A 55,238-nucleotide genomic window follows, 5' to 3' on the forward strand; every position below is an offset into this window, starting at 1 on the left:
GGGGCGGCCTCCGGGGGAGGCCCGCCCCGCCGTCCACCCGTTCACCGCGCGTGGTCGTCCGGGCGGACCTCGATGTGGTCTTGCGCGAGGTCGACGGCGACGCGGTGCTCCATGCCGAGCGCCTGGAGGAACTTGGCCGGCAGCTGGACCCGGCCGGTGCGGTCGAGCATGACGTACTCGCGCTCGCTGACCGACTCCTCGCCGTGCTCGTCGACGACGGTCCGGCGCAGCACCTCGCTGCTGGTGCGCCCGTCGCGGACGGCGACGGTGCGGCGGACCTCCCCGGCGACCATCGGGTCGTGCGTGACGATGACCACGGTCGCGCCGAGCTCGCGGTTGACGGTGCGGAAGGCCTCGAAGATGCCCGCCCCGGTCTCCGAGTCGAGCTCGCCCGTCGGCTCGTCCGCGAGCAGCACCGCGGGCCGGTTGGCCATCGCCACGGCGATGGCGACGCGCTGCTGCTGGCCGCCGGAGAGCTCGGCGGGGAGCCGGTCGGCGAGGTCGCCGATGCCGAGCGCGTCCAGCAGTTCGCCCACCCGCGACAGGTGGGCCTTCGCCCTGCGCCCGTGGGCGAGCTGCAGCGGCAGCGCGACGTTCTGCGCGGCGGTCAGGAAGGGCAGCAGGTTGCGGGCGGTCTGCTGCCAGACGAAGCCCACCACCTCGCGCCGGTAGCGCAGGCGCTCCTTCGCGGTCATCGTGAGCAGGTCGCAGCCGGCGACGGTGGCGCCCCCGGCGGAGGGCAGGTCGAGCCCGGCGAGGATGTTCAGCAGCGTGGACTTGCCGCTGCCGGACGCGCCGACCAGGGCCACCAGGTCACCCTGGTCGACCACGAGGTCCAGCCCCTGGAGGGCCTGGACCTCGATCCGGTCCGCGCGGAAGATGCGCACCAGCCGGTCGCAGGCGATCGCGGCGCCCGCGCCGTAGCGTCCGGGGGCGGCGGCGTCGAGGGCGCGGCCGCGCAGTTCGTCGAAGGTCGGGGTGCTGCTCAACGGCCGTCTCCTGCTCGCAACTCGATGGTGATCTGCCGTCTTCCCGCGACGGCCGCCTCCGCCAGCACCGCCGTGACCGCCAGCGCAGCGACGATCAGGGTCTGTTCGAGGATCGGCGCGGCGGTGGGCGTCAGGCCCGTCGGCACGCTCGCGCCCACCAACGGCGAGAGGTCGACGGTGGGTCCGAGCAGCAGCACCGTGGCGGTCGCCGCCAGCCCGCCGCCGAGCGCCGCGGTGAGGGTCTGCGGCAGCGACTCGGCCAGGATCAGTCGCAGGCCCTGCCGCGGCCGCAGGCCCATGGTCCGCAGCCGGGCCAGCAGCGCGGCGCGTTCCGGGCCCGCCCGCACCAGGGCCAGCAGCACGGCCAGCAGCGCGAAGCACCAGGTGGCGACGGTGCAGGCCCAGAACATCCGGACGGCCGACGCCTGGAGGGGATCGTCGGCGAGCGCGGCGACGTGTGCCGCGCTGGTGTCCGTCCCGTATCCGGAGGGGACGCTCGCGCGCAGGCGTGCGTCGCTCACGTCGCCGAGACCGAGCCAGCGGTTCGGCCGGCCGGTCCCGGGCGCCCGCACGGCGGTCTCCGCCGCCGGAATCACGATCACCGGCGTCGCGGAGTCCGGGACGGCGGGGGTCCCGTCGACCACGCCGACGCCGGTGATCGGCAGCAGCGTTCCGCCGTCGAGGTGCAGCCGGTAGCCCTGGTCCGCCGAGGTGCCGGCGGCCAGGTCCGCGGTGACGAGTGCGGGGACCGCGGCCGCGGATCCGGCGGGGCGGGTCAGCAGGGCGGGGTCGAACGCCCCGATGCCGACCGACCGTGCCACCCGCGCGTAGGCCTGCGGGTCCACCGCGACCACGGAGGCCTGCAGGGTGACGTCCGCGGAGGAGGTGACGGCGACGTCGTCCTCCTCCCACAGGGCCGTGCCGAGGGTGAGTCCGGGCAGGGCGGCGAGGGCGTGAGTGACGGCGGGCGAGAGAGAGGTCCCCGGGGGCGCGACCACCGAGGCGTCGCCGCCGACGGTGAGACGTGCGAGCGTCGCCCGGTCGTCCGTCACGGACCGTAGTGTCGCGGCGCCGAAGGCGGCGGTGGTGACGGCCAGCGTCAGCGCGAGCAGCGGCAGCACGGAGGGACGCCGGGCGCCGCCGGTGCCGCGCGCGGCCCGGGCCAGCCCCAGGAAGCCGACCGCCCCGCTGCCCCGCGACGCCGCGCGGGCCAGGAGGCCCACCAGCAGCGGCTGGCAGCGCGCCAGCAGCACCGCCCCGACCGCGGCGAGCAGCAGCGGAGCCGCCACCTGCAACAGGTCGAGCCCGCCCACACCGCGGCGGCGTACCTCCACGACCGCGCCCACCGCGGCGGCGAGCAGTGCGAGTTCGGCGACCGATCGGCGGGCCGGCACACGGCGTGCGCTCCGCATCGCGAGCGGGTCGCGGAGCGACATGCGCACCGGCACGGCGAGCAGCGCGAACAGCCCGGTGCTCACGGCGGCCACCAGCGCGGGGAACAGACGCGGCGTCGGCAGGAGCGTCAACGCGAGGACGGCCGCGAGCAGGCAGGCCGGGAACACCGTGGCGAGGCCCTCGGCGAGCAGACGCAGCAGCAGGGCGCCCCGGGAGCCGCCGCGGGCCCGCAGCAGGTGGAGTTCCGCGGAGCGCCGCTCCGCGGTCAGCCCGGCCGCCAGACACAGCACGACGGCGACGACCCCGGCGAGGCCCGCCGGGCCGACGGCCGTGAGCGGCCTGACCGCCGCCTGGCGCGCGGCGGCCTGGTCGAGCAGGTCCGGCAGCGAGGAGTCGACGAGCAGGTTGTCCCTGCCGGTGGCCTCCGCCGCGGCCTGCTGGGTCGGTCCGCTGATCCAGGAGGCGAGTTCGGCGCGGGTGAGCGCCAGCGTGTCGCTGCGCAGCTGCTGGTAGTCCACCGGCAGCCACCAGAAGTCCTGGCTCGGGGCGCTGCTCCAGGCGTCGGTGGCCGTCAGCGAGGCCGGGCCCACGAGCGCCGAGGCTCGCCAGTACTTCGGCGGGTCGTTCTGGCCCGGCAGCGGCAGCAGACAGGCGCGGGTGGCGCAGGACAGGCCCGCCCAGTAGCGGGCCGCCGGATCGTCCGGCACGTAGAGGCCGACCACCTGCAGACTCACGGCGGCGCTCACGGCGGCGGTGGTGTGCAGCAGTTGACCGACGTGCACGCCGATCGTGCGGGCGGCGGCCTGCGACAGGACGATCTGGACGACGCCGCCCGCAGGCGCGGCGTCCGGCCAGCGGCCGCTGACCAGCCGTACGTGGTCGGCGAGGTGAGCCAGGTAGAGCAGGTCGAGCCGGGGGTTCACCCCGTCGGGCCGGGCCAGGCCGGGATCCGGGAGCTCCCGGGGCTGCCCGCTCTGCTCTCCGTAGGCCACGTCGCCCGCGTCGAGCGGGAGGTGGGGGCCGAGCTGTGCGCGCAGCGCGGCGAAGGCGGCGTCGAGGTCCTCGGCACGCGCGTCCCCGGTCTCCTCGCGCGGAGCGGCCACCAGCTGGAGCTGGGTGTCCTGCTGGTCGACGCGGCGCAGGTCGGCGCGGAGCGCCTGGTCGGCGGACCGGTCCAGCTGTCTGGGCAGCGCCGTCGCCAGGAAGACGGCGCCGAAGGCGAGGACGGCGGCGAGCAGCGAGGCCAGCGGCGCGGTGCGCAGCCGGGTGCGCACCCACGGCGACCGGACGGGCGCGGTCACAGCTCCTCCAGCGGACGCGGGCGGGCGGTCGCGCTGCGACGCCCGCTCAGGAAGGCGGTGAGCACCGGCACCACGACGATCGCGGCGATCAGGGCGACGGTCCGGTCGAGCGGCAGCACCACCCGGACCGGCGGCACCGGTTGCTGCGCCGTCGGGGTCAGCACCACCAGCGGCACCACCAGATGGACGATCAGCGTGCCGACGGCGAGGCCCACCGCCGCACCGAGCGCGATGAGCAGGGCCGGCTCGGCTGCGGCGGTCCGGGCGAGCCGGCGCGGCGGGCAGCCGAGCGCGCGCAGGATCGCGCTCTCGCGGCTGCGCTCGGCCGCCGCTGCGGCGGTCGCCGCGCCGAAGCCGATCGCGGCCAGGACCGCCGCCACGCCCGCCAGCACCAGCAGGGTCACCTGCGGCCCGGCGCTCAGGGGGTCGTCCGTCAGCTGGGCGGCGACCTCCTCGCGCAGCTCCAGGTTCTGCGTCCCCGGCAGGGCCCGCAGCGCCGCGGCCGCCCGGGCGGGCGTGGGGTCGCCGGGGGAGGCGGCGGGCAGCCACCACTCGGTCGGCTCCGGGCAGGCCGCTCCGATCGCGGCCAACTGCCGTGTCAGCGTCGCGAGATCGACGACCACGGTGTCGTCCCCCGCCGTCGGCACGGCGTCCACCGCGGCGGTGATCCGGAGTTTCACGGTGGTGTCGCCGACGGGGAACGGCACGACGTCGCCCACCTTCGCGCCGACCGCGTCGAGGTAGGCGTGCGTGGCCAGGGCGGGCAGCGCGTCCGCCTGGCCCGGCGTCAGACCGGGTGCCGTGGGCGTGAGCACCGTGTCGAGGACGCCCTGGGAGGCGCTGTAGTCGACGGCCGGCAGGCCGCCCGGGCCGTTGCCGACGGTCGCCGTCTGTGCGTCCGCGTCGGAGGAGGCCTGCGGCACGCTGTAGGCCGACCAGGCCAGGCCGGAGGGCGCGGCGACGGCGGTGGCCGGGCCGCTCGGGGACGGTGCGACGGCGATCCCGCGCACCGTCAGCCCGCCGCTGAGGGTGGCCCCGGGCAACGGCTGCACCTGGAGCTGCACCCCGGCGAGGGTGAGCGGCCAGGCGATCGCGCCGAGCGGCGCGCCCGCCGGTGCGGTCAGGTTCACCGACACCGTCATGTCCCCCGACAGGGGAATGTTCGGGGTCTCCAGCACATGGACGGCGCCGAACCGGTCGCGCAGTTGCAGCTGCAGGGTGGGGCCGCTCTGGCCGCTCGCCTTCGCCACGGAGCCGTCCGGCTGCGGGAAGGCGGTGAAGCCGGTCAGCCGCGTGCTCACCCGGAGGTCCAGACGCTGTGGCCGTCCCGGCAGCGCGACTCCGGCGGCGGCCCCGCTCGGCGCCGGGCGGACGAGCGGTGCGAACAGCTGCGACACCGTGTGCCCGCCGAGCAGGTCCGACCGGATCGGGACGCGTGCCGCGACGCCCGCGGCGTCGAGGGCGAGCAGGTCGCCCTCGTTCCCGTCGGGCAGCGTCGTCTGGGCGTGGGCCACCGCGACGATCCGGTCCCCGCCCGGCAGCGAGGCGAACCGCCCGCCCTGGCCGAGCGCGGGCAGCGTCGAGCCCCAGACGCGCAGCCCGTCGGCGGTGGCGAAGGAGGCCTGGTCGGACTGCGAGGCCGACCAGGAGGCATGCTGACCGAGCGCCAGCACGCCGGTGGCGACGGCCAGGACGAGCAGCAGCGTCGGCCCGGTGGTCCGCCCCGGTCTTCGCGCCAGCTGCCAGCCGACCAGCGCCGCGGACAGTCCGCTGCCACGGGCGGCGAGCGCACCGCCGAGGCGGGCCGCGTAGGGGAGCAGCCGCAGCACCACGACGGTGCCCGCGCACAGCGCGAGGCTGGGGGCCGCCACGGCGACGGGGTCGACGCCGAGGCCGCCGCTCGCGTCCGCGCCGGAGTGCCCGAGTTCCTGGTAGGCCAGCACGGCCAGGGCGATCAGCGCCAGGTCGGCGCCGGAGCGTGCGGCGGCGCCGACCACCGCCTGCCGCCGTCCGGCCCGCTGCTGCACCAGCCCGACCGCGCCGCGCAGCAGCGACGGCGCAGCGGCCAGTGCCGCGCACGCGAGCGCGCACAGCCCCGCCACCAGCCAGGAGCTCCAGCGCAGGGAGGTGTCCAGCGGGACGTGCGCGAGCGGCCCGTAGCCGTGGGCCAGCAGGCGCAGCAGCAGCGGTGTCAGCGGCGGCGCGAGCACGGCCGCGGGCAGGGCGAGCAGCAGTGCCTGACCGGCCGTCAGCAGGGCAAGCCGTCGCCGGGTCGCGCCGCGCGCGACCAGCAGCGCGTCCTCGGGCGTCTGCCGGGCGTCGATCAGCTGGACGACCAGCAGCAGCGCCACCGCCGCCAGCAGCGCGAGCTGCAGCGAGCCGATCAGCTCGTCGGACCTGGACGCCTGCGCGCCCGCGCGCACCGCGTCGAGCTCCGCGCCGAGCTGTGTCTGCACGGTGAGCGAGGTGGCCTGTTCCACGGCGGCGGTCGCGCCGTCCACACGGGCGCGCAGGGCGTCCGCGTCGCTCTGGCGGACCGTCGACAGGTCGGGGCTGATCAGCCAGGAGCGGCCGTCCTGCGGCAGGGTGCGGGCGGTGAAGACGGTGTCGTCCACCAGCATCGGCCCGTAGTTCGCGAAGCCGTTCAGCTGCACCTCGCGTCCGCCGTACGGGTCGAGCTGCCAGTAGGGCGCGGAGGCGTCGAGAGCGCGGTAGACGCCGGTCACGGTGACCGTGGTCGGCCCGCCGCCGTAGCGGTCCGCGAGCCGGACCCTGGCCGGCAGCGCCCCCTCGGTCAGCCGCAGCCGGGTCAGTTCCGCGCGCGGGACCGCCACCTCGATCGTCCCGCCACGGCCGCCCACCGGCCCGTGCGCCGGCGCCGGCCAGCGGCCGGAGAGCAGTTGCACCTGGCTGCGGTCGAGCGCGGCGAGCTTGGTCAGGTCAGGATCGGTGCCGCCGGTGCTGGACGCCCCGGGCAGACCGTAGGAGCGGCTGTGCGAGACCGCGTCGATCGTCACCGGGAAGCGTCCGAACAGCGCGTGCGCGAACGCCTGGACGGCCGCGTTCTCCGCCCCGCGCCGGTCCTCGCCGGCGGTGCCCTGGACCAGCACGGTGGTGCGGTCGTGTCCCGGCCCTTGCAGCGCACGCCGCACGCCGGCCTCGCCGACGGAGCGACCGAAGGCCTGCAGGCACGTCAGCACCGTGGTGGTGATCAGCACCGTGAGCACCATCGCGACGGTCAGCGGCAGTCGGCCGCGTGCCCGGCGTACGACGAAGCCGAACAATCCCCTGTCCCTCCCCGTACGTGCCACAGGGGCGAGGCGACGCTCCCGTGCGGCACAGCGGCCGATCCTGGCAGACGCGTTCCGTGCACGGAAGAGGGGACTTGCGCGAGGGCGGCAACCGATGCGCAAATGTGAGCACCAACAGGGGTGGCACGGGTGGCACAGGTCGGGGGTGGCCGGATGACGGCGGCGCGGGCGATGGTGGCGGTCGAGGATCTGCACCGCAGCTTCGGCAGCGGATCACGCGCGGTGCACGCGCTGCGTGGCGTCTCCTTCGAGGCACGGCAGGGTGAACTCACCGCCCTCAAGGGCCGGTCCGGCTCCGGCAAGACGACGCTGCTGAACCTGGTCGGCGGTCTCGACACGCCGACCTCGGGCCGCGTCGAGCTCGACGGCACCGATCTGGCCGCTCTCGACGAGGACGCCCGGCTGGCCCTGCGCCGCGACCGGATCGGGTTCGTGTTCCAGTCCTTCGGCCTGATCCCGGTCCTCTCGGCGGCGGAGAACGTCGGCGTGCCGATGCGGCTGCGCCGCGTCCCCGCCAAGGCGCGCGAGGAACGCGCCCGCCTGCTCCTCGCCCTGGTCGGCCTCGCCGACCACGCCGCGCAGCGCCCCGGCGAGCTCTCCGGCGGTCAGCAGCAGCGCGTCGCCATCGCCCGCGCGCTGGCCAACGAGCCCGGCCTGATCATCGCCGACGAGCCCACCGGCCAGCTGGACTCCGAGACCGGCCGCTCGGTGATGGAACTGCTGCGCGCGGTGGTCCGCAGCGAGGGCGTCACCGTCCTGGTGGCCACGCACGATCCGAACCTGATGGAACTGGCGGATCGGGTCGTGGAGTTGCGCGACGGCCGTCTGGTCGAGTGACCCGGCGGGGGTCCACGAACGAAGGCCGAAGGGTCAGGACGGGAACCCCGGCAGGGACTCCAGATACCGCATGGTCGCCTCCGGGCTGCCGAGCCAGCGGGGGAAGTCCGTGGGGTCGGCGTAGGTCTGGGCCAGGCGGGCGGCGACCGCCGGGTGGGCCGCGGCCTGGGCGAAGGCGAGGCCGATGTGGTCGGGGAGCGGGCCGAGCATGGTCGTGGTGAAGTCCACCGTGTGGCGGGCCTCCCCCCAGTACGCCGCGAACAGCTCCCGCATCCACGGCTCGTCGAAGGGCAGTTCGCCGCGCTCGGTGACGGCCGCGGTGTAACGGGCCGCGCAGCGCGTGGCGTTGTTCGCGCCCTGGGCGGTGATCGGGTCGTTGAGGACCAGCGTGTCGGCCATCCCGAGGACGGCCGGTCCGGCCGCGCCGCCCGGGTGTGCGACGGGGTGCCGCACGGTCGGCGTGATCGCGCCGACCAGCGACGCCCCGCCGTCGGTCGGCTCGGCGGCGGCCAGTGCCTCGTACTCCCAAGGAACATGGCGGCGGATCAGTTCCCGCGTGCGGGCCAGCAGTTCCTTCGGATCAGGATCGTCGCCGAAGACGTCCAGCGGACCGCCGGGCACGGCCTCCCAGAGCAGGATCATGCAGGGGCCGCTCAGCGTCACCCCGGGCTGCAGCACGAGCTCGCCCGCGCCCGCGACGATGTGGATCCGCGCCGGATCGCCCGGCTCCGGCCCGAGATCCGCCGCCGGGCCCACACCGTGCAGGTAGACCGCGGCCAGCGTGCGCTGCGGCGCGTCGAAGCGGCTGCGCGCCGCATCGCGGGCGAAGAGGCCGCCGAGCGGGCCGCGTCCGGCCGCGACGACGGTCAGGTCGTTCCGCTCCGCCAGCCGGGCGACGTCCTCGGCGCCCGCCCTGCGGTACTCCACCCGGCCGCCGCGCTCCTCGAACAGCTCCAGCCAGGCAGCGGTCTTGAGCCGCTGGTCCACCGAGTGGGCCGACTCCTCGGGCGCGGCGTCGAACGTCAGCGCCGGCTGCCCGTCCACGCCGACCACGACGTACAGCGCACCGGTGTCCGGCGCGAGGCCGTCCCACAGGGCCAGCCCGGCGGCGCGTTCCAGCGCCCGCGCGGGGCCGAACATCGCCTGCGTGGACAGCACCCGTCCGGCCCGGACCTGCTGCGGCGTGCGCTCGGCGACGACCGTCACCCGATGCCCGGCCGACTGCAGCGCCAGTGCCAGATGCAGTCCGGACTGCCCGGCCCCGACGACCGCCACCTCACGCATCCGTCCACCCCTTCCGTCGCCGACGACGGCTCCCCGCATGGCCGTCGGACTCATGCTCGCCGCGACGAGGGCCGGAGGCAAGGTGGCCCGTCCTTGCGGCGATAGGCCGCTCGCCGATATATGTAGGCGACATGACTCCCAGCCCGAGGTCCATGCAGGAGCCCACCCTGCTGCTGCTCACCGCCTTGGCCGACGAGCCCAGGCACGGCTACGCGCTCATGCAGCAGGTCGCCGAGATCTCGCACGGACGAGTGCGGCTGCGCACCGGCACGCTCTACGGCGCGCTGGAGCGGCTGCAACGCGAGGGCATGGTCCGGGTGGAGCGGGAGGAGGTCGTCGACGGCCGCGCGCGCAAGGTCTACGCGCTCGCCGAGCCCGGCGTGACCGCGCTCGCGGAGGAGACGGAACGGCTGCGAGCGGTGGCGGCGGAGGCCCGGCGACGTCTTGCGCTGCGGCCCCGCCCGAGGGGGGCGACGGCATGACGGAGAAGCAGACGGACGACAGGCCACGGCTGCTGCGAGCGGCCCTGCGCGCCTACCCGAGGGCGTCCCGGGCGGTCCACGGGCAGGAGCTCGCCGCCATCTACGTCGAGGCCACGACCGGTGCGGGCCGGATCACCACGCTGCGCGAGGCCGTGGACGTCGCCGGACACGGACTGCGGCTGCGTTTCGGGCTCGGCGGCCGGGGCCGCGTCGAGGAGATCGTGACCCGCGCGGCCCCTGCGGCGGCCGCTCTCTGCGCGACCCAGGGTGTCGTCTACGTCGTGGCGTTGGCGGCCATGCTGCTCAACCCGCCCCAGTTCCAGGAGCTCGGCACGGCGAACGCGCTGATGCTGGGCGACGCCGCCGGCGCGACCGCCGTCTGGGTGGCCGTCGTCGCGCTGCTGCTGACCGGGCGGTGGAGCGCCGCACGGATCCTGGGCGCGTTCGGCACGGCTGCGCAGGTGCCCGTGGTGCTCGCAGCGCTGCCGGGCCTGGAGATGGAGCGCGCCTACGCGGTGTGCCAGGCGCTGCTTCCGTCGCTTTTCGTCTCGCTGCTGCTCCTCGCCGTGCCGCGCGACCTGGCCGGGCCGCTGGAGGCGCGGGACCGTTCGGCGATGGGGTGGGCGGTCGTGTTCGCGCTCGTTCCCTACGTGTTCATGCCGCTGGTTCATGTCCCGTACGTGATGCAGCTGTTCCTCAGCTTCGTCTGGTTCCTCCCGGGCGGGTGGGCGCTGCTGCGCGCCCGCCGCGGGGACGCCACGGGTCCGGCCGCCTTCGCCCTGGCGGGGGGCGTCGGCGTGCTGCGGTTGAGCCTGCCGATGCTGGTCGAGCTGTCCTCGTCACGGGAGCTCGCGGCGGCCGCCCTGGTGCTGGCCGCGGCGGCGTTCGGATGGCGGCGCCGATCCCGCCGCGCCACGGAAGATCGGGCCGCGCGCTCCTGAGCACGTGACGGCGGGGCTCCCGCCTCCTGGCCGTGCCGAGCCAGGCGCGCCTCTCCTCTGATCGCTGGGCCACGCCGACGATCCACTCGGCGCCCGCGCCGCCACCCTATGCTGGCCGCGCAGGCAGCAGGCAGCAGGCAGCGGCACGGGGCAGTGGGCACAGGTCAGCGGGCCGAGCGGGCGGACGGAGGCGGCACGGGTGGACGGCACGGCGGGCACGGCGGGCGAGCCGCCGGAAGAGATCCGGATCCTGGCCGCGACGGCGATCCTCGGTTATGGCTTTCCCGACGCGTCGTTCGAGGCAGGCCTCGCGCGCCGACCGCACGTGATCGCGGCGGACGCCGGGTCGTCCGACCCCGGGCCCTACTACCTCGGCGCGGGCGAGTCGTTCACCGACCGGGCCGCCGTCCGGCGGGACCTGGAGCGGATGCTGACGGCAGCCAGGCGGCTCGGCGTCCCCGTCGTCATCGGCTCGGCGGGTGGCGCCGGGGCCGCCCCGCACCTCGAGTGGCTGCGCGCGATCGCCGACGAGATCGCCGCCGCGCAGGGCCTGCGGCTGCGCACCGCGGTCATCCCGGCCGACGTGCCGCAGCAGACGGTGCTCGACGCGCTGCACGCCGACCGGATCGCCGCCGTCCCGTACGGGCCGGAGCTGACCGCGGCGGACGTGCGCGCGAGCACCCGGCTGGTGGCCCAGCTCGGTGCCGAGCCGCTGGTCGAGGCGCTGCGCGCGGGCGCCGACCTGGTGCTGGCCGGACGCGCCTACGACCCGGCGGTCTTCGCCGCGCTGCCCCTGCTCCACGGATTCGACGAGGGCCTCGCGCTGCACCTCGGCAAGATCCTGGAGTGCGCGGCCATCGCCGCCGTGCCCGGCAGCGGCAGCGACTGCATGCTCGGCACGCTGCGCCGCGACCACTTCGTCGTCGAGCCGCTCTCCCCGGAGCGCCGCTGCACGCCCACCTCCGTGGCCGCGCACACGCTCTACGAGAAGAGCGATCCGTACCACCTGCCCGGACCGGGTGGCCACCTCGACCTCACCGACTGCGCGTTCACGCCCGAGGGGGAGCGCGGCGTCCGTGTCACCGGCTCGCGCCACGTGCCCGCGCCGTACACGCTCAAGCTCGAGGGCGCGCGCCTTCGCGGCTACCGCACGGTCTCGCTGGCCGGCGCCCGCGACCCGGTGTTCGTCCGCGAGCTGGACGCGATCGTCGCGGGCGTGCGCGAGCGCGTCGCGGACAACTTCCCCGACCTGAAGCCCGGCGACTACGAGCTCCTGGTCCGCGTCTACGGCCGTGACGGCTGCATGGGTCCGCTGGAACCGCATCCCGTGGTCGCGGGACACGAGGTGGGCCTGGTCATCGAGGCGGTCGCGCGGACCCAGGCGCTCGCCGACACGCTGTGCGCCTTCGCCCGCTCCACGATGCTGCACTACGGCTACGCCGGCCGTCTCTCGACCGCGGGGAACCTCGCCTTCCCGTACTCGCCGTCCGACTTCCACGCGGGCGCGGTCTACGAGTGGAGCGTCTACCACCTCATGCGTGTCGACGACCCGGCCGCCTCCTTCCCGATCCGCTGGACCGAGCTGCCCACCGAGTCGCCCACCGAGCTGCCCGAGGGGGCGTCATGACCACGGCACCGCTCACCGACCTTGCCGATGTGGTGCGCAGCAAGAACGCGGGTCCCTACGAGCTGACCCTCGACGTGATCTTCAGCACCCGCGAGCAGTACGAACTGGTCAAGCGGGACCGCCTGATCAGCCGTCAGGTCGTGGCGGAGCTGTACGGCCTCCCGGTGGCCGACGTGGGCGAGCCGATCTTCTACGACCCGGCCCGCGCCGTGAAGGTCAACCTGCGTCGGCCGCTGCCGTCCGGAAACGTCGGCGAGACCGACGTCTACGGCGCGCAGCAGCACGGACCGTTGCTGGCTCTGCGCCTGCCGCTCCCCGAGGAGGGCGCGTCCGCGACGTAGGGTGGGCCGGGTGAGTGCACGAACCGGCTCAGGGGTGGTAGGGATGCGGATACGACGGACGGGGGCGGCCGTGGTCGCCGCCCTGCTCTGCGCGGGCCTGGCCGCGTGCGGCGGCTCCGACCGGCCCGCGGCGGCGGATTCGTCGAACCGCGCCGCCATGGTCGCACCGAGCGGCTCACCCTCGGCCTTGCCGTCGCACGCGCCGAAGCCGCTCGCGTCGGGCCCCTATGTCGCCCTCGGCGACTCGTACACGGCCGGGCCGGGCATTCCCGTGCGGACCGGCGTCCCGCTCGGCTGTGACCGGTCCAGCCACGCCTATCCGGCCCTGCTCGCCGCGCGCCTGCACCTGGCCACGGCCCAGTTCCACGACGTGAGCTGCAGCGGCGCGCGGATCGCGGACCTGGGCGGCGAGCAGTCCACCTCCGAGGGAGTCAACCCGGCGCAGCTCTCCGCGCTCTCGTCGTCCACCCGGCTGGTCACCCTCGGGATCGGCGGCAACGACATCGGCTTCGCCAACCTCGTCGAGCGCTGCGTCACCGCAGGTCTGCTGCGGCAGACGCCCTGCCGCGACCAGCTGACCGCGGGCGGCGACAGCGTCGAGGCGCGGATCCGCACGGCAGGGGAGCAGTTGGCGGTCGCCCTGGCCGCGATCCACCGCCGCGCCCCGCACGCGCGCGTCTACGTGGTCGGCTACCCGGCGATCCTCCCCGCCGACGGCGGGGCCTGCGCGTCCGGGCTCGCGATGACGCCCGGGGACGTCGCCTACCTGCGGGTCAAGGAGCAGCACCTGAACACGATGCTGCGGCAGCGGGCCCAGGCGGGCGGAGCGCGCTTCGTGGACACCTGGACGCCCTCACTCGGCCACGACGCCTGTGAGACGGCCGCGACCCGCTGGATCGAACCGCTGCTGCCGGCTGCGCAGGCGGCCTCGCTCCACCCCAACGCGCGCGGCGAGCAGGGCATGGCGGAGGCGGTCATGGCGACGCTGGGTGACGAATCCTGAAAATCCGCTGGGAGCGGTCGTACTGATGAACGGTCTCTCAGCAGGGGTTTTACGTACAAGTGACCGAGTTGTGCGCGTCTCCTCTGAATATCCGCAGAACTTCTGTTGACGCGTCAGATGACGCGCTGCTTGTCTTGGGCACAGCAAGGTACACCCCTACCTTGTGGTGTCATATCCCTATCCGCCCTGGTTTCGACATGCCTGTCAGTGGGTCCTCACTTGGCATGTTCACGACACTCTGCTGCCTACCGGCGACAGGGCGGCCAACCCCGAAAGGACCCCGCAACCCCATGGGCAAGGGATCTGTTTCGCATCGGAAGACCACCGCCATCGGCATAGCCGTGGTCGCCCTCATCGGCGGCGCCGCCGCCATCGCCGCACCCGCGACCGCGAGCTCGGTGGCGACGCCCCCCGCGGCCGCGAGCGCCGCCGCGCACCACGCGCACTCCCGGCACCTCTGCGGCGCCCCCAAGCACGCCCGCATGATGTCCTGCCTCGCGGAGGTGCGCACCGACGTCACCCAGCCGCACGCCTTCGCCGCGCACGCCGTCTCCGCCGCCGCCACCCCCTCCGGCTACGGCCCCGGCGACCTGGTCAGCGCCTACAACCTGCCCGCCGACGGCGGCGCCGGGCAGACCGTCGCCATCGTCGACGCGCAGGACGACCCCAACGCGGAGGCCGACCTGGCCACCTACCGCAGCCAGTACGGCCTGCCCGCGTGCACCACCGACAACGGCTGCTTCAAGAAGGTCGACGAGAACGGCGGCACCAACTACCCGAGCGCCGACTCGGGCTGGGCCGGGGAGATCTCCCTCGATCTCGACATGGTCTCCGCGATCGCGCCGAAGGCGAACATCATCCTGGTCGAGGCCGACTCCGCGAACATGACCGACCTGGGCACGGCGGTCAACCAGGCGGTCTCGCTCGGCGCGAAGTTCGTCTCCAACAGCTACGGCGGCTCCGAGGACCCGTCCGACCTGAACGCCGACAGCAGTTACTTCAACCACCCCGGCGTCGCCATCACCGTCTCCGCCGGCGACTCGGCCTACGGGGCGGAGTACCCGGCGTCCAGCCAGTACGTGACCTCGGTGGGCGGCACCTCCCTCACCAAGGACTCCAGCAGCCGCGGTTGGAGCGAGAGCGTCTGGTCGACCTCCAGCACCGAGGGCACCGGCTCCGGCTGCTCCGCGGACGAGCCCAAGCCCAGCTGGCAGACCGACACGGGCTGCGCCAACCGCACCGTCTCCGACGTCTCCGCCGTCGCCGACCCGGCCACCGGCGTCGCGGTCTACGACACCTACGGCGCCTCCGGCTGGCAGGTCTACGGCGGCACCAGCGCCGCCTCCCCGATCATCGCGGGCGTCTACGCCGACGCGGGCGCCCCGGGCGCCAACGACTACCCGGCGCAGTACCCCTACCAGCACACCGACGCCCTCAACGACGTCACCTCGGGCAGCAACGGCAGCTGCGACCCGACCTACCTGTGCACCGCCGGTCCCGGCTACGACGGCCCGACCGGCCTCGGCACCCCGAACGGCCTGACGGCCTTCACCGCGGGCTGACCACCCGCAACCCGGCTCGCCCGGGACGAACGGCCCGCGGCCTCCACGCCGCGGGCCGTTCGCGGTTGAGGTGCCGCTATACCTGGCCCGGCTCGGCGAAGAGGAGCTCCGCCGAGGGGGCGCAGGCGCAGGGTGCCGCCCCGGCAGCGAGTTGAACGTGTTCAAAAATGGGTCCATGATGGTGCGCATGAGCGAAGGGGAGCGCCTTCGGCGCGCACGCGTGTGGATCGTCCTGTTCGTGTTCGGGCTGGTACTGGCGGGGCTGACGGCCTTTCCGCTCGTCAGCGAGTCCGGGTGGCTGGTCTGGTGGGCGACCGACCGCGGCTCCCCGCTCGCCGGGTTCGCGGGGCACTTCCCCGCCGGGGTGGCCTGGGCCAGGCACGTGCACGCCGGGCTGGCCGACACCGCCCGCAGCTACCCGTTCCTCGCCTACGGCACCGACTGGCTCGCCTTCGCGCACCTGGTCATCGCCGTGGCCTTCGTCGGGCCGCTGCGTGATCCCGTCCGCAACGTGTGGGTGTTGGACTTCGGGCTGATCGCCTGCGCCGGGATCGTCCCGCTCGCCGCGATCTGCGGGCCGTTGCGCGGACTGCCGCTGTGGTGGCTGCCGATCGACATGTCCTTCGGCGTCTTCGGCGCCCTCCCGCTCTGGCTGGCCCGGCGTCATGTCAAGGCCGTCGAGCGCGGGCGGACCGCGACCGTGGCCGCGGCGCCCGCGGTTGTCAGTGGCCTGTGATGGGATTGGGCAGTGTCCCGGCGAACTGCAGGGCGCCGGCCGGGTCGGTCAGGTCGACCATCTGCCGGTTGTTGCGCAGTTGGAGCCGGTTGAGGCAGGAGAGCGCGAAGCGCTCCGTGAAGAGGTCCAGCTCGGAGAACCGCTCGGCCAGTTCGGGGTGGGCGGTCCCGTAGTCGCGCAGCACGCGGGCCACCACGGCCCAGAAGGCGTCCTGGTGCAGGGTGCCGCCCGTGTGCAGCTCGGCGGAGAGGAAGCGGAGGAAGCAGTCGAAGACGTCCGTGTGGAGGGAGAGCGCCCACTGCTCCTTCGGCACCCGAGCACGGATCCGCGCGACCTCCGGCGGCAGCGGCGTGTCCGGGTCCAGCACGGCGATCTCCTCGGCTATGTCCTTGAAGAAGACGCGCACCGGCGTTCCCTCGGAGGTGAGCACGAGGATCACGTTCTCTCCGTGCGGCATGAAGGTCAGGCCGTAGGCGCAGAGCCCGTGCACGACGGGGGTCAGGTAGGCGGTGAGGTAGCGGCGCAGCCACTCCTCGGGGGCCAGGCCCGAGGAGGCGATCAGCGCCGCTGCGAGGGAGGCGCCGTCGCGGTCGGTGTGCAGCAGTGCCGCCATCGTCGCGGTGCGCTCGCCCTCGCGCAGGAACGGGACGGGGCTCTCCCGCCACAGCGCTGCGAGCTGCTTCTGCTGCGCCGTGCCCTTGGGGTAGCGCGGGTGCCGGTAGCCGACGGCCGTGTGCTCGCGCAGGATCGAGAAGCCGCAGCCGGTCAGCGTCGCATCGGCGGCGACGAGGTCGGCGAGCCAGTCGTTGACGGCGGGCGTGTGCTCCATGTAGTCGGCCGACAGACCGCGCGTGAAGCCCATGTTCAGCACGGACAGCGCCGTCTTCACGTACGGCCGCTCCGGCGCGGCCGCGTTGAAGAACGTCCGGATCGACTGCTGGGCCAGGTGGCTGTCGCGCCCCTCCCCGAGCAGCACGATGCGACCACGCGCGATCTCGTCCGCGTAGGACACGGAGAGCCGGTGCCGCCACTGCCACGGATGGACGGGGATCGGCACGAAGCCGGCCAGCTCGGGCGGCAGCGGCGGCGCGCCCGGCAACCCGGGATCGGGATCGACGGACCGCCCCCGTGCCCGCACGGCGTCGTCGGGGTGGACGGCGACCCACAGCAGTCGCACCGGCGCGCCCGCCTCCGGCGCGTAGCGCAGCTGGTCGACGGCGTCGAAGCCGAGCCGGCCGCTGTTGGCGAGGAAGCAGGGGTGGCCCTCCGTCATGCCCGCCTCGATCGACTGGAAGTCGGACGCGGCGAGCTCGTCCGCGCCGACGAAGGGGAGGGAGAGCTTGAACGCGGTCGCGGCCAGGGTGCTGGTGATCTCCTCCAGGTAGAGCGGCAGCACCTCGTCCGACACGCCGAGGCTGCGCCGCAGCTCCAGCACCAGCCCGCCCGCGTCGAGGGGCAGTTCGACGCCGTCGTCCGCACGCAGCCGCAGGATGCTGTCCGCCTCGATCTGCCAGTGGTCCAGCGCCAGCAGCTCGGCGCGGAAGCGGTACGCGACGGCGTCGTCGTCGCTGGCGACGCCGTTACCAGCCGCCGCTCTCCGGCAGCGGCACAGGCGTGATCAGCCGCTCGTGGGCGAACTCGGCCAGCGCCTTGCGCACCAGCCGCCGGTTGGCCTCCGCCCACAGCTCCGGTGTCAGGTGGGCGAGCGGATCCCGCTCGCGTTCGCCGCTCGCGGCCCGGAACTGTTCCCGCGTGCAGGTGCTGAGCAAGGCCCGCTTGCCGGACTCCGGCAGCGTCACCGCCCGAACCGGCCGGAAGCCGACGGCGGCGTTGATCCGGTGCACGGCCCGGTTGCGCACGTCGGGCTCGACGACGACGCGGCGCACCGCCGGGTCGGCGAACAGCTCCTGCATCACCGCGGCGAGGGCGGCCCGGGTGAAACCGGCGACCGGCCGCTCGGTGGGCGCGGTCAGGAAGTGCATGCCGACCTCCCCGTCGGCGCCGCGGTGCACGGCGCCGACCTCGGTCGAGGCCGGGTCGTACCGCTCCATCAGCACCGCCGGTTCGCCGCGGAAGCAGCCGATCCAGGCGTCCAGCTTCGCGTACTCCTCGGCCACCCGGTCGACCGTCGCGTCCTGCATCAGCCAGAAGACGGCCTTGGAGTGGGTCACCCAGCCGTGCAGCAGGACGGCGTCCGCGCCCGGGTCGACGCGGCGGAAGGTGAAGTCGTCGGGGGAGGCTGTGTCGTTCATGCGGCTGAGAACTCCTGGAAGGCGATGCGGCGCTCGATCGGGTAGACCTCGCGCCCGGTGAGGGAACGGAGCAGGACGGAGTTGCGGTGGGCGCCCATGCCGAGATCCGGATCGGAGAGGCTGTGGGTGTGCAGGGCGGCGTTCTGCACGAAGATCTCGCCGCGCCCGGCCGCGTCCACCGACCAGTCGCGGCGCACGGCCAGCCGGCCCTGCTCGTCGCGGGCGATCCGGTCCGCGATCCCGGCGAGGAACGCGGGCTCGCGGTAGCGGTAGCCGGTGGCGAGGACGAGCGCGTCCGTGCGCAGCGTGTGCGTCACGTCCTGCTCGCGCTGGTGCAGCGTCAGCTCGTAGGCGTCGGCGGCGTCGTCGTAGCGCGCCGCGGTGAGTGCGGTGTTGGTCAGCAGCCGCGTCGGCACCGGCCCGCGCAGGGACTTGACGTAGAGCAGCTCGTGGACGGCGTTGACGGTGTCGGCGCTGATGCCCTTGTAGAGGGCCTTCTGCGCCGCGCCCAGCCGGTCGCGCACGGGCGTGGGCAGGGCGTGGAAGTAGTCGATGTACTCCGGGGAGGTCAGCTCCAGCGTCAGCTTGGTGTACTCCAGCGGGAAGAACCGGGGCGAGCGCGTCGCCCAGACGAGCTCGTAGCCGTATCGGTCGATGTCCCCGAGCAGGTCGAGGTAGATCTCCGCCGCGCTCTGCCCGCTGCCGACGACGGTGATCCGCTCGCGCTTGCGCAGCTCCTCGGCGTGGTCGAGGTAGCGGGAGCTGTGCACGGCGGGCCCGCCGACCCCGTCGAGGGCGGTCGGCCGGTGGGGCGGCGTCCCGGTCCCCAGGACCAGCCGACGGGCCCGGTACGTCTCGCCGTTCGCACAGCGGACGGTGTACGCGTCGTCGGCTTCGTCGTGCCCCACGGCCGTCACCTCCCGTCCGAAGCGCACCGAACGCAGCCGGCACGCGGCCCAGCGGCAGTAGTCGACGTACTCGCTGCGCAGCGGGAAGAAGTTCTCGCGGATGTAGAAGGAGTAGAGGCGGCCCTGCTGCTTGAGGTAGTTGAGGAAGGAGTATGGCGAGGCCGGGTCGGCGAGCGTCACCAGGTCGGCGAGGAAGGGCGTCTGCAGGCTCGCCTGCTCCAGCATCATGCCGGGGTGCCAGTCGAACTCCGGCTTGCGCTCCAGGAAGACGCCGTTCAGTTCCGCGAGGGGCTCGCTCAGGCAGGCGAGTCCCAGGTTGAACGGGCCGAGGCCGATGGCGACGAAGTCGTGGATCCCGTTGTCCGTCATGGGAGCTCCCCTCAGGCGGCCTGGTCGGCGGCGAGGTAGGCGGTGGCGTGGGCGTCGAGCAGGTCGAGGACGGCGGCGAGGTCGGCGACGGTGGTCTCGGGGTTGAGCAGCGTGAACTTCAGGTGGTGGCGCCCGTCCACGACCGTGCCCGCGACGACGGCCGCGCCGCTCGCCGCGAGCGCCTCCCGGGCATGCAGGTTGGCGGCGTCGACCAGCGACGCGTCGCCCGGCGCGTGCGGCGGCTGCCAGCGGAAGACGAGCGTGCTGAGCTGCGGTTCCACCACGACGCGGAAGCGCGGGTCCCGGGCCAGCAGCGCGTGGCCCTCGGCGGCCAGGTCGAGCACGGAGTCGAAGAGCGCGCCGACGCCGTCCGCGCCCGTCACGCGCAGCGTGAGCCAGAGCTTGAGCGCGTCGAAGCGGCGTGTGGTCTGCAGGCTCTTGTCGACCTGGTTGGGAATGCCGCGCTCGGCCATCCGGCGGGGGTTGAGGTAGTCGGCGTGATGCCCGGCGTGGCGCAGCACAGCCGTGTCACGGACCAGCAGCGCGCTCGAACTGATCGGCTGGAAGAAGGACTTGTGGAAGTCGACGGTCACCGAGTCGGCCCGTTCGATCCCGTCCAGCCGGTGGCGGCGGGTGGACGAGACCAGCAGCCCGCAGCCGTACGCGGCGTCGACGTGCAGCCGCACGCCGTGGCGGGCGCAGACGTCGGCGATCGCGGGCAGTGGGTCGATGCTGCCGAAGTCGGTGGTGCCGGCCGTTGCCACCACGGCCGCGGGCAGCTCGCCCGCGCGGCGGCAGCGTTCCAAGGCGCGCTCCAGGGCGGCCGGGTCCATGCGCCGCCGGTCGTCCGTGTCGACGGCGATCGCCGCGCCCGTGCCCATGCCGAGCAGGCGTGCGGACTTCACGACGCTGAAGTGCGCGGCGTCGGAGGCGAGGATCCGCAGCCGGGGGAGGGGGGTGAGGTCGCCGCCGAGCGCCTCGTCGCGGGCGATCAGCAGCGCCTGCAGGTTGGACTGCGTCCCGCCGCTGGTGAACACCCCGTCCGCGTGCGGCCCGAGACCGATGCGTCCCGCCGTCCACTCGATCAGCCGACGCTCGACCAGGGTGGCCCCGGCGCTCTGGTCCCAGGTGTCGAGGGAGGAGTTGACGGCGGCGAGCACCGTCTCGCCGAGCAGGGCGGGCAGCACCACCGGGCAGTTGAGATGGGCGAGGTAGCGGGGGTGATGGAACCACACCGCGTCGCGCAGGTAGACGCGCGACAGCTCGTCGAGTGCGGCGTCGGCGTCCCCGAGCGGCGCGTCGAGGTCGATCGGCGCGAACTCGCGCTCCAGCGCACGCGGTTCGACGCCGGTGAACGGCCCCCGCACGGCGGCGACATGACGCGCGACGAGGGCGGCGCCGTCGCCGACGAGCCTGCGGTAGGCGTCGGCGGAGGCGGAGTTGAACAGCTGAGCCTGCGGGTGCGGCGGGTTCATGGGGTCCTTTCGGGGGTGAGCTCTCGGGAGGACGGGACTGTGGGGGTGCGCGCGATCTGTGGAGGCCGGAGCGCGGGGCGCGGGGCACGTCGGGTGGCGGTTGCGGCGGGAGGCCGGCCCGCCGCCCCGGGCCCGGGTCGGAGACCGGGGGCCCGTGCGCCTGGGCCGTGGTGCCCCGGGCCCGAGGCCGGTGGCCTGTGTGCCTGGGCCGTGACCCGTGGCCTAAGGCCTACGCCCGAGACGGGTGACGCGTGGTGGGTGCCCGCCACCGGGCCGCGCGGGGCCTGCGGTGTGGGCTTGGCCCAGGTGGAGGTCCTGGTCTCGGACGGTGGAACGGCTGGGGGCAAAGCCGCGTGGTTCGGGCGGCGCTCGATCGGGACGCCGGGCGATGTGGTCCGGGGCGGTCGCAGCTCGTCCACGTGAGTTGGCGACCACGGCCTGCCCCGCGTGGCGGTGGGCCGATCAGGGCGTGTCTGCGGCTCAGCGACTCTGCGGCTCGTCCCGGGGCGGTGCGCTACGCGGCCTCGGCGAGGAGGTCCTCCTCGGTCGCGCCGCGGCGCCAGTAGCCAGTGAAGGTGATGCGGGAGCGGTCGAAGCCGCGTTCCCGCAGCAGGTGGCGCCGCAGGGTGCGGACGCAGCCCGCCTCGCCCGCGAGCCAGGCGTACGGAGTGCCGGGCGGGAGCGCGCCCGCCTTCAGGACCGCGGACGGCAGGCCACCGCGGGCGACCCAGCGCACGTCCACGTCCCCGCCCGCGCCCGCCACGGACAACTCCTGGCGGTCCCGCTCGAACGGCACCTCGATCCAGGCCCGCACCGGAAGTTCGGGCCGTTCGGCGCGGAGCCAGGCCATGATGCCCACGACGGCGGGCAGCGCCGTCAGGTCGGCCGTCAGCAGGACCCAGTTCGTGCCGTCCGGCGGCCGGAAGTCGATTCCGGCGTTGTCCGGGTCCGTCGGCCCGAGCGCGAGGACCCGGTCCCCGGGTGAGGTTGCCGCCGCCCACCGGCCCGCCGGGCCGGTGCCGTCGTGGAGGGCGAAGTCGACGGCGAGCTCGCCCGGCCGCTGCGCGCGCACGGTGTAGGTGCGCATGACCGCACGCCGGGCGGGGTCGAGTCGGCGCCAGTGCGCGTACCAGTCCGCGCCCGCCGAGGTCGGCACCAGGGGCGTGGACTCGCCCGGCTGCGGCAGGAACAGCTTGAACCGCTGGTCCCGGCCGCCCGAGCGGAAGCGGTCGACCTCGGGGCCGCCGAAGACGATCCGGCGCATGGACGGGCCGAGCGCCTGCGCCCGCAGCACGCGCAGGTCGAAGAACTCCCATGCGGTCGCCATCAGCTGACCTTCTTCGCGTGGTCCAGCGCACCGGCCAGCTGCTCGACCAGCGGCGCGCAACCGGCGTACGAGAACCGCACCTCGCTGAGCCACGGCACCACCTGCCCGGCCCTGACGGCCGGGAGCCGCTGCCACGTGGGCTTTCCGGTCAGGTCCTTCGGCTGGAGCGCCGAGCTGCGGCTGTCGAGCAGGATCAGATCCGCACCGTACTTGTCGGCGTTCTCCCAGCTGAGCGGCTCGAAGAAGCCACCCTGCACCTTGTCGGGCGTGACCAGGTCGACGCCGAGGCCGCGGTAGTAGGCGAGGTCGGGGTAGACCGCCGGGTCGGAGACGTACAGCAGGTCCGCACTGGCGGAGGCGGCCAGCACCTTCAGCCCGCCGCGCGCCTTCGCTGTGCGACGCAGCGTCTCGACCGCCCGCTGGAAGCGCTGCTTGGCGGCGACGACGGATGCGGCGGCGAGGTCCGCACCCAACAGTCCGGCCAATTCCTCGTGACGGCGCAGCGGTTCCGGCAGCTGGACGTTGGCGATGGTGATCCCGGCCGTCGGCGCAAGAGCGGCGATCCTGTCCTTGCTCGCGTCCGGCACGTACCAGAGCTGCTGCGGCTGCCACATGTCGGTGACGAGCAGCTGCGGGCGCAGCTCGGCGTACTTCTCCAGGTCGAACTCGCCCCAGGCGTTGCCGAGCACGGTCACCTTGGAGACGTCGAGCTGTCCGGCCATCGGGTCGGCCTTGCCGTCGGCGAGCTTGGTCGGACCGAAGACGCCGACCAATCGGTCGGCGGCGCCGAAGTCGTGCAGGGCGGCGGCGGTGCCGGTGTAGGCGACGACGCGGGCGGGGGCCTGGGGGAGCGAGACCGTGGCACCGCGGTCGTCGGTGAAACGCCACGGTCCGCGCGAGGCGGAGCCGGACGCGGCGGCGTCGCCGCTGCGCGATCCGGAGCTTGGTCCTGCGCCGCAGGCGGCGAGGAGCGCGCCGAGACCGGCGACGCCGCCGGCGGCGAGCAGGGTACGGCGGGAGGGCTGAACAGGCATGGCGCAGAACGCTTTCTTGGAGGAAGGCGGGGAGGGGAACCATGGGCTCAAGGTCAACTTAGGGTAGCCTAACCTAAGTTTTGTTGCCCTTGTCCACCCCGCCGCTCGCCCCGCCGTTCGCTCGTGCCGTCCACACCCGCCGGAGGCTCTCCGCCCATGACCGCGCTCACCGTTGATCCCCCGTCACTCACGCTCCGGAGGTGGCGGCTGCCGCTGGCCTCGGCCGCGCTGCTCCTCGCCGTCCTCGTGCTCTCCCTCGCACTCGGCGCGCGGCCGCTGTCGCCCGCCGCCGTCTGGCAGGGCCTCACCGACCCGGCCGCGCCCGCCTACGACGTCGTCCACGGCCTGCGGCTGCCGCGTACCCTGCTCGGCCTGCAGGCCGGAGCCGCGCTGGGCCTCGCGGGCGGCGTCATGCGGGCGCTCACCCGCAATCCGCTCGCCGACCCCGGCCTGCTCGGCGTCAACGCGGGCGCCTCCGCCGCCGTGGTCACCGCCTCCGCCGTTCTCGGGCTCTCCGGCTTCGGCGGGGCGGTCTGGTTCGCCTTCGCGGGGGCCGCGCTCGTGGCTGTGCTGGTGCACGCCGTCGGCGGGGGGCGCAGGGCCACCCCCGCGCGCCTGGTCCTCGCCGGAACCGCCGTCAACGCGGCGCTGTTCTCCTATGTCAGCGCGATCGAGCTGGTCGACACGGACGCACTCGACCGCATGCGGTTCTGGACCGTCGGCTCCCTCACCTCCGCGCAGCTCGGCACCGTCGCCCTGATGACGCCGTTCGTCGTCGCCGGACTCGTCCTCGCGCTGGCGCTCGCCCGCCCGCTCGGCGCGCTGGCCCTCGGCGAGGACTCCGCCCGCGCCCTCGGCTCCCGCCTCCCCGCGACCCGGGCGGCCGCCACCGTCGCCGTGACGCTCCTGTGCGGCGCGGCGACGGCGGCCTGCGGGCCGCTGGTCTTCGTCGGCCTGCTCACGCCGCACCTCGTCGCCCGGTTCACCGGGCCCGACCCGCGCCGCCAACTGCCCTACTGCGCGCTGCTCGGACCGGTCCTGCTGCTCGGCGCGGACGTCCTCGGCCGCCTGGTCGCCCGTCCGGGCGAGGTGCAGGTCGGCGTCGTCACGGCGGTCGCCGGCGGGCTGCTGCTGCTCGCGCTGGTCGGCCGACGGGGAGGGGCCGTATGAGCGCCGTGCTCCGCTCCCGCCCGGGCGACGCTGCCCCGGTCCGCTCGGTGGACCGCTCCGCCCGCCGTGCACGCCTGGTGACGACGCTGTTGCTGCTCGCTGCGCCGGTTGTCGCGGTGCTCGCCCTGGCGGGCGGTGGCGATCTGGCCCTCGCGCCCGCCGCCGTGGTCCGGGCCCTCGTGGACCCGGGTTCCGCGACCGCCGACCCGGCCACGCACTTCGTCGTCTGGGAGCTGCGGCTGCCACGGGTGACGACCGGTCTGCTCGCGGGCGCGGCGCTCGCCTTGTCCGGCTCGGTGTTCCAGGCGCTGACCCGTAACCCGCTCGGCAGCCCCGACGTGCTCGGCTTCACCCAGGGCGCGGCCACCGGCGCCCTCACGGCGATCGTCCTGCTCGGCGGCGGCCCGCTCGCGCTTCCGTTCGGCGCGGTCCTGGGCGCGCTGGCGGCCGGGGGAGCGGTGCTGCTGCTCGCCCGGGGCGGACGGCAGCAGCTGGTGCTCGTCGGCATCGCCGTCTGCGCGGTACTCACCGGTGTCAACGGATACCTGCTGACACGCGGCCAACTGACGGACGCCGTCCGTGCGGTGCTCTGGCTGACCGGCAGCCTCGACGGCAGCGACGGGACGGACGCGACGGTGATCGCTTTCGCGCTCGCCCTGCTCGGACCCCTGGTGTGCGGCCTGGGGCGCTCGCTGCGCCTGCTCGAACTCGGCGACGACGCCGGCACGGCACTCGGCGTCCCGGTGGCCCGCACGCGGCGCGTCCTGCTGCTCGCCGCCCTGCTGCTGGCCGCCGCGGCGGCTGCCGCCGTCGGGCCGGTGGCGTTCGTCGCGCTGACCGCGCCCCAGCTGGCGCGACGCCTGACCCGCGCACCCGGCCCGAATCTGCTGCCCTCGGCGGCGACGGGCGCACTGCTGCTGGTCACGGCGGACTGGGCCGCGCAGCGGGCCGTGCCGGGACACCAGCTTCCGGTGGGCGTGGTCACGGGCCTGCTCGGCGGCGGCTACCTGGTCCGACTGCTCGTCAAGGAGCGCCGTTCGGCGACGGTGTGACGGCGGTGTCGCCACTGTGCACGGCACCGCTGTGCACGGCGCCGCCGGTCCGGGCGGCGCTGCCGTGGCGGGCGGACGGGATGACGAGCGGGGTGCCGGTCTCCGGGTCCGGCACGACCCGGCATTCCACCCCGAAGACCTCCGCGACCAGCTCGGCGTCCAGTACCTCGCGCGGCGGTCCCGCCGCGACGAGGCGGCCGTCGTGCAGCACCACCAGGTGGTCCGCGTAGCGGGCGGCCTGGCCGAGGTCGTGCAGCACCATGACGACGGTCCGGCCGGACTCGCGCTGCAGGCGCACGACCAGGTCCAGCACGTCGAGCTGGTGGCGCAGGTCGAGGAACGTGGTCGGCTCGTCCAGCAGCAGCAGCTCCGTCTCCTGTGCGAGCGTCAGCGCGATCCAGGCCCGCTGGCGCTGCCCGCCGCTGAGCCGGTCCACGAGCCGGTCGCGCAGCCCTGCCGTCCCGGTGCGGTCGAGTGCGCGCTCGACGGCGTCCTGGTCGGCCGCGCTCCAGGTCCCGAACAGCCCCTGGTGCGGGTGCCGTCCGAGGCGGACCAGCCCCTCGACGGTGATCCCCTCCGGCGCGACGGGCTGCTGCGGCAGCAGCCCGAGCCGCCGGGCCACCTCGCGCGAGGGCAACCGGTGCAGGTCGGCGCCGTCCAGCAGCACCGTCCCAGCGGTCGGCTTCAGCAGGCGCGCGAGCCCGCGCAGCAGCGTCGACTTGCCACAGCCGTTGGGGCCGACGATCGCGGTCACGGTGCCACGCGGCAGCTCGACGTCGAGGTCGGCGACGACGGGCGCGGACCTGGCAGCGGCCGAGGCCGAGCGGGCGCGGTCGTAGGAGAGGCGGAGGGCGCGGGTCTCAAGCATGCGATCAACTTAGGGTTGCCTAACCTAAGTATGTCAAGCTCGACGCACGCGCCGCCGCTGCGGACGGTCGTTGTCAGTCATGGCTGGTAGGACGGAACCGAGCTGGGCACGGCTCGGAACTCCTGGGGGTGGACGCATGAGGACGACGCTGTCGGAGCGTGAGGCCGAGGCGCGGCGCGCGTACGACGCGGTCGCGGAGACGTACGCGGCGACGGTGCCCGCGCTGTTCGCGCAGGACGTGTGCGGGCGCGCGATCATCGCGGCCTTCGCCGAGCTCGTGGTCGCGGGCGGCGGCGGTCCCGTCGCCGATCTCGGCTGCGGTCCCGGCCACGTCGCGGCCCACCTGCGCGGGCTCGGCGTTCCCGTGTTCGGCGTCGACATCTCACCCGCGACGGTGGCGGCCGCCCGTATCGCCCACCCGGACGTCCGCTTCGAGCTCGGGTCGCTCTCGTCCCTCGACCAGGCCGACGGCACGCTCGGCGGTGTGCTGTCCTGGTGGTCTTTGCTGCACACGCCGCCGGCCGAGCGGCCCGCCGTCTTCGCCGAGTGGCACCGCGCGCTCGCTCCGGGCGGGCATGCGCTGCTCGGCTTCCACGTCGGCGAGGGGCAGTCGCACGTCCGGGACGCCTACGGGCACGAGGGGGTCGACTACACCATCGACCTGATAGAGCCCGAGGAGGTCGCCGCCGAGCTGACGGCGGCGGGCTTCGAGCGTGAGGCGCTGATGCGCCGGCCCGGCGCCCGTCGCGAGCAGGCCTGCCTCCTGGTCCGGAAGCCCCGCAGGCGCCCCTGAGGTCTTCGTCGGGTCTCCGCCTTGCGCGGTGTCTGTTACCGACGGGTAGCGCTACAGTGCTGCCCATGGTGTCTGATCGAGCGTCGGAACGTGCCTACGACCTGGTCCTCTTCGGTGCCACCGGCTTCACCGGCGGGCTGACTGCCGAGTATCTCGCCGGACACGCCCCGGAGGGCTGCCGCTGGGCGGTGGCCGGTCGCAACCGCGCCAAGCTCGAGGCGTTGCGGGAACGGCTCGGCCTGCCCGAGCTGCCCGTGCTCGTCGCCGACAGTGCGGACGCCGAGGCGCTCGCCGAGGTGGCCCGCTCGGCCCGGGTCGTGGTGACGACGGTCGGGCCCTACCAGCGCTACGGCGAGCCCCTGGTCAAGGCGTGCGCCGAGGCGGGGACCGACTACGTCGACCTCACCGGCGAGCCGGAGTTCGCCGACACCATGTACACCCGCTACCACGCCCGCGCGGTGGAGAGCGGCGCCCGCATGCTGCACGCCTGCGGCTTCGACTCCGTCCCGCACGACCTCGGGGTCCTCTTCACCGTCGGTGAACTGGCCCGCGCGGCGGGCCGGGAGGAACTCGACGGCCCGGTGGTCGTCGAGGGCTACGTCCGCGTCTCCGGCACCTTCTCCGGCGGCACCTTCGCCTCGACGCTGACGGCGTTCTCCCGCCCGGTCCAGATGGGCCAGGCGGCGAAGGCGCGCCGCGCCGTCGAGCAGCGACCGGTGGGACGCAAGGTGCGCGGCGTTGCCGTCGGTCCGCGCTGGTCGAAGGACGCGCACGCATGGGTCGTGCCCATGCCCGCCATCGACCAGCAGGTCATCGTGCGCAGCGCGGCCGCGCTGCCCCTCTACGGTCCGGACTTCCGCTACGGCCACTACGCCGCGGTCAAGCGCCTGCCGATCGCGCTCGCCGGGATCGCGGGCGTGGTCGGCATCGCCGTCGGCGCGCAGATTCCGCCGCTGCGCCGCAAGCTGGAGGAGCTCCGCCCCTCCGGTGCCGGCCCCGACGAGGCGCAGCGCGCCCGCAGCTGGTTCACCGTCAGGTTCTCCGGCACGGCCGGAGACCGCCACATCTGGACCGAGGTCTCCGGCGGCGACCCTGGCTACGGCGAGACGGCCAAGATGCTGGCCGAGACCGCGCTCTGCCTCGCCTACGACGACCTGCCCAAGACATCCGGCCAGCAGACCACGGCGTCCGCCTGCGGCACCGCCCTCATCGACCGCCTTCGGGCGGCGGGCCTCACCTTCCGCGTCCTCGACGCCCAGCCGACCGAGGCCCCGGGCCGCTTCCGCGGCTGACGCCGCGAGCGGCGACCCGGCCACCGCGCAGATCCACCGCGCCGATCCGCTCAGCCGATGATGATCACCGGGTGGGCGGAGGGGTCGAGCCACTGCAGGAAGTGGCGCATCACGCTCGCGGGGACGGCCACACAGCCGGCCGTCGGGCCCGCGGAGACGCTGAGGTCGTGGAGGAAGATGCCCGCGCCGCGCCCCGGCACGGCCGGGTGCATGTTGAAGTCGATGACCAGCGCGTTGTCGTACTGGACCGGGTAGTTCACCAGGTGCTCGCTGCCCCGGTCGCCCGCCTCCGTCAGCGGGAAGCCGCCCTGCCGGGCCGTGCGCATCGAGTTGTAGTACGGCGACTGCGGGTCCTCCACCCACCAGTCGTCCGGCGTCACCCGGTGGTACGGCATCCGGGTCTCGCGTGGAGCCGGGCCGTTGCCGAAGCCCTGCGTGATCGTGTAGACGCCGGTGGGGGTGGTCAGCGTGCCCTGCTTGCGCGTCGCCCCGTTCGTCAGCCCGTGCGCGCCGATCCGGGCCGCCGACGTGGCGAAGACCTGCTGCCATCCGACCGGGCTCAGCTGCCATGCCGTCACCGTCGCGTAGGTGCCCTGCGCGTGCACGGTGATCACCTGCCGCGGGTTCCCCAGCCGGGCCGAGGCCGCGAGGTGGGGCGGCGCCGTGCGGCCGCCCGCCGCGACGGCCGGTGAGACCAGCAGCGCGACCGCTCCGAGCAGTGCGACGGCGCCGGCGAGGACGGACCGCATGCCCAAGCGGTGGTGACGGTGGTGGGACGCGTGCGACATGGCGGCATGCCTCCTGAGGTGGCATCACAATTCGAATCCCGCACTGCCTATGGTGTTGATCACGGCCCCCGGCGCGTGAGCGACACGGCGGTTCGTCCCCCGGAAGCGGTAGCGTTGTGGATCAACGGGAGGAGCTGCATGACGCAGGGGTTCAACGAGGACGAACAGCGCTCGACGGGCCGGATCGCCCTCGTGACGGGGGCGGGTTCGGGCATCGGCCGGATCACGGCGCGGGCGCTGGGCCGCGCCGGATGGACGGTGGTGCTCACCGGCCGTCGTGAGGACGCGCTCAGGGAGACCGCCGCGGAGATCGCCCAGGCCTGGGTGCAGCCCGCGGACGTCGCCGACGAGGCCGCGGTCGCCGCACTCTTCGACCGGATCGCCGACCGCTACGGCCGGTTGGACCTGCTGTTCAACAACGCCGGGGCCTTCGGCACGTCCGCCCCCGCGGCCGAGCTGCCCGCGGACCGCTGGCGTGCGGTCGTCGACGTCAACCTGACCGGCGCCTTCCTCGTCGCCCAACGCGCCTTCGTCCTGATGCGCGACCAGACCCCCTCCGGTGGCCGCATCATCAACAACGGCTCCATCTCGGCCCAGGTCCCGCGCCCCAACAGCGTCGCCTACACCGCGACCAAGCACGCGATGACCGGCCTCACCAAGGCGCTCGCCCTGGAAGGCCGCGCCCACCGCATCCCCGTCGGCCAGATCGACATCGGCAACGCCGCGACCGAGATGACCGAACGGATGGCCCAGGGCATCCTGCAGGCCGACGGCCGCATCGCCGTGGAGCCGGTCATGGACGCGGCCCATGTCGCGTCGACGGTGGTGCACCTCGCCGCGCTGCCGCTGGACGTGAACGTCCCCTTCATGACGATCATGGCCACGGGCATGCCGTTCCTCGGCCGGGGATGACCGTACGCCACGTGCGTCGTGGGGCCAGGCCGAACCCACGACACACGTGACGTCAGATCAACGGATCAGTGCTTCAGCCCAGAAGGGCGATCAGCTCCGCCGTCGTCCCCGTCTCGCCGAGCTTCGGGAAGACGCGGGCGAGGCTGTGCTCGTGCGAGACCGGGTCCATGTCGGTGACGGCGTCGGACGCGATGGTGACGTGGTAGCCGTGCTCGTGGGCGGCGCGGGCGGTGGACTCGACGCCCATGCTGGTCGCGACGCCGGTGATGACGACCTGGGTGACGCCGCGCTCGCGCAGGGCCGCGTCGAGGTCGGTGCCGTGGAACGCGCCCCAGGTCTGCTTGGTGACGGTGACGTCGCCGTCCTGGACGGGCAGGACCAGCTCGGCCCAGTCGGCCGGGAGCTCGCGCGGCGGGCGGGAGAAGGACGTGCGACCCGGGGCGCCGCCCGTGACGTTGACGTGAACGACGAGGAGGCCGCGCTCGCGGAACGCGATGGCGAGCTTCTCCGCGTTGGCGAGCACCTCGTCCACGCCGTGGTCGGCCGCGAAGGCGGTGATGCCCTTCTGCAGGTCGATCATGATCAGCGCGGTGGTGGGGTCGAGCGTGGTGGCGGTCATCAGGAACCTTTCGGATTCTCGGGCTTTTCGGGAAGGGTCAGCGGCCGGCGCGCAGGGCGCGGTCTGCGACGGTGAAGACCAGGAGTGCGGCGCACAGGGCGATCATCACGGCCGCGATGTCGTGCAGCCCGCCGTCGGTGGCGCGGGAGCCGTAGAGCAGCGCCAGCACCGAGGACGACAGGATCGCGCCCAGGTAGATGGACGTCCGCTGGAGGCCGGCCGCCGAGCCGGTGCCGTCGGCGGGCGCCTGGGCGTAGACGGCGGCCTGGTTGCAACTGGAGGCGAGGCCCTGGCCGACGCCGAAGACGGTGCTGGCGAACACCAGGACGGCGATGGAGGTGTGCCCGTCGAGGAGCATCAGCATCGCCGAGCCGGCGCCGAGCAGCAGCGTGAGCGCCACCAGCGGCGTGCGCAGCGTCTTCGTGCGCGCCCCGAGCAGGGAGAAGAGCGCGGCGGTGAGCGACATCGGCAGCGCGATCAGGCCCGCGTGGAACGAGCTGAGGCCGTGCGACTCCTGGAGCCACTGCGAGAAGCCGTAGAGCATGCAGTAGAGCACCAGGTAGGTCAGGCCGCTGCGGATGAACGTCCGGGTCAGGCCGGGGCTGCGGCCCAGCAGACGCAGGTCGAGGAAGGGCTGCCCGGCCCGCAGCTCCCAGGCCACCAGCGCGACACCGAGCAGCACCGCCAGGGCCAGCAGCAGCCAGTCCGGGTGGGACAGGTCCATCAGGAAGAGCATCATCGTGGCGATGGTCGCCGCGAAGAGCAGCAGGCCCGGCGGGTCCAGGCTGATCCGCTTCCGCTCGGCCGGGCGCGGCGGATCGGCCGGAGCCCAGCGAAGCGCCAGCAGCAGGCCGACGACGGCCGCCGGGATGTTGACGGCGAACACCGCCCGCCAGCCGAGGGTCGCCGCGAGCGCGCCGCCGAGGACCGGCCCGACGGCCGCGCTGGCGAGCGAGGCCAGCGAGAGCCGGCCGAGCACGGTGCGCGGAGCCTCCACGCCCGTGCGGCGGGACTCGGCGCGCAGCATCGCCATCGCGGAGGGGTAGGCGGCGGAGGTGCCGACGCCGAGCAGCACGCGCGAGGCGATCAGCCAGCCGAAGGCCGGGGCGAGGGCCCCGACCAGCCCTGCGGCCAGGACGACCACGAGCCCGCTGAGGAAGACCTTGCGCGGCCCGATCAGGTCCGCAAGCCGCCCCATGGTCGGCTGCCCCACCGAACTGGCCAGATAGAGGCTCGCCACCAGCCAGGCCGTCTGCGCGACGCCGACGCCGAAGGCGTGGCCGACGGCGACGAGCGCCGTGGCGATCATCGTGGAGTTGATCGGGTTCAGCGCCACGCCCAGCAGCAGCGGCGCCATCATCGCGCCGCTGAACGGCTTCCGTGTGCCCGGCGCCCCGATCTGGATGGAGCGGGCCGTGCGCGGCTCGGCCTCGGTACTCACGCGTCGGCCCCCGACGCCCCTGCTGCGCCCGCCGAGCCCGCCCCGCCGACCGCGCCGGAAGTGCCCGCCGGGTTCGCCGCGCCCACGTCGCCCGCGCCGACGGCGACAGAGGTGCCGGTCGTGACCGACGCCTCCGCTGCGCGAACCGCGCCGGAGGGATCCCCAGCGCTTGCGGTGCCCGCCGCGCCCGCGGCGCTTGCGGTGCCGACCGCGCCGGAAGTGCTCGCCTTGATCGTCGCTGGAGCGGGGCCATCGCCGTCGGCGTCCGCGGCTGTGGCGTCCGCGCCGGCGAGTGTGCGCAGCACGGGGAGCGCCCCGGCCAGTGCTGCGCGCTCAGTGGAGTCGAGGTCGCCCGCGATCGCGGAGCTGAGCCAGTCGCGCTTGGCCGTGATGATGCCGGCGATGGTCGCCCGGCCCTCCTCGGACAGCTGGACCAGGACCTGGCGGCCGTCGGTGGGGTGGGGCGTGCGGACGATCAGCCCGCGCTCCTCCAGGGCGCCGAGCGTCATCCGCATCGACTGGGGGCGCACGAACTCGGCCCGTGCCAGGTCGGCCGTGGTGGCCGGTCCCTCGCGCAGCAGTCGCGCCGCGACGGACCGCTGCGAGGCGGTCAGCTCGGTCGCCGCGCTGGCGGCGCGGGCCCTGCGGGCGATCAGTCCGAGCACGGCGTGCAGTTCCGCCGCCAGTTGGGCGGCGTCGGCGGATCCTGTCGGTGGCATACCTCGACCGTAGGACTTCGACAGACAGTATTGCAAGTTTGCCTGTTGAGTTTCCCTGTCGATGTGCGGCCGAGGCGACCGCGGCCCGTCGCGCCGGGCAGAAGGTCCGGCTATGGGAAGCTCAGCACCATGAGTGATCGTTTGCGCCGGTTCGCCCGACTCTGGACCGTCTTCGTCCCGGCGCTCGCATTGCTCCTGCTGGTGACCACCTGGGGACGCTCCCTGCCCGGCGCGCTCGTCGCCCTCGTCGCGGTCTTCCTCGCCGGCGCGGTGCTCGCGGCCGTCCACCATGCCGAGGTCATCGCCCACAGGGTCGGCGAACCCTTCGGCTCCCTCGTCCTCGCCGTCGCCGTCACCGCGATCGAGGTGGCGCTGATCCTCACGTTGATGGCGAGCGGACCGGTGAAGAACGCCAGCCTCGCCCGCGACACCGTCTTCGCCGCCGTGATGATCTCCTGCAACGGCATCGTCGGTGCCTGCCTGCTGGTCGCCTCGCTGCGGCACCGGTTCGCGATCTACAACAGCGAGGGCACCGGCGCGGCTCTCGCTACCGTCGCGACCCTGGCCACCCTCAGCCTGGTCCTGCCGCGCTTCACCACCAGCACGCCGGGTCCGCAGTTCAACACCACCCAGCTGATCTTCGCCGCGCTCGCCTCGGTCACCCTCTACGGCCTCTTCGTGCTGACCCAGACCGTGCGGCACCGCGACTACTTCCTGCCGATGACGCGCGGCGGCGTCATCATCGAGTCGGAGGAGCACGCCGACCCGCCGAGCACCCGCGAGGCCTACACCAGCCTCGGCCTGCTGGCGGTCGCGCTGGTCGCCGTCGTCGGCCTGGCGAAGGTCGTGTCGCCCACGATCGAGAAGGGCGTCGCCGCGGCGGGCCTGCCGGCCTCCGCCGTCGGCGTCGTGATCGCGCTGCTGGTGCTCATGCCGGAGACCATCGCCGCGGTCCGCGCCGCGAGTCGCGACCGCGTGCAGACCAGCCTCAACCTGGCCCTGGGCTCCGCGATGGCCAGCATCGGCCTCACGGTCCCGGCCGTCGCCATCGCCTCGTTCTGGATGAGCGGCCCCCTCGTGCTCGGACTCGACCCCAGTCTCATGGTGCTGCTGGCTCTCACGGTGATCGTCGGCACCCTGACGGTCGTCCCCGGCCGCGCCACGCCGCTTCAAGGCGGAGTCCACCTGTCGATCCTGGCCGCGTACCTGGTGCTGGCCGCGAATCCGTGACGCACCTCACGTTCCGGCGTCCGTCGTTTCGGGCGTCATCAAATCGTTTGCCGTCGGGGGGCCCTGACGCGAACACTGAAAGCGCGGCGGTCGCCGGGCGCACTCGGGGGAGTGCCCGGAGCCGCCGCACACCAGGCGAGGCTTCACGCGACACGAGCAACAAGCAAGCCCCGGTCCGCGCGGTGCGGGCCGGGGCGCGTGCGCGTCGACGCGCGAAAGGACTACCAGCCCGCGCCCGGGAACGCCGTGCGGATCGTCGGCAGCGCCGCGTCCAGCACCGTGCCGAACCACACCGAGAACGGCTTCTCCGCGCGCAGCGCGGCCAGCTCCGCGGGAGTGACGAAGGCGGTGTCCCCGACCTCCTCGGGGTTCGGGGTGAAGGCGGCCGCGGCCAGGCCGACGAACAGGTGGTTGTACTCCTTCTCCACCAGCCCGGAGGCCTCGTCCGGCAGGTCGTACGTCACTGTCCCGGCCGCCTCCAGGCGGACCGGCGCCTCGCCCAGCTCCTCGGCCGTGCGGCGGGCGGCGGCGACGAACGGCGGCTCGTCCGGGTAGGGGTGCCCGCAGCAGGTGTTGGACCAGACCCCGGGGGAGTGGTACTTGCCGAGCGCGCGCTGCTGCAGCAGCATCCGGCCCTGCGCGTCGAAGAGGAACACGGAGAAGGCCCGGTGCAGCCGGCCGGGGGCCTGGTGCGCGGAGAGCTTCTCGGCCGTGCCGATCGTCCGGCCCTGCTCGTCGACAAGTTCGAGCAGGATCTCGTCCGTCGTCGTCACGGTGGTGGTGGTCATGGATCACCTTTCGCGTCGGTCGCGCGGTTCTGTGCCAGCAACAGCGCCCTCTCGGGCCAGGTACAGTCTGCCCCAAAAGGCCCCCGCATCTGCTGCGGCTTGTCCCGCGACGTCGAGGTCCGCAATGATGATCGGCACGATGGGGTGGGGGCGAACCCTTCGTGAACGTACGTGAAACCGCACTGGCAATCCCTGGAGAATCCACATGATCGGCCTTGTTCCGGCCGCAGGCGCGGGCAGCCGCCTCCGTCCCTACACCGACACCCTGCCCAAGGCGCTGGTGCCGGTCGACGACGAGCGGACCATCCTCGACATCACCCTGCGCAACTTCGCCGAGGTGGAGATGCGCGACGTGGCGATCATCGTGGGCTACTGCGCCGACGCGATCCGTGAGCGCAAGACGGCGCTGGAGCGCCGCCACGGCGTCACCCTGCACCTGGTGGACAACCCCAAGGCCGAGACCTGGAACAACTGCTACACGGTGTGGTGCGCACGCGACCTCTTCAAGGAGGGTGTGATCCTCGCCAACAGCGACACCATCCACCCGGCCTCGGTCGAGCGGACCCTGCTGGAGGCCAACGCCAAGCTCGCTGCCGAAGGCCGCCAGCCCGGCATCCTGCTCGCCCTCGACACGGTGAAGAAGCTGGCCGACGAGGAGATGAAGGTCACGGTCGACCCGGAGCTGGGCGCCCGCCGCATCACCAAGCTGATGGACCCCGCCGACGCCACCGGCGAGTACATCGGCGTCACGCTGATCAACCCCTCAGCCGCCGACGACCTCGCCTCCGCGCTGCAGGCCACCTTCGAGCGCGACCCGCAGCTGTACTACGAGGACGGCTACCAGGAGATGATCGACCGCGGCCTGCGGATCGACGTCCAGCCCATCGGACAGGTCGACTGGGTCGAGGTGGACAACCACGACGACCTCGCGCGCGGCCGGGAGATCGCGTGCCGGTACTGACCCGACTGGTCCCCTCGCCGCTGGTGGTCGATGTGCGCTGTGGCGCGCTCGACCACCTCGGCCAGGTGCTGGCCAACCCCGGCATCGCCTCCACCGGCCGGATCGCCGTCGCCGTCAGCAACGGCTCCGGCGCCGCCATGCGGGAACGCCTCGCGCCGCAGCTGCCGGGTGCGGCCTGGTTCACGGTCGCGGACGGCACGCTCGACGCGGCGGTCAAGCTGGCCGACCAGATCAAGGGCGGCCACTACGACGCGCTGGTCGGCCTCGGCGGTGGCAAGATCATCGACGTGGCGAAGTACGCCGCGGCCCGCGTCGGCCTGCCCGTCGTGGCCGTCGCGACCAACCTCGCCCACGACGGCCTGTGCTCGCCGGTCTCCACCCTCGACAACGACGCCGGCCGCGGCTCCTACGGCGTGCCCAGCCCGATCGCGATGATCGTCGACCTCGACGTCATCCGGCAGGCCCCGGCCCGCTACGTCGCCGCCGGCATCGGCGACGCTGTCTCCAACATCTCCTGCATCGCGGACTGGGAGCTGTCGCAGCGCGAGACGGGCGAGGTCGTGGACGGTCTCGCGGCCGCCATGTCCCGCACCGCAGGGGAGACGATCCTGCGCCACCCGGGCACGATCGCCGACAACGACTTCCTGGTCGCGCTCGCCGAGGCGCTGGTGCTCACCGGCATCTCCATGAACGTCGCGGGCAGCAGCCGCCCCGCCAGCGGCGCGTGCCACGAGATCAACCACGCGCTCGACATCCTCTACCCGGACCGCAAGGCGCAGCACGGCGAGCAGTGCGGCCTCGGCGCCGCGTTCGCCACCTACCTGCGCGGCGACCTGCCCGTGGCCGGGCAGATGGTCGACGCCCTGCGGCGCCACGGCCTGCCGGTGACGGCCGACCAGATCGGCTTCTCCGAGGAGGAGTTCGTCCAGGCCGTCCACTTCGCGCCGCAGACCCGCCCGGGCCGCTACACCATCCTGGAACACCTCGATCTCTCCCCCTCCGCCATCCGGGACGCGTACTTCTCCTATGTCAAAGACGTCTGCTCCTGAGCGGGGCACCGCCATGAACACGAGCAAGCCGACCCTCGCCGAGTTCCGCGCCGTCGCGCACCCGGAGGGGCTGCTGGACCGCCGTTCCGGCGAGCACTGGGCCGGTCGCCTCTACATGCGGCGGATCTCCTCACGGGTGACCCGCCACCTGATCGACGCGCCGGTCACGCCCAACCAGCTGACCTGGCTGATGATGGTCGCAGGCGTGCTGGCCGGGGCCGTGCTGCTGGTCCCCGGGCTGTGGGGCGCCGTCCTGGGCGCGCTGCTGATCCAGGTCTACCTGGGTCTGGACTGCGTCGACGGCGAGCTCGCCCGCTGGCGCAAGCAGACCTCCACGACCGGCGTCTACCTCGACCGCATCGGCCACTACCTCTCCGAGGCGGCCCTGCTGACCGGCTTCGGCCTGCGCGCGGCGGACCTCTTCCAGCAGCAGGGCGCGCGCGCCTGGCTCTGGGCCTTCCTCGGCACGCTGGCGGCGCTCGGCGCGATCCTGATCAAGGCGGAGACGGACCTCGTCGACGTCGCCCGGATCCGCCGCGGCCTGACGGCCGTCGACGACTCGGCGTCGGTCCCGCGCGCGGCGGGCGTTGCCAAGGCGCGGAAGGTCGCGTCGGCGCTGAAGTTCCACCGCCTGATCGGCGGCGTCGAGGCGTCGCTGGTCATCCTGGCGGCGGGCATCGCGGACGCGATCCAGGGCGACCTGTTCTTCAGCCGTCTCGCGGTGGCGGTCCTCGCCGCGATCGCGCTGCTGCAGACCGCGCTGCACCTGCTCAGCATCGTCCTCTCCAGCCGACTGCGGTGAGTGTCATGACAGACTCCAAGGAACTGAAGCTCGGCGCGGTGGTCATCACCCAGGGCACACGCCCGGTCGAACTCAAGGCTCTGCTCGACTCCGTGGCCGCGCAGCGCGGCCCCGTGGTCGAGGTCGCGGTCGTCGCCAACGGCGCGCCGCTGCCCGAACTCCCCGAGGGCGTGCGCGGCGTCGCCCTGCCGGAGAACCTCGGGATCCCCGGCGGCCGCAATGTCGGCATCGAGGCCTTCGGTCCCGACGGCCGCGAGGTCGACGTGGTGCTCTTCCTCGACGACGACGGCCTGCTGCCGCTGGAGGACACGGCCGAGAAGCTGCGGGAGGCCTTCGCCGCCGACCCGAAGCTCGGCATCGTCTCCTTCCGCATCGTCGACGAGGAGGGCCTGTCGCAGCGCCGCCACGTGCCGCGCCTGCGTGCCGCGGACCCGATGCGCTCCTCGCGGGTGACGACCTTCCTCGGCGGCGCGAGCGCGGTGCGCTCGCAGGTCTTCGCGACCGCCGGGCAGCTGCCGGACGTGTTCTTCTACGGCCACGAGGAGACCGACCTGGCCTGGCGCGCGCTGGACGCGGGTTGGGAGATCGAGTACCGCTCGGACGTCGTGCTGCGCCACCCGCGCACGCTGCCCTCGCGGCATGCGACGTACAACCACAACATCGCGCGCAACCGTGTCTGGCTCGCCCGCCGCAACCTGCCGGCGATCCTGGTCCCGGTCTACCTCGGCGTCTGGCTCCTGCTGACGCTGGCGCGCCGCCCCTCGGGCGAGGCCCTGCGCGCCTGGCTCGGCGGCTTCGCCGCGGGCTGGCGCCAGCCCGCGGGTCCGCGTCGTCCCATCCGCTGGTCGACGGTGTGGCGCATGACGAGGCTCGGCCGGCCGCCGGTCATCTGACCCGGCTGTCCGCCGTCGAACCGCGCCCCCGGTCTCCCCGCACAAGGAGGCCGGGGGTTCGTCGTCTCCGTGGCACAGTGGCGTCGTGGTGACGCTGACGACCGATCGACTTCTGCTCCGTCCTCCGGCCGAGGACGACGTCGAGCCTCTGCTGGGGATGAACTCCGACCCCGAGGTCATGCGGTACATCGGAGACGGTTCCATCGGCCCGGTGGATCGGGCGTCGACCGTCGCGATCGTGACACGGGCGCGGCAGGCGTGGGCCGAGCAGGGGTTCGGCATGCTGTCGGTGATCACCCGGGACGGCGGGGAGTACGCCGGGTGGGTCACCCTCGCGGTGCCCCGGTTCCTGCCGCAGATCCTGCCCTCCGTCGAGATCGGCTGGCGGTTCCGGCGCGCCTCGTGGGGCCGCGGCTACGCCACCGAGGCGGCGGCGCCCCTGCTGGCGTTCGCCTTTGCGGAGGTGGGGCTCGACAGGGTCGTGAGCATTCGTCACCCGGACAACGACCGGTCCGGTCGGGTGATGGAGAAGCTCGGCCTGCACTTCGTCGAGGAGGCGGTCGTGCCGGGGCACGGCACGCGCGTCGTCGTGAATGCCGTCACGCGCGAGGAGTATGCCGCCGCCCGCGGGTGACCCCCTTCCCACCGGTGCTTCCGGCTTGTGCTTCCCGGTTGTGCTCAGACGAGGACCGAGCCCCCGGCGACGTCGAGCACGACGCCGCTGATCCAGGCGGCCGAATCCGCCGCCAGGAAGAGGGCGGCCAGGGCGACGTCCTCCGGGGTGCCGAGGCGGCGGACCGGGTGGGCGTCGACCATCGTGCGCTGTATCTCCTCGGGAATCCGGCGCTGGTTGCGCTCCGTCAGGATCGTCTCGGGGGCGATGCAGTTGACCCGCACCCCCTGCGGGCCCGCCTGGACGGCGAGCTCCTTGGTGAGCAGCTCGACGCCCGCTTTGGCCGCCGCATAGGCGGCGGGGGTGTGCTGGGTCGGGCGGCGGGCCGCGGCGGAGGAGAGGGTGACGATGCTGCCGTGGCCGCGCTCCTTCATGCCCGGCAGGAAGCTCTTCACCGTCAGGAAGGTGCTGGTCAGGTTGGTGTCGACGGTGGCGCGCCAGCCCTCCTCGCTGATCTCCTCGATGGGCCCGGGACGCACCGGGTTGCCGCCCGCGTTCGCGACCAGGACCTCGACCGGGCCGAACTCCGCCTCCACCCGGCCCCGCAGGGCCTCGATCTGCTCGAAGCCGGTCAGCTCGGCGGGCACGGCCAGCACGTCCGCGCCCGTCGCGGCGATCTTCGCCCGGACGGACTCGAGCGCCTCGACGTCGCGGCCGTGTACGACGACCCGTGCACCCTCGGCGGCGAAGAGCTCGGCGATGGCGGCGCCGATCCCGCGGGAGCTGCCGGTGACCAGCGCGACCAGGTTCTGAAGGGCGTTCATGGCTCTCCTGACGATGAGGGATCCGGGGGAGTGAGTGTCAGGCCGCGGGCGGCGTCGGTGGCGCGGGCGGCGTGCGCAGGCTCAGGTGTATCCCGACCAGCCGCCGTCCGGGGCCGCCGGTCAGGAGGAGCGTGGCGCGGAACGCGCCGTCGGTCGGCCGGCCCTGGTATGTCCCGGCCTGCTCCTGGGTGCCGATGATCAGGGCTGTGCCCGCGACCTCCCGGACCTCCTCGTCCGGCGCGAAAGTGAACGCGGAGTAGTGCAGGCCGTCGGCGAAGCGCCGCAGCCACTGCTCGCGGTCGAGCACGAACCCGAAGGGGCCGACGCCGCGGAACTCCTCGTGCAGCAGGCCGCCCAGCGCGGCGGAATCGCCCTCGCGCTCGGCCGCGGCCCAGGTGGTGAGCCAACCGGCGACCGTGTCGGCGCCGGAGAGAGTGCTGCTCATGATCGGTCTCCTGTCCCTCGCTGTCCGCTGTCCTGCAACGGCTGTCCCGCTACCAGAAACGTAGACCTCGAATGCTTAGATGTCAAAGGATTAGGCGTCTACGCATCCTGGTACCCTCCCGGTATGCAGACGCCGCAGCCCCCGATGCGCCCGCCCACCGGTCTCCAGCTGGGCCAGGCCGCCCGCGTGGTGAGCCGGGCGTTCGACGACGCCCTGGAGCGGGCCGGAGGTTCGCTGCCGGTCTGGCTGATCCTGCTCAACCTGAAGATCGGGCGCCCGGGCACCCAGCGTGAGCTGGCCCAGGCCGTCGGCGTGCGCGAGGCCACGCTGACCCACCATCTCAACGCGCTCGACAAGCGCGGTCTGATCTCCCGTCACCGCGACCCGGACAATCGGCGCATCCACGTGGTCACCCTCACGGAGGAGGGCGAGGCCGCCTTCCTGCGCATGCGCGAGGCGGCCATGGCCTTCGACGAGCAGCTCAACGACGGCCTGACCGACGTGGAGCGCGCCCTCCTCGCCGACCTGCTGAAACGCCTCGCGGCCAATGTCGGCCCGGAGGGCGAGGGCGCTCCGCCCTGGGCCGGTCTCGCGGAGCGTCCCGCGGGCTGAGCCGCTTCCTCAACTCATCGGTTGACAATGCTCGGGATCGGCGTAGCGTTGTTATCAACCAATCGGTTGAGAAAGGGGCCGGGAAAGGACGACGGTGGCCGACGACCAGCTCTCCCGGGCGTTCACCGCGCTCGCCGATCCGACCAGGCGGGACATCGTCGCCCGCTTGTCACTCGCGGACGCCACGCCCGGCCAGCTGGCCGAGCCGTTCGCGATGTCGCTCCAGGCGGTCTCCAAGCACCTCAAGGTGCTGGAGGAGGCCGGGCTGATCAGCCGGACCCGCGACGCGCAGCGTCGCCCGTGCCATCTGGAGACGGCCGTGCTCGACGAGATGACCGCCTGGGTCGACCGCTACCGGCGCAGCGCCGAGGAGCGGTTCCGGCGCCTGGACGCCGTGCTGGCGGCCATGGACGACGACGTGCAGGACGACGAGCTCCAGGACAACCACGAGGACCAGCAGGACGAGGACGAAGGAGCGCCATCACCATGACCACGCGACCGGTCCACGAGACCGCCATCGAGGCCGACCCCCAGCTGCCGACCATCCGCATCACCCGCGAGTTCGACGCGCCCGTCGCCAAGGTCTTCCGCGCCTGGATCGACCCGGAGCTGGTCGGCCGCTGGCTCGGGCCCAAGGACCTCACCACCGAGTTCGACACCTGGGAGCTGCGCACCGGTGGCCACTACCGCTACCGTCAGCTGCGCGGGGGCGAGCAGGTCGCCGCCTTCTACGGCTCCTTCCACGAGGTCCGCCCCGACAGCCGCGTGGTGCAGACCTTCACCTACGAGGGCGTTCCGGACGGCGTCGCCCTGGACACCGCCACCTTCGAGGACCTCGGCGACGGCCGCACCAGGGTCACCGTCCTCTCGCTCGTGGAGTCCCTGGTGAACCGCGACATGATCCTGGCCAGCGGCATGGACCGCGGCGTGATCGAGGGCTACGAGCAGCTGGACGAGGTGCTCGCCGGGCTCGACTGACGGGGTGCGGGGTGCGGGGGTGTCCGGCCGGGCCGGGGCGGGGCGCCCCGGCCCGGCCGCCGGATCAGCCGTTGTTGGCGAGGTCGGCGATCGAGACCAGGTGGTACTTGTCCGCCGTGGCCTTGGTGACCACGATCGCGTCCTTGTCCTGCGCGGAGGACTGGTCGAGGACCGTGAGCGGCGCGGGCACGGCCTTCTGCAGCGCCGCGTACACGTCCGCGGAGGAGACCGCGGTGGTCTTGGGGTCGAAGTACACCAGCAGCGCGCCGCTGTACTCGGGGATCAGGTCGATCGACCCGTCCTTCAGCCCCGGGACGTAGGTCTCGCGACTGCCGATGTTCAACCGCGTGGTGACGTTGGCGCCCTGCGCCTGCAGGGCCTTCGCGTAGATCTCCGCGAGCAGGACGCTCTCCTGGAAGTTCGCCGAGCCGATCTTGATCGAGACGCCCTGGGCCGCCGTGCCGGTCTTGTTCAGGCCCTCGGAGGCCAGCCAGCCCTCGGCGACGGCCGCCGGGTCCTGCTTGTCGGTGATGACGTGGACGTCCAGCTGGGCGAGCGTGTTGGTGTCGAGCTTGTCCGAGACCGACTTGAGCGTCGAGGTCACACCCGGGGTCGCCTTCGCCTTGTTGATCAGCGGCAGCACGTTCTGCGCGGCGTAGAGGTTCTTCGGGTCCTGCAGGACGACGAAGCCGTTCGCCTGGATCGAGGGGTCGGTGGTGAAGATGTCGCCCGCGTCGATCTGACCGTTCTTCAGCGCGTTGATGGTCAGCGGCCCTCCGGCGTCGAGGGTCTTGTAGGAGCCGAAGGTCACCCCGTAGACGCGCGCGAGGCCGGGGATCCCGTCCGTGCGGGTCTTGAACTCCGGCGAGCCGCCCAGGACCAGCTTCGACGCGATCGTCGTGCCGCCGCCTGACGCGCTGCTGCCACCGCTGGCCGAGAGCCCGTTCGCACCGCTGCTGCCACTGCTGCCGCAGGCGGCGAGCGCCATGGCGCAGACCGCGACGAGGGCCGACGTGAGTGCCTTCTTCATCGTTCGTTCTCCTGGGAGATGGGGGCGGGGAGTTGGGGGAGACGGGGGAGTCGGGCGCAGGCGACCCGGCCTCATGCGGTGTGCGTCGAAGGCGGCGCGTCGGCCGTGGCCACCGGGTCGCCGACCAGCGTCCGCCGCGGGAATCGGCCCGAGACGCCGCGCGAGACCGTGTAGCGCTGGGCCAGGGCGAGCACCAGGTCCGCGGCGACCGCGAGCAGCGCGACCAGCAGCGCGCCCGCGTCCCGCTCGGCGAAGTTCTGGCTGGCCTGGCCGTCGTAGACGAAACGCCCGAGGCCGCCGAGACCGAGGTAGGCGGCGACCGTCGCCGTCGCGATGACCTGCAGCGTCGCGCTGCGCACGCCGGAGAAGACCAGCGGCAGCGCGTTCGGCAGCTCGACCCGGCGCACCACCTGGCCGCCGCGCATGCCCATCCCGGCCGCCGCGTCGCGCACGGCCGGGTCCACGTTCTCGACACCGGCGACGGTGCTGGCCAGGATCGGCGGGATTGCCAGCAGGATCAGCACGATCTCCGTGGGCAGCAGGTAGACGGTGTCGCCCCGGCCGTGGATGTGCGGGGCCAGCATCACGTAGAGCAGGATCAGCAGGCCGACGACGGGTAGCGCGCGCACCGCGTTGGCGACGGTGACCAGCCACCGACCGCGCCCGGCGTGCCCGATCAGCAGTCCGACCGGCAGGGCCAGCGCCGCGGCGACGACCAGCGCGATCAGCGCGTACTGGAGGTGCGACCAGAGCTGGTCGAAGATGCCGCCCGGGGCGGTCCAGTTGCCGGGGTCGTTGAGCCACGCGATCACGAGCCGCTCACCGCCCGCCGCCACGGGGTCGCCAGCCGGGTCCCGCCGACCACCAGCAGGTCCAGCGCCAGCGCCAGCAGCACGCACAGCACGATGCCGAGCGTGATCGGCGGGTAGTAGGGGCTGCCGACCGAGAGCTGGAAGCCGGTGGTGAACAGCTGCCCGAGGTTCGGGACGCCGATCGTGCCGGCCACGGCCACCAGGCTGACGTTGGCGACGACGGCGACGCGGACGCCCGCCGCGATCACCGGAACGGCCAGCGGCAGTTCCACCTTCAACAGCCGCTGACGCCGGGTCAGGCCCATCGCCGTCGCCGCCTGCGCGACGTCCTCCGGCACCGCGCCGAGCCCGTCGGCGACGACGCGGACCAGCAGGGCGACGCTGTAGACGGTGAGGGCGACCGCGACGTTGATCGGGTCGAGGATCTGGGTGCCGATGATGTCGGGCATCGCCACGAACAGGGCGATGGAGGGGATGGTGTAGAGCAGCCCGGCCGTGGTGACCAGGGGCGGGTAGGTCCACCGGTAGCGGCGCGCCACCCAGCCGAGGGGGAGCGCGATCAGCAGCCCGGCCACGACCGGGACCGCGGACAGCCAGGTGTGGTACCAGAGCCAGTTGAGCACCTCGTCACGGTGGTCGCTGAAGTACCCGAACATGCCGAACGGCGAGGAGTCCTGGGCGAGCAGCGAGTCGTGGAGCGGCATCAGGAGGCCTCACTCTCTGCTCCGCCGGGCCCGACGTCGCCCGTGAACGGCGGGTCGGCCGCGGCGCGCTGCTGCTCGATCCGGGTGAGCACCTCCGAGGCGGTGACGGTCCCGAGCAGCCGTCCCGCGCCGTCGACGATCACGCCGCGGCCGCTGGGGGAGGAGAGCGCGGAGTCCAGCGCTTCGCGCAGGGTCGCCGTCTCGGAGGCGAGCGTGCCGCCGAGGTTCAGCTCCGGCGCGGTGACCGGGCCCGTCGGCTCCGCCTCCGCGAGCCGGTCGGTGCGCAGCCAGCCCTGTGGCCGGTCCTCGGCGTCGGTCACCAGCACCCAGCCGTCCTCGGCGGCGTCGTGGGCCTCACCCCGGCCGCTGCCGAGACGGACGGCGTGCTCCTTGCGGACCGGCAACAGGCCCGCCTCGGCGAAGCCCAGCGCGCGGTAGCCGCGGTCACGCCCGACGAACCCGGCCACGAAGGTGTCCGCCGGATCCGACAGCAGCTCGGCGGGCGGCGCCAACTGCGCCAGGTGACCGCCGACCTGGAGCACGGCGACCCGGTCGCCGAGCTTGATGGCCTCGTCGATGTCGTGGGTGACGAAGACGATGGTCTTGCCGAGCTCGCCCTGGAGCCGCAGGAACTCGTTCTGCAGCTGTGCGCGCACCACCGGGTCGACGGCGCTGAACGGCTCGTCCATCAGCATCACCGGCGGGTCCGCGGCCAGCGCCCGCGCGACACCGACGCGCTGCTGCTGCCCGCCGGACAGCTGGGCGGGATACCGCTTGGCGAAGTGCGCCGGCAGGCCGACCCGCTCCATCAGCTCCAGCGCCCGGCGGCGGGCCTGCTTCTTGTCGGTGCCGAGCAGCTCGGGCACGGTCGTGATGTTGTCCACCACGGTCCGGTGCGGGAACAGCCCGGCGTGCTGGATGACGTAGCCGATGCCGCGCCGCAGCTCGTGGGTGGGGACGGTCGCGGTGTCACGGTCGTCGAGCCAGATCCGGCCGCTCGTCGGCTCGATCATCCGGTTGATCATCCGCAAACTGGTGGTCTTCCCGCAGCCCGAGGGCCCGACGAGCACGGTGATCTCCCCCGAGGGCGCGACCAGCTCGAGGCGGTCGACTGCGAGCGTGCCGTCGGGGTACTTCTTGCTGACGGACTCGAACCGGATCACGAGGCCGCCCCCTTTCCCTTTCGGCCGGAGACAGGTGCGGACACCATCGAACTGTCCGCGACGTCGTCAGCGCGGGCGGCGCGCTGGAGGCTGTAGGCCGTCCGGGTGAAGCGCGCGGCCGGAAAACCGGAGGAGGGCGCGCGGTCGCCTGCGGCACCATGGCGCCTGTGAACCCCGCCCTGCTCGGCCTCGCCGAGAACCCGTCCCTCCCGGCCGACCTGCTCGACCGTCTGGTCCTGACGGCGGACGACGAGCTCGCGAGCACGCTGGCGCAGCGTCCCGACCTGAGCGACGAGCAGGTCCGCGCCCTGGCGGCCCGCTCGGAATCCGCCGCCGTCGCGCTCGCCTACGCGGGGCGGCTGACGGCGGAGGACGTCGACCCGGCCGTGCAGCCCTTGGCGGCACTCGCCCTGCTCGACGAGGGAAGAGGGCTTCCGCAGTGGGCGCGCCGCCTCGCCGTGGACCCGGCGGTCGAGCATCGGGAGAAGCTGGCCGACTGCCCCGGGCTTCCGGCGGACGTGGCCCGCAGGCTCGCCGACGACCCCGAGGTCCGGGTCGTCTCCGCACTCGCCTACCGTGCTTCGGGACTCCTCGCGGCGGAGCTGGCGCGGCATCCGCACGCGGAGGTCAGACGCTTGGTGGCCGCCAACGAGGAGACACCGCCGGAGCTGCTGCACGCTCTGCTGACGGGGGACGGCTTGCCGCCCGCGCGTTCCTGCCACGTCTGTGACCGGGAAGCCGTTCCTTTCGTCCATGCCCCGGACTGTCCGCGCGACGACTGCGAACTGCTGCCCGGCGACGCCTGTGACGGCTCCCACCAGTCGACCGTGCACGCGACGCAGTGGCAGGCCCTGCACAACCCGGCGACGCCTCCGAAGGCGGTGGCCGTTTTCGCGGACCACCCGTCAGCGCTGCTGCGAGAGCTCGTGGCCGCCCGCGAGGGCCTGCCGAGCGAGGTCTACGAGCGGCTGGCCGCGGACCCGATCCCCGTGGTCCGAGCGGCCTTGGCCGGGAATCCGTCGATCGACGACGCCCTGATCCGGCGCATGGCCGACGACGACGGTCACGACGTTCGGCGGTCCCTGGCTCACCACCCACGGCTTCCGCTGGACCTCCTGGCCGACCTCGCCCGCTCGACGAAGCTCGGGTCCCCGCTGCTTCCACGCGTCGAGGCGGCGACCCCGACGGAGGTCGCCGCGCTCGCCCCGGCGGCCGACCCGACCGTGCGCATGCTCGTGGCGCTCCGCCGCGACCTGCCCGATCCGATCCGGGACGCGCTCGCGTGCGACCCGGACGCGAAGGTCGTCAAGGCCATCGCCCCGCACCCGGGTCTCTCCGAGGCTCAACTGATGGCCGTGATCGACCGTCACGGGCCCCGGGTGGCAGCCAAGGCGGCCACGAACCCGGACGCGACCCCCGCCGTGCTGGAGCGTCTGAGCCGGCAGCCCGCCTCCGCGCGAAAGGCACTGCGTGCGATCGCCCGGCACCCGCGCGCGACCCTGCCCGCCCTCCTCGCCTGCCTCGCGGACCGCGACGCCCGCTCCGTCGCCGCCGGTCGCCCCGAACTCCCGCTGGACGTCGTCGCCGGGCTCGTGAACGACGAAGCCTGGGGCGTCGCGCACGCGGCCGCCGCGAATCCGTCCCTCCCGGTCGAGGTGATGCGGTCCCTCGTGGCCTGAGACCCGGGCGCTCGACCTGGAGGGCGGATCCGGACCGGCTCAGTTGATCGGCTGCTCGGGCGCGAGCAGGTGGGAGAGGTCCTGGACGATGTTGTTGCCCAGGTTCTGCGCGTTGAGGTCGGTGGTGGGCGAGTTGGTCACGGACACCGCGATCGACAGGTGCTTGCGCGGTAGGTAGGCCATCACGGCCGCGTAGCCGGAGAAGGAGGGGTTCTGGATGACCCAGCCGTTCACCACCAGCACGGACACCCCGAAGTGGTTCTCCTCGGTCTGCGGCAGGCAGACCGTGGCCGGGCACCTCTTCGTCGGCGTGCCCAGCCCGATGGTGCCCGGGTCGAGCAGGGTCTTGTAGCCCTTCTTCGACAGGGTCTGCCCCGAGCCGATGCCGGCGCCCGAACGGGCCAGGTCGCAGATGTTCTGGTTGATGACCGCACCCGGGGCCGTCGTCCAGGAGGGGTTCCAGAAGGTCGACTCCTCGTACTCCCCCCGCTCCGCGGTGAAGGCGTGCAGCACGGGCCTGGGGATGTCGGGGGTGTAGCTGTTCGACGTCGCCCGAAGCCCCAGCGGGCGGTAGATGCGCTGCTCCAGCAGGTGGTCGAGGCGGGTGTGCGTGATCCGCTCCAGCGCCTCACCCAGCAGCAGGAAGTTGGCGTGCGAGTAGCTGAAGTTGGTGCCGGGCTTGTAGAGCAGCACCCTCGGGTTCGCGTAGTGGAGCAGCTCCGCGGGCGTCCAGTGCTTGAACGGCTTCGCCTCCAGCACCGCGAGGAAGCGCGGATCGGTGACGTAGTCCCGGAAGCCGGAGGTGGTGGTGGCGAGCATCCGCAGCGTGATCTCTCGCGAGTGCGGGATCTCGGGCATCCAGCGTGACAGCGGGTCGTCCAGGCGGACCCGGTGCTCGTCGACGAGCTGCAGCAGGATCGTGCCCATGAAGGCGATGCCCACGGAGCCCGTGCGGAAGCGCATGTCGGGGCGGGCCGGGACGGAGGTCATCGACGGGCCGATCGCGCCGGTCCACAGGTCGCGGCCGTGCTCGGTCACCCGGGCCACCACTGCCCGCAGCTTCAGCTCGCGCCGGTCCTTCCTGATGACCTCCTCGATGGCGCGGCCCTGGCCACGGGCCGGCGTCGGGGAGGCGACGCAGTCGGGCCCGCGACGCGGGGCGGCGTCGGCGGAGCCGACGGTCCCGGCCAGGAACGGGGTGGAGGACAGCAGCACAGTGGCGGCGCACAGCAGTGCGGTTCGTTTGCGAGTCATGACTCACCATGTCCGCACCGTGTTCGAAAATCGGTGCAGGACACATCGGCATGCACTCCGACGGCGGAACCTGCGGACGGCGGGACACAGCTCTGGCTTCGGCGGGCCGAGGCGGACCGGGGCGGACAGTGGCGGGGCTCGCCCCGGGCCCTCCGGCGCGGCATGATGTGCCGCGGTACCAGTCCTCCGTCGTAGTCCTCCGTCCCCGGCAAGGGGGAACAGCATGACCCGCCAGACCCTCCGACCAAAGGTGTGGACCCCGCCCCGACGAGGCGGGCGGGCACGCGCGTGGCGGGGGTATCGCTCACTGCCCGAACTGACGCTCGTTCCGCTGTCGGGGCTGGGGCCCGAGGACGTGGTCGTGGACGCGCAGGGGCGCGTCCTGTGCGGGGTGGACGACGGGCGGCTGCTGCGGCTGAGCCCGGACGGCAAGGAGGCCGTGACCCTCGCGGACATCGCACCGGGACGCCCGGCCGGCCTGGAGGTCCTGGCGGACGGGCGGGTGCTCGTCTGCGACGCGCGCGCCGGGCGGCTGCTCCGCGTCGACCCGGACACCGGCGCCGTCGAGACGCTCGCGGACCGGGTGGGCGGCGAGCGCCTGCGGCTGGTCAGCAACGTCGTCGCCGCGGCCGACGGCACGGTGTACTTCACCGAGTCCAGCCGCCGCTTCGGCATCGACGAGTGGCGGGCCGACATCCTGGAGCACTCCGGCACGGGCCGACTGCTGCGCCTGAAGCACGACGGTGCGGAGCCCGAGGTCCTGCTCGACGGGCTGCAGTTCGCCAACGGACTCGCCCTCGGCCCCGACGGCTCCTACCTGGCGATCGCGGAGACCGGCAGCTACCGAGTCATCCGCTACCACCTGACCGGCGAGCAGGCCGGTCGGCGGGAGACCTTCGTCGACCTGCCCGGCTTCCCGGACAACCTCGGAGCGGGCGCCCACGGGCTGCTCTGGATCGCGATGGTCGCCCCGCGCGACCCCCTGCTCGATCTGCTGCACCGCAGTCACCCGCTCGCGCGGCAGGCGCTGTGGCGGGTTCCGCCGCCGTTGCTGCCCGGGCCCAAACCGACGGTGTGGGTCATCGCCGTCGACACGGCCGGACGCGTCGTCCACGACCTGCAGGGGCCGAGCCCGGCCTTCCGCGCGGTCACCGGCGTCGCCGAGCACGACGGGCGGCTCTGGCTCGGCACACTCACCGAACCGGCCGTCGCCTCCTTCGACCTGGCGGCCGTTCGCATCTGACGTGTGCGAACCACTCGGCCCGCCACCCGTCAGGGTGAGTCGGAGCCCGTGCCGCGCGCGGGCCGGGAGCGTGCGTGAGAACGTCGGGGGGTGACCGGTGCAGTCGCTGACGTGACGGAGCGCGCCGACGAGGGCCTCGCCCCGGCCGAGCTCGCCGCCAAGTACGGCCTGACCCTGAGCGGCCGTCGCCCGTCGCTGCCCCGGTACACGGCGGAGCTGTGGGCGCGCCGCCACTTCATCCTGGCCTTCGCCACCGCCCGCCTCACCGCCAACTACAGCTCGGCGCGGCTCGGCCAGATCTGGCAGGTGATGACGCCGCTGCTCAACGCGGCCGTCTACTACCTCGTCTTCGGCTTGCTGCTGGAGCAGAACCGCGGCATCCCGAACTACATCGCGTACCTGTGCACGGGCATCTTCACCTTCCAGTTCACGCAGTCCGCGGTGCTGGCCGGCACCCGCTCGATCTCCGGCAACCTCGGGCTGATCCGCGCGCTGCACTTCCCGCGCGCGTGCCTGCCGGTGTCGATGACGATCCTGCAGCTGCAGGAGCTGCTGGTGTCGATGTCGGTGCTGGGCGCGATCATCCTGCTCACCGGGGAGCCGCTGACCTTCAAGTGGCTGCTCGTCATCCCCACGCTGTTCCTGCAGACGGTCTTCAATGCGGGCCTGGCCATGCTGTTGGCGCGCTGGGGTGCGAAGACGACGGACCTCGCCCAGCTGATGCCCTTCATCATCCGCACCTGGATGTACATGTCCGGGGTCTTCTGGAGCGTCCAGTCCCTCAGCGCCCACATCCCGGCGTCCATCCGCACCCTGCTCTACCTCAACCCGGCCCTGATCTTCAACGAGCTGATGCGCTACGCCCTGATGGCCTCGGTCCCGGCGAGCAGCCTCAGCCCCCACATCTGGGCCACCGCCCTGGGCTGGGCGATCGTCGCCGGCGGCGTCGGCTACGTCCACTTCTGGCGCGCCGAGGAGGAGTACGGCCGCGGCTGACCGTCGTCCGTACCGAGGAGCCCCCCGCTACGCGTCCTTCGTGCCGCCGAAGCGGTGGGCGAGGTTGGGGTCGTCGAGCCACCAGGGGCGGAGCATCTCCGGGTCGTCGTCCGTCGCGACGACCGACGCACCTGACCGGGCCGGGGCGTCCGCCTCGGCCTCCGGGGTGGCGGCCTTGCGGGTGGCGGCCTCCTCGCGCTGGCGGGCGATCTGGGCGTCGATCGCGGCGTCGACCGCCGCCGTCTCGGCGCGGCCCTTGACCATCCAGCGGCGGACCAGGGCGGCGATGAAGGGCAGACCGGCCATGTCACCGAGAGCCCAGACCGTGCAGCCGCCCCACACCTGGTCCTCACGGATCGACGGCCCCCAGGGGCGGCCCAGTGCGGTGTAGTAGTGCTCGGCGATGGTCGCGTGGCCGTAGACCAGCATGATGCCCAGGCCCGCGTCGAAGATCACCTCGGCCATGGTGATGAAGAGGCCGACGAGCGCCGGGTACTCGTGCGCCACCGGGTCGATCTGCAGGCGGGGCCAGAAGTAGGCGAGGCCCAGGACGACCAGGATCACGTGCAGACCCGTGTTCCAGCCCGCGCTGGTCATGGTGTGCTCGTACCAGGGAGTGAAGTAGTAGAGCCACGGCGGCAGCATCAGCAGGGCCGTCGAGACCGCCGGGAACATCAGGATCCGTGACGGCCAGCTGCGCAGCACCTTCATCAGCCGCGCGCGCCCGCGCTCGCCCACCGTGTCCGCGATCAGGGAGACCGGGCCGCCGAGGCCCAGCAGCAGCGGGACGATCATCAGCAGGGTGACGACCTGCGCGGCGCGGTCGGTGAACAGGACCCGCTCGTAGACGCCGACGCCGGACATGGTCGACCAGATCCACAGCGCGCAGCCGCCGAACCAGGCGGCGCTGCGGCCCAGCGGCCAGCTGCCGCCCCTGCGGCGGAGCCGGACCAGCCCGACGGCGTAGAGCGCGGCGAGGACGACGGAGACCGTGAGGACGACCGGCTCGAGCTGCCAACTGGTGACCACGTCCGACCACTGCCAGGCCGGGGGACCGGTGTAGCCCGCCGCGAGTGTCGTTCCCGCCATGCTCCTCGCCTGCCTCTGCCGCGTCTCGCCTATCTAGCGCTGACCATCATGACGGACGGCGCACGAACCGGACGCACCGACCCCCCGAAGGTGTGAGGGGCGCGTCGCTGTCGGTGGCGGGCGGTAGGTTGGGGCGCATGACGGTTCGCATCGCCACCTGGAACATCAACTCCGTGAACGCCCGGCTGGAGAAGCTGCTGGAGTGGCTTCGCTCGGCGCAGCCGGACGTCGTCTGCCTGCAGGAGCTGAAGACCACCTCGGACGCGTTCCCCTTCGAGGCCGTCCGGGAGCTGGGCTACGAGACCGCCGCGCACGGCACCGGCCGGTGGAACGGCGTGGCGATCCTGTCCAAGCTCGGCCTGGAGGACGTGGTCCGCGATCTGCCGGGCCAGCCCGGGTATCTCGACCCGGCCGTCGCGGGCGAGGAGACCCTGCTGCCGGCCGAGCCGGAGATCGAGCCGCGCGCCGTCGCGGCGACGTGCGGGCCGGTGCGGGTCTGGTCCGTGTACGTGCCCAACGGGCGCGAGGTCGCCCACGCGCACTACGCCTACAAGCTGCAGTGGCTCTCGACGCTGCGGGACGCGGTGGCCGCCGACGCGGCCGGCGAGCGGCCGTTCGCCGTCCTCGGCGACTTCAACATCGCGCCCACGGACACGGACGTCTGGGACATCGCCAAGTTCGACGGCGCCACGCACGTGACGGCGGCCGAGCGCGCGGCGCTCGCGGACCTGCAGGCGGCGGGTCTCGCGGACGTCTTCCCGCGCCCGCTCAAGTACGACCACCCGTACACCTACTGGGACTACCGCCAGCTCAGCTTCCCGAAGAACTACGGCATGCGGATCGACCTCGTCTACGGCAACAAGCCGTTCACCGAGGCCGTCTCCGACTCCTACGTGGACCGCGAGGCCCGCAAGGGCAAGGGCACCTCGGACCACGCCCCGGTCGTGGTCGACCTGGCGCTCTGACCTGAGGCGTCGGCGGCTCCCGTCGCCAGCAGGTACTGGCCGGCCAGATAGGTCAGCATGATCCAGAAGTCGGCGGCGGGCAGCTGCGGCCAGTGGGCGAGGCCCGTGGCGATCAGCGAGTCCGAGAGCAGGAAGAGTGCGCCGCCCAGCGCCTTGCGGGGGAGTCCCGTGGGCGGGCCCGACGCCAGGGAGGTGGCGGCGGTGCCGGCCAGCAGCAGGCTGTAGCAGGCGACGGGGATCCGCAGCCCGGCCGGGAGGTCCGGCCAGAGCAGGGTGATCAGCGCCGCCCAGACGACGGCGTACCCGCCGAGCGCGAACCGGGCCCGGCGGGTGAGCGGCCGCAGCGCGCCGCCGCGTGTGAACAGCGTGATGTAGCAGACGTGCGCGGCGGCGAAGCCGCCCATCCCGACGAGGAACCAGGCGCCGCCGAAGAGCAGTGCGGTGTCCCCGACACAGGACGCGAGCAGAGCGCCGAACAGCAGCCCCGGCGCGCGGCGCGGCACGAAGGCGAGTGCGAGCGCGGGCATGAGCAGCGGCTTGAGCAGCGCCGTCGCCAGCGGCAGGCCGACGAGGGTCAGCGCGAGGTAGACGCCGGACAGGACCAGATAGCCCGTGAGCCGGCGGTTCGGGGCGGGGGCGGGGGCAGGGGCCGCCGGGGTCACGCGGCGGCCTCGGCCTTCGGGGACACGGGTGCGCTCGGGGCGTCGAGGGGCGTCGGCGCCCAGCCGGGGCCCCGGAAGAGGTAGCCGAGCCGTTCCCGCCAGCCGTGCGCGCCGGCCAGGTCACGGCCGATGGACGCGTACTCGTGGGTGGCCACGCGCAGCGGGTTGTACGTGGCGATGTTCTTGGTCAGCCCGTAGACGGGCCGCTCGGTCTCGGCGGTGAAGGTGCGGAAGAGCCGGTCCCAGACGATCAGGATGCCGCCGAAGTTGCGGTCCAGGTAGCCGCCCTGGGAGGCGTGGTGGACGCGGTGGTGTGACGGCGTGTTGAACACGGCCTCGATCGGTCGCCAGAGCCGGTCGATGCGCTCGGTGTGGATCCAGAACTGGTAGACCAGGCTGACCGAGCCGCAGAAGGCGACAGCGGCGGGGGAGATGCCCAGCAGCACCATCGGCAGGTAGAAGACACCGAAGCTGAGGTCCGTCCACGGCTGCCGCAGGGCGGTGGAGAGGTTGTAGTGGCGGCTGGAGTGGTGCACCACGTGCTGGGCCCACAGCAGCCGGACCCGGTGGTTGCTCCGGTGCGACCAGTAGTAGCAGAAGTCCTGGAGCAGCAGCATCACCGGCACCGTCGCCCAGTGCACGCCCAGCTTGAGCGGCGTGAGCGCGTAGACGGCGTTGTAGAGGATGACGGTCGGGATCTTCCAGAGCAGGTTGGTGAAGAGACTGCCCAGCCCCATGCTCAGGCTGGTCGCGGTGTCCTTGCCGGCGTAGCCGACCTCCTCCTCGTCCGGGTGGATCAGGAAGGAGAGCAACTCGACGACGGTGAGCAGGACGAACGCGGGTATGGACCAGAGCACGGGGTCGGGCAGGTTCGGCATGGCCCGCAGCGTAGGCGCGCGCGCCCGCGCTGACTAGAGGTCGTTACCGGGAAGTAGTCACACGTCGGTCAGAGGGTGGCGCACTGGCCCAGCTTGAGGCCCTTCACCATGTTCGGGGCTCCGCCGGAGTCGCCGACCTGGGCGGCCGGCTTGTTGAGGTAGCAGCCGAGGTCGCCCCTGACGGTGTTGGTGACGACCTCGTTGCCGTCCGGGTCGAGGGTCCTGTCGTCGAGGACCAGGATGTTGGTGCCGACGTGGTTGCGGATCACGCCCATCCAGCAGGACCGCAGGTGGGCGGTGGTGATGTAGCCGCCGACGGTGTTGTCCTCGAAGTCGTCGTAGGCGGGGGTGCCGGTGCCCAGATTGGGGATGTTCGCGAGCTGCTTCGACGGCGCGCAGGTGAGGCCCGGGCCGTCGGCCACCGTGGTGATGTCGCCGTTGACCTTGTCGGCGTGCAGGATCACCGCGGTCGCACGGTCGCTGTTGATGTTGCCGCCCACCTCGTCCTTGGTGGGCGTCGCGCAGTTCGTCTCCGCGTTGCAGCCGAGGCCGAGCACGGCCCCGGGGCCGACCTGGACGTTCCCCTTGACGTGCACGTGGGCGGTGGTGACGGCGTTGAGCGTCGAGCCCGCGCGGACGTAGAGCTGGGTCTCCACCGTGACCTTCGCGCCGTCAGGGATGGTGCAGTCGCCGTGGACCACGAGCTCGTAGTAGTCGCCGGAGGCGATGTCGCCTCCGTG

53 protein-coding genes (1 of these 53 only partly in view) are annotated in these 55,238 nt (G+C 73.3%); 26 read left to right on the plus strand and 27 right to left on the minus strand.

Going from position 1 to position 55,238, the window contains the following annotated elements; genetic code table 11:
- Positions 1–41: 41 nt before the first annotated feature.
- The 3 genes from TR49_RS05745 to TR49_RS05755 are packed head-to-tail and all read right to left on the minus strand — an operon-like array spanning position 42 to position 6,969.
- Positions 42–989 carry an ABC transporter ATP-binding protein gene (locus tag TR49_RS05745; protein WP_084724603.1) on the minus strand — a complete coding sequence of 316 codons (948 nt, stop codon included), beginning with the start codon at positions 987–989 and terminating at the stop codon, positions 42–44.
- Entirely contained in the window at positions 986–3,685 is a 2,700-nt protein-coding gene (locus tag TR49_RS05750; RefSeq protein ID WP_042377979.1) for a hypothetical protein, read from the minus strand. Before TR49_RS05750 ends, TR49_RS05745 begins: the two co-directional genes overlap by 4 nt.
- Positions 3,682–6,969: an FtsX-like permease family protein gene (locus tag TR49_RS05755; protein ID WP_052434039.1), complete on the minus strand. Its 3,288-nt coding sequence runs from the start codon at positions 6,967–6,969 to the stop codon at positions 3,682–3,684. Before TR49_RS05755 ends, TR49_RS05750 begins: the two co-directional genes overlap by 4 nt.
- Before the next feature lie 180 nt (positions 6,970–7,149).
- Here TR49_RS05755 and TR49_RS05760 point away from each other — a divergent pair, with 180 nt between their 5' ends.
- Positions 7,150–7,833, plus strand: a complete 684-nt coding sequence (locus TR49_RS05760; protein ID WP_042377982.1) for an ABC transporter ATP-binding protein — start codon at positions 7,150–7,152, stop codon at positions 7,831–7,833.
- Between the two features lie 33 nt (positions 7,834–7,866).
- On the opposite strand, the gene TR49_RS05765 is transcribed toward TR49_RS05760, so the two are convergent.
- Positions 7,867–9,117 (minus strand): styrene monooxygenase/indole monooxygenase family protein, encoded by a 1,251-nt coding sequence (locus TR49_RS05765; RefSeq protein WP_042377983.1) that lies wholly within the window; start codon positions 9,115–9,117, stop codon positions 7,867–7,869.
- A gap of 152 nt (positions 9,118–9,269) precedes the next feature.
- On the opposite strand from TR49_RS05765, the gene TR49_RS05770 reads away from it, so the two are divergent.
- The 7 genes from TR49_RS05770 (at position 9,270) to TR49_RS05800 (ending at position 15,809) form a co-directional block, all read left to right on the plus strand.
- Positions 9,270–9,599 (plus strand): PadR family transcriptional regulator, encoded by a 330-nt coding sequence (locus tag TR49_RS05770; RefSeq protein ID WP_174501552.1) that lies wholly within the window; start codon positions 9,270–9,272, stop codon positions 9,597–9,599.
- Complete coding sequence (locus TR49_RS05775; protein WP_042377989.1) at positions 9,596–10,540, plus strand: hypothetical protein; 945 nt, start codon at positions 9,596–9,598, stop codon at positions 10,538–10,540. The genes TR49_RS05770 and TR49_RS05775 overlap by 4 nt, the downstream gene beginning before the upstream one ends.
- 199 nt (positions 10,541–10,739) lie before the next feature.
- Positions 10,740–12,167 (plus strand): acyclic terpene utilization AtuA family protein, encoded by a 1,428-nt coding sequence (locus TR49_RS05780; protein ID WP_042377992.1) that lies wholly within the window; start codon positions 10,740–10,742, stop codon positions 12,165–12,167.
- Entirely contained in the window at positions 12,164–12,508 is a 345-nt protein-coding gene (locus TR49_RS05785; RefSeq protein WP_042377994.1) for a DUF4387 domain-containing protein, read from the plus strand. The genes TR49_RS05780 and TR49_RS05785 overlap by 4 nt, the downstream gene beginning before the upstream one ends.
- A 43-nt stretch (positions 12,509–12,551) precedes the next feature.
- Positions 12,552–13,511 (plus strand): SGNH/GDSL hydrolase family protein, encoded by a 960-nt coding sequence (locus TR49_RS05790; protein WP_236653235.1) that lies wholly within the window; start codon positions 12,552–12,554, stop codon positions 13,509–13,511.
- A gap of 290 nt (positions 13,512–13,801) precedes the next feature.
- A complete protein-coding gene (locus TR49_RS05795; protein WP_042377996.1) occupies positions 13,802–15,073 on the plus strand; it encodes a S53 family peptidase in 1,272 nt (423 codons plus the stop codon).
- Positions 15,074–15,260: 187 nt separating this feature from the next.
- Positions 15,261–15,809 carry a hypothetical protein gene (locus TR49_RS05800; protein WP_042377998.1) on the plus strand — a complete coding sequence of 183 codons (549 nt, stop codon included), beginning with the start codon at positions 15,261–15,263 and terminating at the stop codon, positions 15,807–15,809.
- On the opposite strand, the gene TR49_RS05805 is transcribed toward TR49_RS05800, so the two are convergent.
- The 6 genes from TR49_RS05805 to TR49_RS05830 form a co-directional block, all read right to left on the minus strand.
- The gene (locus TR49_RS05805) at positions 15,796–17,244 is read right to left on the minus strand and encodes an IucA/IucC family protein (RefSeq protein ID WP_236653236.1); all 1,449 of its coding nucleotides are present in this window, start codon (positions 17,242–17,244) and stop codon (positions 15,796–15,798) included. The two genes, TR49_RS05800 and TR49_RS05805, sit on opposite strands and share 14 nt — an antisense overlap.
- Positions 17,245–17,389: 145 nt before the next feature.
- Complete coding sequence (locus TR49_RS45245) at positions 17,390–18,061, minus strand: GNAT family N-acetyltransferase (RefSeq protein WP_236653237.1); 672 nt, start codon at positions 18,059–18,061, stop codon at positions 17,390–17,392.
- Positions 18,058–19,338 (minus strand): lysine N(6)-hydroxylase/L-ornithine N(5)-oxygenase family protein, encoded by a 1,281-nt coding sequence (locus TR49_RS05815; RefSeq protein WP_042378000.1) that lies wholly within the window; start codon positions 19,336–19,338, stop codon positions 18,058–18,060. Before TR49_RS05815 ends, TR49_RS45245 begins: the two co-directional genes overlap by 4 nt.
- An 11-nt stretch (positions 19,339–19,349) precedes the next feature.
- Positions 19,350–20,813, minus strand: coding sequence for a pyridoxal phosphate-dependent decarboxylase family protein (locus TR49_RS05820; protein WP_042378001.1), 1,464 nt, complete (start codon positions 20,811–20,813; stop codon positions 19,350–19,352).
- A gap of 514 nt (positions 20,814–21,327) precedes the next feature.
- Positions 21,328–22,140 carry a siderophore-interacting protein gene (locus TR49_RS05825; protein WP_042378010.1) on the minus strand — a complete coding sequence of 271 codons (813 nt, stop codon included), beginning with the start codon at positions 22,138–22,140 and terminating at the stop codon, positions 21,328–21,330.
- Positions 22,140–23,174 carry an ABC transporter substrate-binding protein gene (locus TR49_RS05830; protein ID WP_042378012.1) on the minus strand — a complete coding sequence of 345 codons (1,035 nt, stop codon included), beginning with the start codon at positions 23,172–23,174 and terminating at the stop codon, positions 22,140–22,142. Before TR49_RS05830 ends, TR49_RS05825 begins: the two co-directional genes overlap by 1 nt.
- Before the next feature lie 156 nt (positions 23,175–23,330).
- Between TR49_RS05830 and TR49_RS05835 the strand changes: the two genes are divergently transcribed.
- Positions 23,331–24,344: a FecCD family ABC transporter permease gene (locus TR49_RS05835; protein ID WP_084724604.1), complete on the plus strand. Its 1,014-nt coding sequence runs from the start codon at positions 23,331–23,333 to the stop codon at positions 24,342–24,344.
- Positions 24,341–25,396, plus strand: coding sequence for a FecCD family ABC transporter permease (locus TR49_RS05840; RefSeq protein WP_052434041.1), 1,056 nt, complete (start codon positions 24,341–24,343; stop codon positions 25,394–25,396). Before TR49_RS05835 ends, TR49_RS05840 begins: the two co-directional genes overlap by 4 nt.
- Here the strand turns inward: TR49_RS05840 and TR49_RS05845 are convergent.
- A complete protein-coding gene (locus TR49_RS05845) occupies positions 25,368–26,264 on the minus strand; it encodes an ABC transporter ATP-binding protein (protein WP_084724605.1) in 897 nt (298 codons plus the stop codon). The genes TR49_RS05840 and TR49_RS05845 overlap by 29 nt on opposite strands.
- A gap of 136 nt (positions 26,265–26,400) precedes the next feature.
- Between TR49_RS05845 and TR49_RS05850 the strand changes: the two genes are divergently transcribed.
- Complete coding sequence (locus TR49_RS05850; RefSeq protein ID WP_042378030.1) at positions 26,401–27,057, plus strand: class I SAM-dependent methyltransferase; 657 nt, start codon at positions 26,401–26,403, stop codon at positions 27,055–27,057.
- A gap of 65 nt (positions 27,058–27,122) precedes the next feature.
- Positions 27,123–28,349 carry a saccharopine dehydrogenase family protein gene (locus TR49_RS05855; RefSeq protein WP_042378032.1) on the plus strand — a complete coding sequence of 409 codons (1,227 nt, stop codon included), beginning with the start codon at positions 27,123–27,125 and terminating at the stop codon, positions 28,347–28,349.
- Between the two features lie 50 nt (positions 28,350–28,399).
- Here TR49_RS05855 and TR49_RS05860 read toward each other — a convergent pair whose 3' ends face one another.
- Entirely contained in the window at positions 28,400–29,137 is a 738-nt protein-coding gene (locus tag TR49_RS05860; RefSeq protein ID WP_052434042.1) for a L,D-transpeptidase family protein, read from the minus strand.
- A gap of 138 nt (positions 29,138–29,275) precedes the next feature.
- On the opposite strand from TR49_RS05860, the gene TR49_RS05865 reads away from it, so the two are divergent.
- Complete coding sequence (locus TR49_RS05865; RefSeq protein ID WP_042378033.1) at positions 29,276–30,049, plus strand: SDR family oxidoreductase; 774 nt, start codon at positions 29,276–29,278, stop codon at positions 30,047–30,049.
- 73 nt (positions 30,050–30,122) lie between these two features.
- Here TR49_RS05865 and TR49_RS05870 read toward each other — a convergent pair whose 3' ends face one another.
- From TR49_RS05870 to TR49_RS44810, 3 genes are read right to left on the minus strand one after another with little or no spacing between them, the layout of a single operon-like run.
- Entirely contained in the window at positions 30,123–30,668 is a 546-nt protein-coding gene (locus TR49_RS05870) for an isochorismatase family protein (protein WP_042378035.1), read from the minus strand.
- Between the two features lie 37 nt (positions 30,669–30,705).
- On the minus strand, positions 30,706–32,109 hold the full coding sequence (locus TR49_RS05875; RefSeq protein WP_236653238.1) for an MFS transporter: 1,404 nt from the start codon (positions 32,107–32,109) through the stop codon (positions 30,706–30,708).
- Entirely contained in the window at positions 32,106–32,828 is a 723-nt protein-coding gene (locus TR49_RS44810) for a MarR family winged helix-turn-helix transcriptional regulator (RefSeq protein ID WP_063770026.1), read from the minus strand. The genes TR49_RS05875 and TR49_RS44810 overlap by 4 nt, the downstream gene beginning before the upstream one ends.
- 129 nt (positions 32,829–32,957) lie before the next feature.
- On the opposite strand from TR49_RS44810, the gene TR49_RS05885 reads away from it, so the two are divergent.
- Entirely contained in the window at positions 32,958–34,058 is a 1,101-nt protein-coding gene (locus TR49_RS05885; RefSeq protein ID WP_042378036.1) for a calcium:cation antiporter, read from the plus strand.
- 221 nt (positions 34,059–34,279) lie between these two features.
- Here TR49_RS05885 and idi read toward each other — a convergent pair whose 3' ends face one another.
- Positions 34,280–34,846: an isopentenyl-diphosphate Delta-isomerase gene (gene idi, locus TR49_RS05890; RefSeq protein ID WP_042378038.1), complete on the minus strand. Its 567-nt coding sequence runs from the start codon at positions 34,844–34,846 to the stop codon at positions 34,280–34,282.
- Between the two features lie 205 nt (positions 34,847–35,051).
- Between idi and TR49_RS05895 the strand changes: the two genes are divergently transcribed.
- From TR49_RS05895 to TR49_RS05915, 5 genes are all read left to right on the plus strand, one after another.
- Positions 35,052–35,807, plus strand: a complete 756-nt coding sequence (locus tag TR49_RS05895) for a phosphocholine cytidylyltransferase family protein (RefSeq protein ID WP_042378039.1) — start codon at positions 35,052–35,054, stop codon at positions 35,805–35,807.
- Complete coding sequence (locus tag TR49_RS05900) at positions 35,795–36,856, plus strand: iron-containing alcohol dehydrogenase family protein (RefSeq protein ID WP_042378040.1); 1,062 nt, start codon at positions 35,795–35,797, stop codon at positions 36,854–36,856. Before TR49_RS05895 ends, TR49_RS05900 begins: the two co-directional genes overlap by 13 nt.
- 13 nt (positions 36,857–36,869) lie before the next feature.
- Positions 36,870–37,658 (plus strand): CDP-alcohol phosphatidyltransferase family protein, encoded by a 789-nt coding sequence (locus TR49_RS05905; protein ID WP_042378042.1) that lies wholly within the window; start codon positions 36,870–36,872, stop codon positions 37,656–37,658.
- 5 nt (positions 37,659–37,663) lie between these two features.
- A complete protein-coding gene (locus TR49_RS05910; RefSeq protein WP_174501553.1) occupies positions 37,664–38,551 on the plus strand; it encodes a glycosyltransferase family 2 protein in 888 nt (295 codons plus the stop codon).
- Between the two features lie 85 nt (positions 38,552–38,636).
- On the plus strand, positions 38,637–39,185 hold the full coding sequence (locus TR49_RS05915) for a GNAT family N-acetyltransferase (protein ID WP_042378044.1): 549 nt from the start codon (positions 38,637–38,639) through the stop codon (positions 39,183–39,185).
- Between the two features lie 44 nt (positions 39,186–39,229).
- Here TR49_RS05915 and TR49_RS05920 read toward each other — a convergent pair whose 3' ends face one another.
- Together TR49_RS05920 and TR49_RS05925 are read right to left on the minus strand one after the other, a co-directional pair.
- Entirely contained in the window at positions 39,230–39,988 is a 759-nt protein-coding gene (locus TR49_RS05920; RefSeq protein ID WP_042378045.1) for an SDR family NAD(P)-dependent oxidoreductase, read from the minus strand.
- A gap of 37 nt (positions 39,989–40,025) precedes the next feature.
- Positions 40,026–40,433: a nuclear transport factor 2 family protein gene (locus TR49_RS05925; protein ID WP_042378047.1), complete on the minus strand. Its 408-nt coding sequence runs from the start codon at positions 40,431–40,433 to the stop codon at positions 40,026–40,028.
- A gap of 123 nt (positions 40,434–40,556) precedes the next feature.
- Between TR49_RS05925 and TR49_RS05930 the strand changes: the two genes are divergently transcribed.
- From TR49_RS05930 to TR49_RS05940, 3 genes are all read left to right on the plus strand, one after another.
- Complete coding sequence (locus tag TR49_RS05930) at positions 40,557–41,045, plus strand: MarR family winged helix-turn-helix transcriptional regulator (protein WP_042378048.1); 489 nt, start codon at positions 40,557–40,559, stop codon at positions 41,043–41,045.
- 94 nt (positions 41,046–41,139) lie between these two features.
- Entirely contained in the window at positions 41,140–41,535 is a 396-nt protein-coding gene (locus TR49_RS05935; protein ID WP_042378050.1) for an ArsR/SmtB family transcription factor, read from the plus strand.
- Positions 41,532–42,023: an SRPBCC family protein gene (locus TR49_RS05940; protein WP_042378052.1), complete on the plus strand. Its 492-nt coding sequence runs from the start codon at positions 41,532–41,534 to the stop codon at positions 42,021–42,023. The genes TR49_RS05935 and TR49_RS05940 overlap by 4 nt, the downstream gene beginning before the upstream one ends.
- 64 nt (positions 42,024–42,087) lie before the next feature.
- Here the strand turns inward: TR49_RS05940 and TR49_RS44900 are convergent, their stop codons facing one another.
- From TR49_RS44900 to TR49_RS05965, 4 genes are all read right to left on the minus strand, one after another.
- Complete coding sequence (locus TR49_RS44900) at positions 42,088–43,053, minus strand: glycine betaine ABC transporter substrate-binding protein (RefSeq protein WP_052434043.1); 966 nt, start codon at positions 43,051–43,053, stop codon at positions 42,088–42,090.
- A gap of 71 nt (positions 43,054–43,124) precedes the next feature.
- A complete protein-coding gene (locus TR49_RS05955) occupies positions 43,125–43,865 on the minus strand; it encodes an ABC transporter permease (protein ID WP_042378413.1) in 741 nt (246 codons plus the stop codon).
- Positions 43,862–44,569, minus strand: a complete 708-nt coding sequence (locus TR49_RS05960) for an ABC transporter permease (RefSeq protein ID WP_236653239.1) — start codon at positions 44,567–44,569, stop codon at positions 43,862–43,864. The genes TR49_RS05955 and TR49_RS05960 overlap by 4 nt, the downstream gene beginning before the upstream one ends.
- A complete protein-coding gene (locus TR49_RS05965; RefSeq protein WP_042378054.1) occupies positions 44,569–45,732 on the minus strand; it encodes an ABC transporter ATP-binding protein in 1,164 nt (387 codons plus the stop codon). The genes TR49_RS05960 and TR49_RS05965 overlap by 1 nt, the downstream gene beginning before the upstream one ends.
- Positions 45,733–45,899: 167 nt before the next feature.
- Between TR49_RS05965 and TR49_RS05970 the strand changes: the two genes are divergently transcribed.
- A complete protein-coding gene (locus TR49_RS05970) occupies positions 45,900–47,411 on the plus strand; it encodes a hypothetical protein (RefSeq protein ID WP_042378055.1) in 1,512 nt (503 codons plus the stop codon).
- Positions 47,412–47,450: 39 nt separating this feature from the next.
- Here TR49_RS05970 and TR49_RS05975 read toward each other — a convergent pair whose 3' ends face one another.
- Positions 47,451–48,665, minus strand: a complete 1,215-nt coding sequence (locus TR49_RS05975) for a serine hydrolase domain-containing protein (RefSeq protein WP_052434045.1) — start codon at positions 48,663–48,665, stop codon at positions 47,451–47,453.
- 223 nt (positions 48,666–48,888) lie between these two features.
- Between TR49_RS05975 and TR49_RS05980 the strand changes: the two genes are divergently transcribed.
- Both TR49_RS05980 and TR49_RS05985 read left to right on the plus strand, forming a co-directional pair.
- Positions 48,889–49,908 carry an SMP-30/gluconolactonase/LRE family protein gene (locus TR49_RS05980; protein ID WP_084724607.1) on the plus strand — a complete coding sequence of 340 codons (1,020 nt, stop codon included), beginning with the start codon at positions 48,889–48,891 and terminating at the stop codon, positions 49,906–49,908.
- A gap of 111 nt (positions 49,909–50,019) precedes the next feature.
- Positions 50,020–50,904: an ABC transporter permease gene (locus TR49_RS05985; protein ID WP_042378418.1), complete on the plus strand. Its 885-nt coding sequence runs from the start codon at positions 50,020–50,022 to the stop codon at positions 50,902–50,904.
- Between the two features lie 27 nt (positions 50,905–50,931).
- Here the strand turns inward: TR49_RS05985 and TR49_RS05990 are convergent, their stop codons facing one another.
- Positions 50,932–51,993 carry a cytochrome c oxidase assembly protein gene (locus TR49_RS05990; RefSeq protein ID WP_052434046.1) on the minus strand — a complete coding sequence of 354 codons (1,062 nt, stop codon included), beginning with the start codon at positions 51,991–51,993 and terminating at the stop codon, positions 50,932–50,934.
- A 137-nt stretch (positions 51,994–52,130) separates the two neighbouring features.
- Between TR49_RS05990 and TR49_RS05995 the strand changes: the two genes are divergently transcribed.
- Entirely contained in the window at positions 52,131–52,958 is an 828-nt protein-coding gene (locus TR49_RS05995) for an exodeoxyribonuclease III (RefSeq protein ID WP_042378056.1), read from the plus strand.
- Here the strand turns inward: TR49_RS05995 and TR49_RS06000 are convergent.
- The 3 genes from TR49_RS06000 to TR49_RS06010 form a co-directional block, all read right to left on the minus strand.
- Positions 52,883–53,620, minus strand: a complete 738-nt coding sequence (locus TR49_RS06000) for a lysoplasmalogenase (protein WP_042378057.1) — start codon at positions 53,618–53,620, stop codon at positions 52,883–52,885. The two genes, TR49_RS05995 and TR49_RS06000, sit on opposite strands and share 76 nt — an antisense overlap.
- Positions 53,617–54,498 (minus strand): sterol desaturase family protein, encoded by an 882-nt coding sequence (locus tag TR49_RS06005; protein WP_042378059.1) that lies wholly within the window; start codon positions 54,496–54,498, stop codon positions 53,617–53,619. Before TR49_RS06005 ends, TR49_RS06000 begins: the two co-directional genes overlap by 4 nt.
- 68 nt (positions 54,499–54,566) lie before the next feature.
- On the minus strand, positions 54,567–55,238 hold the 3' portion of the coding sequence (locus TR49_RS06010; RefSeq protein WP_152627092.1) for a hypothetical protein. It continues 117 nt past the right edge of the window; only the last 672 of its 789 coding nucleotides appear in the window; its start codon lies off the right edge, out of view; the stop codon is at positions 54,567–54,569.

Source organism: Streptacidiphilus melanogenes (assembly GCF_000787835.1).
GTDB classification, from domain to species: Bacteria; Actinomycetota; Actinomycetes; order Streptomycetales; family Streptomycetaceae; genus Streptacidiphilus; species Streptacidiphilus melanogenes.

Bases quoted from the DNA above. Each gene is read 5' to 3' on its own strand.
- TR49_RS05775 (WP_042377989.1), top strand. From the start codon at position 9,596: ATGACGGAGAAGCAGACGGACGACAGGCCACGGCTGCTGCGAGCGGCC.
- TR49_RS05795 (WP_042377996.1), top strand. From the start codon at position 13,802: ATGGGCAAGGGATCTGTTTCGCATCGGAAGACCACCGCCATCGGCATA.
- TR49_RS44810 (WP_063770026.1), bottom strand. From the start codon at position 32,828: ATGCCACCGACAGGATCCGCCGACGCCGCCCAACTGGCGGCGGAACTG.
- TR49_RS05960 (WP_236653239.1), bottom strand. From the start codon at position 44,569: ATGCCGCTCCACGACTCGCTGCTCGCCCAGGACTCCTCGCCGTTCGGC.
- TR49_RS05850 (WP_042378030.1), top strand. From the start codon at position 26,401: ATGAGGACGACGCTGTCGGAGCGTGAGGCCGAGGCGCGGCGCGCGTAC.
- TR49_RS05930 (WP_042378048.1), top strand. From the start codon at position 40,557: ATGCAGACGCCGCAGCCCCCGATGCGCCCGCCCACCGGTCTCCAGCTG.
- TR49_RS05860 (WP_052434042.1), bottom strand. From the start codon at position 29,137: ATGTCGCACGCGTCCCACCACCGTCACCACCGCTTGGGCATGCGGTCC.
- TR49_RS05790 (WP_236653235.1), top strand. From the start codon at position 12,552: ATGCGGATACGACGGACGGGGGCGGCCGTGGTCGCCGCCCTGCTCTGC.
- TR49_RS05820 (WP_042378001.1), bottom strand. From the start codon at position 20,813: ATGAACCCGCCGCACCCGCAGGCTCAGCTGTTCAACTCCGCCTCCGCC.
- TR49_RS05800 (WP_042377998.1), top strand. From the start codon at position 15,261: ATGAGCGAAGGGGAGCGCCTTCGGCGCGCACGCGTGTGGATCGTCCTG.
- TR49_RS05785 (WP_042377994.1), top strand. From the start codon at position 12,164: ATGACCACGGCACCGCTCACCGACCTTGCCGATGTGGTGCGCAGCAAG.
- TR49_RS05770 (WP_174501552.1), top strand. From the start codon at position 9,270: ATGCAGGAGCCCACCCTGCTGCTGCTCACCGCCTTGGCCGACGAGCCC.
- idi (WP_042378038.1), bottom strand. From the start codon at position 34,846: ATGACCACCACCACCGTGACGACGACGGACGAGATCCTGCTCGAACTT.
- TR49_RS05905 (WP_042378042.1), top strand. From the start codon at position 36,870: ATGAACACGAGCAAGCCGACCCTCGCCGAGTTCCGCGCCGTCGCGCAC.
- TR49_RS05765 (WP_042377983.1), bottom strand. From the start codon at position 9,117: ATGCGTGAGGTGGCGGTCGTCGGGGCCGGGCAGTCCGGACTGCATCTG.
- TR49_RS05845 (WP_084724605.1), bottom strand. From the start codon at position 26,264: ATGCTTGAGACCCGCGCCCTCCGCCTCTCCTACGACCGCGCCCGCTCG.
- TR49_RS44900 (WP_052434043.1), bottom strand. From the start codon at position 43,053: ATGAAGAAGGCACTCACGTCGGCCCTCGTCGCGGTCTGCGCCATGGCG.
- TR49_RS05870 (WP_042378035.1), bottom strand. From the start codon at position 30,668: ATGACCGCCACCACGCTCGACCCCACCACCGCGCTGATCATGATCGAC.
- TR49_RS05910 (WP_174501553.1), top strand. From the start codon at position 37,664: ATGACAGACTCCAAGGAACTGAAGCTCGGCGCGGTGGTCATCACCCAG.
- TR49_RS05835 (WP_084724604.1), top strand. From the start codon at position 23,331: ATGACCGCGCTCACCGTTGATCCCCCGTCACTCACGCTCCGGAGGTGG.
- TR49_RS05895 (WP_042378039.1), top strand. From the start codon at position 35,052: ATGATCGGCCTTGTTCCGGCCGCAGGCGCGGGCAGCCGCCTCCGTCCC.
- TR49_RS05855 (WP_042378032.1), top strand. From the start codon at position 27,123: ATGGTGTCTGATCGAGCGTCGGAACGTGCCTACGACCTGGTCCTCTTC.
- TR49_RS05830 (WP_042378012.1), bottom strand. From the start codon at position 23,174: ATGCCTGTTCAGCCCTCCCGCCGTACCCTGCTCGCCGCCGGCGGCGTC.
- TR49_RS05865 (WP_042378033.1), top strand. From the start codon at position 29,276: ATGACGCAGGGGTTCAACGAGGACGAACAGCGCTCGACGGGCCGGATC.
- TR49_RS05940 (WP_042378052.1), top strand. From the start codon at position 41,532: ATGACCACGCGACCGGTCCACGAGACCGCCATCGAGGCCGACCCCCAG.
- TR49_RS06005 (WP_042378059.1), bottom strand. From the start codon at position 54,498: ATGCCGAACCTGCCCGACCCCGTGCTCTGGTCCATACCCGCGTTCGTC.
- TR49_RS05975 (WP_052434045.1), bottom strand. From the start codon at position 48,665: ATGACTCGCAAACGAACCGCACTGCTGTGCGCCGCCACTGTGCTGCTG.
- TR49_RS05760 (WP_042377982.1), top strand. From the start codon at position 7,150: ATGACGGCGGCGCGGGCGATGGTGGCGGTCGAGGATCTGCACCGCAGC.
- TR49_RS05980 (WP_084724607.1), top strand. From the start codon at position 48,889: ATGACCCGCCAGACCCTCCGACCAAAGGTGTGGACCCCGCCCCGACGA.
- TR49_RS05825 (WP_042378010.1), bottom strand. From the start codon at position 22,140: ATGGCGACCGCATGGGAGTTCTTCGACCTGCGCGTGCTGCGGGCGCAG.
- TR49_RS05990 (WP_052434046.1), bottom strand. From the start codon at position 51,993: ATGGCGGGAACGACACTCGCGGCGGGCTACACCGGTCCCCCGGCCTGG.
- TR49_RS05920 (WP_042378045.1), bottom strand. From the start codon at position 39,988: ATGAACGCCCTTCAGAACCTGGTCGCGCTGGTCACCGGCAGCTCCCGC.
- TR49_RS05995 (WP_042378056.1), top strand. From the start codon at position 52,131: ATGACGGTTCGCATCGCCACCTGGAACATCAACTCCGTGAACGCCCGG.
- TR49_RS05840 (WP_052434041.1), top strand. From the start codon at position 24,341: ATGAGCGCCGTGCTCCGCTCCCGCCCGGGCGACGCTGCCCCGGTCCGC.
- TR49_RS05815 (WP_042378000.1), bottom strand. From the start codon at position 19,338: ATGACGGACAACGGGATCCACGACTTCGTCGCCATCGGCCTCGGCCCG.
- TR49_RS05885 (WP_042378036.1), top strand. From the start codon at position 32,958: ATGAGTGATCGTTTGCGCCGGTTCGCCCGACTCTGGACCGTCTTCGTC.
- TR49_RS45245 (WP_236653237.1), bottom strand. From the start codon at position 18,061: ATGAACGACACAGCCTCCCCCGACGACTTCACCTTCCGCCGCGTCGAC.
- TR49_RS05925 (WP_042378047.1), bottom strand. From the start codon at position 40,433: ATGAGCAGCACTCTCTCCGGCGCCGACACGGTCGCCGGTTGGCTCACC.